Genomic DNA, 57671 nt, shown 5'->3' with positions numbered 1-57671 from the left:
GGGATTCCGGCGTGCTCGATCAACTGCACCAACCAGTACGACTCGCCGCCCTACAGCTTCCACCCTGGCGGGGCGCACGTGATGGTGTGCGACGGCAGTGCTCACTTCCTCAACGAGCAGATCGACGTGTTCGTGCTCGGTTGCCTGTTCTCGTACGACGACGGCGAAGCGACCCAGGCTTGGTGAGCTCGGCAGCCGCTCCCAACGGCGGCCGCACGCCGCGTAGACGCCGGGCCACGCGCGAGACTGCTAGATCCCTGGGATGTCATCGCCATCGTCGTACGAGTAGAGCCCCATCAGGACCGCCGGGTCGATCCCTTCGGAGAGGAAGTGGGCGCTGCCGTCGCCAAGAACGCTATAGGCGCCGCCGACGTGGAAAGAGTACGGGCCGTAGTCGTACATGTTGGAGCAGTTGACCGTGCAACGGTTCACACGACGGAAGAGCGCGTAGGCGGACGGCGAGACGCTGCTCAGAGCGCGGCCAACCCAAGACCCGTCTTCCGGGTACCAGATCCGGTCGGGGCTTCCCGGCAAACGATCGGGGCCGTAGAGCTCGACCCCGCCGACGGACTCGACGAGCAGGACGGTCTGCGACAATCCATCGGCGATCTCGGCGGGCCGGGTGGGGTGTCGGCTGACGACGCCGTCGACCCACTCCCTTCTGCCCCAGTGGGCGACAAGCGGGTCGAAGCCGTTGGCGCCCTGGCAGCTCTTGTAGTCGATGCTCGCCATCGCCGTTGGTTGGGGGCCCACCTTCTCGTAGGTGTATACGGGTTTACTGGGAGCGGTCGGGCACTTGTACGCGGGGACGATAGTGGCCGCCAGGTCGCCGTTAGGGCCCTCAAAGAACCCGAGGTCGCCATCCCACGCGTCGTACAGCGGCTGGTGGTCGAGGTAGGGCAGGAGTTCGCGGGCCCAAGTGATCGTCCCATCGCCCTCGGGCCAACTGACAGGGAAGACGCGGTAAGAGTCCGCGTAGAGGTTGGCCGCCAGGCCCATCTGCTTCATGTTGTTGACGCAGGTCGCCTTGCGAGCCGACTCGCGCGCCGCCTGCACGGCGGGGAGCAAAAGGGCGACGAGCACGCCGATGATCGCCACCACGACCAGCACCTCGACCAAGGTGAATCCGCGGGGCCATGCCTGCCTGCCTACCTCACGAGCGTCGTGCGACAGACAACGCTGGCCCCAGAGGGTTCCGGGGGTGGGACGCTTGGAAGACTCGGATGCCATTCCAGTTGAGATTCTCGGTGAATACGGTGGTTGATGCGCCGGCAGGACGCACTAGGCCGTCGACGATTGGCGTGCAGACCTACGGTGCATCCAATCGCAGCCCGCTTGCAGATTCATGATACCGCTCCAGGCAGGTTCACGAACTAGCGGACGACGGCGTCACGCGTCCCGCGGTGTCGCGGAAATCGACGCCCGTGTCGCACGGCGCGACGCTATCCCCGCAGGAGCGCTCCGCCCTCGCGCCTGACGCCACATGTCGGCGGTTCTGATATGCAACCACAGTGCAGGTTCTCGTTGACGACCGACTTTGATCCTGAAACGATGAGAACGGCACACGACGTGCCATGTTTGCTCCACGCTGGTTCGAAGGCAGTCAACCCCGGCCTGCTGTGTAATGCCCTGAGATCAGATGTAGGCCTGTCCGAGTTCGCGATCGCCTCCACTGTCTAGCCGACGAATGCCGCATCATCGATTGACTGCTACCGTTATGCTGTTCTTCGCGACGTCGTCGGTGTGGGGAGCAGCCATCAGGTGGCACGTGGTGGCCGACGCTGGCAGCCGTTTCGTCTCGCACAGTTTCGACGGGCTGTTCGAACTCGGTAGAACGCGGGCGAGCACACGGGTCGAAGAGCCAGACGGCGCCTTCCTCTATTCCGAGTTGCCAGACTACCTGCCCCTGGGCGGCGGCGGCACGGCCTTCCCTAACAAGAGCAACTTCCTAGATCTAGGAACCATCGGGTACGACGACGCCACTGGCCAGATCACGGACCTGCAGGCCGACTTTGCCAAGCATGTCGCCCCAGGAAGGTTCACGTTCTACCAGGGAGTCTCCGGCGCGCCGGCCTACACCACCTCGTTCGATTCGTTCTCCGGGTCGGTCAGTTTCGCTGAATCGGGGATGCCCGTGGTCAATCCCTCGAGCCAGGTGGTGTTCTCCATCGATGGGTCAGCCGTCGGCGACGGCACGCTCACCTATACCGGTTCCCTCGATGTGGTGGACAGTAAGTTTTCATTAGCCGTCCACGACACCGGATTCAGCCACGCGTTCGCAACTGGGTTCGGCGATGGCGACATCCAGCTGGAGTGGGACGTTAGCGGCGCCATTGGCATCGTTGGCGACTTCAACCAGGACGGCTCGGTCGATGCGGCCGACTACACCACATGGCGAGACCATCTGGGGAGCGGCCACAGCCTGGGCGGCGCCGGTGACGAGATCGGCGTTCGACAGCATCGACCGAGGTGACTGTTGGTATTGTCTAGAGCCATGTGGCAGGTCGAGTTCCTAATCCCAACGAACTGCAGCTTTTCAGCAGCGAGAAACTTCAAGCGAATGCACTTCAGACAACTTCCGTACTCCATCTTGATTGCTTGTCTAGCAGGCTCGTGCAGCGGTGCGACGCTCAACCTTGATGGCGTTGCCAACAATGGCAGTCGCTTCATCGAGCACCGCCAAGGCGCGTTCTGGGAGCTGGGTCAGACGCGACCTAGCACGCGGGTCGACAATCCGGACGGCGCCTTCACCTATTCGGAACTCCCCAACTACGTGCCGCAAGGCGGCGGCGGAATCGCGTTCCCTAACAAGCAGGACTTCTGGGATCTCGGCGTGATTGAGTACGACGACGCGACCGGCGAGATCACCGGCCTGGAGTTCGACTTTGAACCCCACGTTGCTCCCGGGCAGTTCACCTACTTCCAGGCGGTTACCCAAGCTTCGGCGTACGCCACGTCGTTCAATGCCTTCTCTGGGGCTGTCACCTACAGTGATGTTGGGCTGCCCACCATCAACCTCATTAGCGAGATTGTGTTCTCTATCGATGGCGACGCGTCCGGCGACGGGATCCTTGCCTACACGGGATCTTTTATGGTCACCGACAACGACTTCGTCCTCGACGTTGACGATACCGCCTTCAGTCAATCCTATCAGGCCTTTAGCGGCGACGGCGACCTGCGCGTCGAGTGGAACGTCTCCGGTGCCCTGACGGTCCCGCTCGTAGGCGACTTTAACCTGGATGGCGCAGTCGACGCCGCCGACTACACCGTGTGGCGCGACAATGCAGGCAGCGTCGGTGAGGACCTCGCCGGCGACGCCAATCAGGATCAGGTGGTCGACGAAGCCGACTATGTCGCGTGGCACGAGAACTATGGGCGTTCTGCGGGCGTCGGCGCCCTTGAACAGACAGCCGCACCTGAGCCGGCTGCGGCCGCGCTGCTGTTAGCGACGCTTTGTGGAGGCGCCTTGTACCGGTCCGCTGGGCGATCTCGTGCTGCGCGGCGCGACACGTAGGTCGGTTCGCTCGACACGGCTCACCTTGCCCTGCATTGACCTACCGGAACGACTTAGCCGTAAGCTCGGTCAAATGGCGATTCTGAGAATCTAATCGCTCCGGCCGGCGCAATCGGAACAGGAGTTGCCAATTAGCCTTGATTCTTAAGAAGTGCCGTACACCACTCACCCTTTGATCCTTCACCCAAGAGAGACTGCCTAATGAACAAGACCGCTTTCTGTACTGCGTTGCTGGCGATTGCCATTGCCGGAGACGCAGCGTTTGCAGCCCCGTTGTTTTTTACCGTTGATGCCAGTCAAAGCTCCCTGAGCATCGACCCTACCTCACTCTTCGGCGTTCCGGATAGCGAACAGGAGCAAGCCCCCGGAAGCTGGACAGCGAGCTACTACGGTGGAATCGTCGCCGATGTCACCAGCTCTACCATCCAGATCCTGCCGACGACTACGCTTGTAGCCGGCAATAGCGGCATCTGGGGACCGGCCCCGATCTACCCAACAACCGATCCGGCATCCGACAGGGCAGAGAACGACTTGGCCTACGCTAACTCAAGCGCTCCGGCCAACTACGGCACGGTTGTCGACTACAGCAACCGCCCGCCAATCAACGGCGTAGCCCCCCCCTCGGCCTCCAATTCGGCGATTCGCGACCTGAGGCTAAGCCTTTCCGACAGCTCGCCCAAGACACTCGCCGGCGATGGGTCGTTTTCCGAAGCGGGCATCCAGCCCGACTTCCAGTCCGGGATCGTCTGGCTTACGTACGGGAACGCCAGCTTCAGCGGGCCTTACTCGGACCTGTCGGGCGACGGGATCAATGTAACGCCAACCGTCGACACCGCTGGGCAGGGCACGCTCACCCGGGTTGGCGATCTGCTCACCCTGACGCTGCCCCTCGAGTTCACCGAGTCGCACTTCGGTTCGAGCACGGTCTACAGCGGCACAATTGTCGCCACCGCGTCGGTGCCCGAGCCGTTGACCGCAACCCTGCTGCTGCCGGCCGCGTCGCCGCTGGCATGCGTTCGTCGGCGGCGGTTGTAGTCTTACACCTCGGTGTGTGAGACATCCGCCAGCCGAACGGCTTGGCGTGCCAAGGCGCCCTGCTTCCGCCTCCCCCAACCGTTGCGGGGAGGCGGAAGCGTGTAGTTACAGCCTCGGGAGGTCCCGAACGGATAGCGGGCAACTTCCAGTCCAGGACCTCGACTGCCGGATACCCTTTCTCGGTAAAGGATGCTCATCAGAGTGCAAGCGATGCCGTTGTCCGCCGTTTGGCTCCTGCTCATCGGTAACGTGCGGTCGCACCTCGGCCGGTTCATCGCCGCGTGCCTGGCGATCTCTTTCACCACCGCGATCCTGCTGGCGGCGATGGTCGGCCAGCAGGTTGTCCGCACGCGTGCCCCGACGGCTGCCCAGGGCCTGCTGGGCGCGGGCGAGCTGCACCTCGCCGCCACGGACACCATCCACCCGGTCCTCGACGAACAACTCTTGGCTGCGGTGCGCGCCGATCCGCGCGTCTCGAGCGTCCGCACCGCCAGCATCGTGCGCGCCGTCGATATGCCAGGCAATGAGAAGGGGGAGCTGGATGTCGAGCGGTTCTACGCCCATGCGAGTGGCGGTTCGGGGGGCTGGATCCCGGGGCGTCGCGAGGGTTTTATCGCCTGGCACGACGGTGGCGCCCAAGGCGAGCTCGTGGACGGACAGTGGCCGTCCAACCAAGATCCGGACCCGGTAGAGATCGTTGTCCCAGCCGTGATTTGGGGGCAACCGGTAGGCGCCTGGCGACGGCTCGAGAGCGACTCCGGCGTCCACCGCAGCAGGGTGGTGGGCATCCTCCCGGCCGACATGGCCACGGTCGCCTCGCCCGCGGGGATCCGGCTCGCCTTGCGGCAGATCAGCCCCAAGGCGGCAGAAAAGCTGGCCGGCGGAACGCTCCAGACTTCCGACGCACGCATCACGCTCAACAACGCCGACGACCTCCAGCCGTTTCTCAGGGAGTGGCGAGGACGCCTGGTCGACTACCCAGGTATGATCGAGCTCTGGGACGCCGACACCCTTGAGCGGGCGGCGCTCGAAGGCACGATGGCCGAGGGCGCGCGCATCGCGGTTCAGTCGGCCGTGCTGCTGGCCACCGCTTGCGTGATGTGCATCGCCTACAGCGTGCAGGGCAACGCGGTGCGTGAGCGGGCGGCGCAGTTTAGTCTGCTCCGCTCGTTGGGCGCCGCGCGGGTGGTGCTGCCGTTGCTCGTCGTCGCCGAGGCGGTCCTGCTGGCGCTCGCCAGCTTGGTGGGCGCGGTGCTGTTCGTGTGGGCTGCAATGTACGGGTTGGCCGCATATCTGCCGGTGCTCAAGACACCGTCCAGCCCGGCGGCGGCGAGCATCGCATGGGCCGGCGGAGTGACGCTATTCGGAGTGCTCTGCGGCGCCGTCTGGCCGGCCTACCTCGCCTCCCGGCGACTCCCGGGAGAGTACACCGCGGAGAGCGAGGACTCAGCCCGCGCCGCACGCATGTCGCGCCAAGCCGCAGTCGCCGCTCTTGTGGTCGCCGCGTTGGCCGCTCTGGCACTCGCCGCCACGCCGAGCCAGTCACTGCCTCGTACGCACGCGATCACTTGGGTGGGAGTTCCGTGCCTAGCGATCACCGCCGTGCTGCTGACCCCACTGGTCCTGCGAGCCACGTGCCGAATCTTCGCGCGACCTGTAGCCTGGCTGACACGCACCGAACCACTCGTGCTTGCCGACCACGTGGCATCCGACGGCGCCCGGAGCGCGGGATCGATCATCGCCATCAGCGTCGGGCTGGGCGGGTTCATCTGGACGATCTGCTGGGGCGCCTCGATGCTTGACGCCTTTATCATCGACCAGGGCCTGCCGCGCTGGCTGGTGTCGGTGCACCCGTACGGCCTTAACCAGCAGGAATCGGAAAGGCTGCTAGCCTCACCCGAATTCGTCGGCTACCACGCGCTCACCCTCTACGACACGCACCTCGTCAGCACCGGCGAGCCGACACCGACGCTTGTCATGGGGATCGACCCCGGTCGCTCATTGGCGTCCAGTGATAACACGCTGCCCTTCAGGTTTGTTGAGGGCGACCGCGAACAGGCTATCGCGGACCTCGAACGCGGCGACGCGTGCCTCGTGAGCGCGTGGTACGCCGCCAGCCACCACGTGCACCCGGGTGACCAGCTTGCCGTGGCGGCGCCATCGACCGACGGCCGTGGCGAGCGGAGCTACCGTGTGGCGGGCATTGTTGAGCTCACGGGCTGGCGAATGGCGACCAAACTCAACAAGGTCCGCTACCACGGCATCAAGCACAAGGTGATGCTGGTGCTCGACACCGACGCCGCGCGGCGTGATTTTCCCGTGGGCCACGTCAACTTTCTGCTGGGCAACCCGCCTGCGGCGCCCGACGGCGCCATCCCCGGTTTCCGGAGCGATCTGCCGAAAGAAGTGGCCTACGAGGCCTCAAGAAAGCTTCGGCAGTCGGTCGAGGCGTCGCTTGCCGCAGAGGTCGACCTATCGCAGCCGGTGCGCAGTCGGCCCAATGGCGAAGACGATGTGGTCGTGGAGAGTCGAGTAGTCCAGGTGGATGATCTCGACCGCACACGCTCGTCGCTGCGGGGGGAGTGGGGCGGCGCCGCTGTCCAGCGCATGGCGCAGGCACCGTTGGCCATCCTGATGCTTAGCTTGTTCAGCATCTGCGGCGCGTTGATGGCGTCGCTCCAGTCCCGCTCCCGGGAGCTCGGCGTGCTGCGGAGCTGCGGCATGCCACGCTCTGGTCTCGCCCGCCTGGCGCTCGCCGAAGCGTTGCTGCTCGGGCTGGCCGCGATCCCGATCTCCGCACTCCTGGGCGGCGTGGGAGCGGCCTTGATGCTTCAAGTGGCCAGCGTGGTGGGGTTCCGGCTCGACTTCGCAGGCATCCAGCCCGATTTCACCGCGCCCTGGGCCTGGCTCTGGCCGGGCGTCGTGACCACGTTCGCCGTCTGCAGCGCGGCCGGGCTGTGGGCGGCTTGGCGGATTGGCCGTGTCGCGCCCGCCACCTTGATCTCCAATTCTAGCCGGGGCTAACCAGTGAAACCTAGCGGACCAACAACGCCCACAGCGGTGCTCAGCGCTTCGGGGCTGCAGAAGTCGTTCGGGCAGGGCGACTCCTTGGTGCACGCTGTCGCGGGGGTGGACATCGAGTTCATGGCCGACGAGGTGGTGGCGATCATGGGCGCCTCCGGATCCGGCAAGACGACGCTGCTCCACCTGTTGGCGGGCCTGCTCAGACCCGACGGTGGCTCCGTCATGCTGGGTGACCGCGACTTGGCTCGACTCTCGGACCGCGAACTCACTGCGATGCGCCGCTCGCACGTGAGCGTTGTGTTCCAGGCGTACAACCTGCTGCCAACCCTCACGGCGATCGACAACGTGGCGATGCCGCGCTTGCTCGCCGGCGACAACCGTGCGAGCGCCAGGCAGGCCGCCCAAGAGATGCTTGCGCTGGTCGGCATGGCCGCCGCGTCTAACCGCCGGCCCTCGCAGATGTCCGGCGGCGAGCAGCAGCGCGTCGCCATTGCCCGCGCGTTGGTTTGCCAACCACAGGTCCTGCTCGCGGATGAGCCCACGGGCAACCTCGACCGCAAGAACGCCGAAACAGTTTGCCGGCTGCTCCGTGAACTGGGCGCCACGGCCGGACGAGCCGTCGCGATGGTCACCCACGACCCCATAATTGCCGCCCACGCCGACCGGGTGGTCGTGCTGGTCGATGGACGCGTGGCGGACACCTTCCTGCGGAGTGATGTTGGTTCGGCTGAGGAGCTAGCAGTCCGCGCAATGACGCCGGGCGCCGGGGTTATGCCAGCCCAAGCGGCAAACATGGGGATCTAGGGCGAAGCCGTCCCCGGCGAGTCAACGCGCTCTTGCAGGCGCCTGCCCGAGCCATGCAGTGCTGCTGGTGGCCCCTTCTTGAGATTCACCTCCGCGTAGATGCAGAACTGAGGCGGGGCGGTTCCGCTGAGCACGCACTCTCGGCAAGATCTGACAACGCGCAGCATACTCGCGGCGGTGAGCGAATGGGCCTCCTGGTAAGGGACAGCGGCAACTGTCTACAGACGCTCAGCGAAGAGGACGTGTTGGCGTGCCAGCTCTCTTCTATGCTTTCGATTCTGGACGCGGACGGCCTCTCCAATCAGGAGATTGAGATATGCCTACTAGCCAGCCGAGTCGACTCCGCCACGAAGAAGCCATCGGTCGAGACGCTGTTCCACGCGGTTCTGCTGTCGCTCCCGGGGATCAAGTGCATCGGACACGCGCGCCGCGTGGCGGCCAACCAGTTCTTGTGCTCCCCAATGGCCGAGAAGGCAGGCCAAATCTTCGTCGGCAACACGGCATTGGGCGGACCGACCCACTTGACCGACAAGAACGTCAGCCGAATCGCCAACCGCACAGACGAGCACTACCGCCAGCGGGCGTTGCATCTGTAGGTTGGCTGGGAAGTCCAGGTCTCTCGCGTCCTCATTGTGCGAGAGCCACTAGTGGCGTGCTTTACCAGTCGCACTCCGCGGCTACAGGTCGACAGACGCCTGATCGCCGCCGCGCCGGATTGGGTTTACTTCCACACCGAATACAGCGCCGCCAGCAGCTGCCTCGGGGTGCTCGACCTCGATTCGGTAGATTCCGGGGGCCACCGCAGGGATGCCCGCCCAGTCTTTGGGGAGAGCTTCCGGGGGAATGGACATCTCTGCGCGCCCCGACGCGTCCGTTACACCGCTCGCGGCTTGCAACGCGCCTCCCATGAATGGCTCAGGAGACATGCGAACCGTCGCGTTGGAAAGGGCGCGTCCGCCTTTGGTCACGTAGCAGGCGAACGACGTCAGTCCGACGCCGCTGTTCTTGAGCTGCTCAATGCGACCTTGGATCTCCTCGGGCGAGACTTCGTCGTTACCATCTGCATCGTACTCGGCGAACAACTCGGCGATGGCGGGGCACTTCGCCGCTTCCTCCTCGTTGAGGCTGCCACTGCCGTCACTGTCGTACTCAGTGATAGCCTGCGCCGCGGCGTCGGCGGGGTTGAGCGCGGGGGGGGCGACTCCCCCTCCACACCCCACCGACAACAACAACACCCCAGCGGCTACCACCTGCCCGACCCCGGGCTGTGCCCGAGAATTCAGATTCACTCTCATATGGCCTTCGAGTCAAGGAAGATGCAGACAGCCGCCTGAGTCGACGGGGCTCCGGTGCGGGGCGCCCATGTAACCGACGCTACTCGATGTCGCTAATCAGCAATCCGTCGTTGCGCGAACCCATGACGCGGTACACGGCGTGATCGATGCTGTACTCGATTTGACCGACATGGCCGTCGCAGTACGACATGTTCATCACGCCTGGGTGCGTGCTTCCGAAGATCAATGCGTCGTTAAAGCCTAGCCGGTCCTGCTGCGGCAGGCGCCAGGTTGAGCGGAAGTTATCGTTGTTGTAGCCGGTACACCAAGTCTCGTTGTCGCCCGGGTCCGCGCCCGTTTCGTAGTTGTTGGGGTTCATGTATTTTTCACCAATCAAGAACGTGCTCGAGGTGCCGTCGCTGACATGGCGGATAGCAATCTCGCTCCGCTGGAAGCTGATGCCATTGGCGTTTGCAACCGAGTTCGCGGGGCAGTTGAAACCTCTGCCGGTCAGCCGCTCGCCGGTGACCGATAGACAGAAGTTGCGTTTGATCGGGGGAAAGTCCGCCTCGGCAGGGAAGCCGTTGCTCCCAACCTCATTGAGCTGCGTATCTCCACAGTTGATCGCGTAGTCGCTGCGTCCCGCGACGTTCTCATCCGCCGCGTTACTCCCGGCATTGTATGCAACGAAAGTTCCGTCAACGGGCTTCGGGAACACCTGTCCGAACCGCCGAGAGGGGCACGCAATCAGAGGCAGAGGCTCCCTCACGATCTGCCGGACCCGTACTTTCTGTTGCTCGGTTATCACCTCGGGTTGCCCGTCCGAGGCGAACTCATAACGCGCGCTCTCTTCGGTGAACGGCATCAGGTTGAATGCGTAGCCGCCGGGCTGATCTCGGCCGAAACCGCGGTCGGGGTCGCCGACCCACCACCAGCCCCACCCACCCGTGGGAAAGTGCCCCGCGATATCGTGGTGGTTGTGCGCAGCGAGTGCGAGGTTCTTGAGGTTGTTCACACACTGGGTGCGTCGGGCGGCTTCTCGCGCCGATTGTACGGCGGGAAGCAGCAACGCGATCAAGACGCCGATGATGGCAATTACCACCAGCAGCTCGACCAAGGTGAAACCACGCGGCGCCGCTGCGAGACGCCTGACAGCGTTTGCAGAACCAGCACCACACCGACGCGAGCGTGCGACGAAATCGCGCATAGAGAAGCTCCCCATCGAGCGCCGCAGACAACGCTCCCCTGCCGCATAAGAAAAGAGATTGGGCTCTGCGATACCCAGCGGCGAATAGGCCGAGTTTTTGCACGCTATTCTATCTGCCCTCCACAGTCAAGCGGAAAGCAATAAATCCGGGCGGCGGAACGCACTCTTGCGATCCGTTGTCAGGAAGCCTGATCCCAGTTTCGGCGAGTGGACAGTCGTGCCCAATCGCTACACCCAACAGGCTCTCACTGAGCGTCTCAACCGGCACCGATCGCATCTGACATCGTCGTGAATCTGGGTCAAAAGGGATCTCTACTCTATCGCTCAAGTGAATCCTTCAGGCTCCATAAGCGGGTTCCGCAGGCACTCGATGCATTACTCGTCGCCGAAAAATCATCTCGTGCATGCCGACCGTCGCCGTGATTACTGCTCTGGGTAATGAAGCGTTTGTATGGGGGATGGGCTCAACGCGTGCGACGAACGTGCGCCGTCTGGCCACCACACCTCGAGTTCCGCATCCTCTGAGGAATGAGGGGTACCGAAGACCAGGGCGCTGGAGTTCTGAGAGAGGTAGCCGCTGCCCGCGCACAGCTCTGCCGTCTGGGGTGGACCGCTGGCGGACCGCAGCGTCACCCGCGCCCCGTACCCGAGGGGGTTGCCGCCAGGCCCATCAAGCTTGACGCGGACGAAGTATGGCCGGCTCGTCTCGCCGGCCGGGCCTTTTTCCTCCGCCCAGTCGAACGCTTGCAGTTGCCCGTCGTTGACTCCCACCAATAGCAGCGGAGCTTGGGACTGCTTGCCGGAGAAACATTGGACGACCGCGGTTGCATCGCCGGGCGCCACTAGGCCACTCTCCGACGGGCTAACCGCCGCAAAGGTGGCGTCGCCGCGCCCAGTGAGCATCGTGCTCATGCCGCCATCCATTCGCCCCGACTCCGCTGCTGCCCCCGCAAAGTTCTGCACGAGGTAGACATCCGCCGTCCCGTCGCCGTTGAATTCAGAGACCACCACGCCGAAAGATGGGGCCACTTGGGCAATACGCGGAAATGGGCGGAACTCAAATGCACCGCTCCCATCGTTGATCAATACGCCCGATGCGAGCGTTGTGGCGGTGAGTTTCTGCGCATCGGCCAGGGCATCCGCCGTGTAGAGCTCCTCCAGAGAAGAAGTAGCGAACTGATCATGCGAGTCGTACATCATCCGGAGATGCGGCATAACCCGCGAGGCGCTGCTCATGTTGCGGACGGGAACCAGGGTGTCGCCCTCGTACTCGGCTTCGAGCAGCTGCTTATCTCCCAGGCCGTCGAAGTCGCCGTAATACAACACCGCCGGCCGCCGCTCGGTGGCCTTGTACCGGCTGTTCAGCCCCCAATTCGTTACGACGTAGTCGATGTCTTCGTCGCCATCAAGGTCTCGCGCGGCGATCCCGTTCCACCACCCGGTCAGACGCGCCAAACCGGCGGCGTCGGTCGACTCGACGAGCCTCCCTTGGGAGTTCTTGAGCAGGCGGATCGGGCCCCACTCTGTCGTTAACAGCAGGTCGACCCAGCCATCGCCGTCTGCGTCCGACCAGATGACGCTGGTGACGAGCCCGGCGGAAAGAAGTTCGGGCGCCACGTGTTGCGTCGCATCAACGAGCCTGCCGTTGCGGTTCTCGAGCAGTCTCGTGGCCGCGGCTCTTGGGTACTCGCCGGGAATCACCCTTGCCCCGACGACGAGGTCGACATCGCCGTCCCGGTCGAAATCGGCGGCCGCCACGCCGCTGCCGCTGTCGCGGAGCCCAGGGTGAGCGTTTGCCAGCGCCGGTGTCAGCCCGCCGCTGCCGTCGTTTAGGTAGAGGCGGTCCGCGTAGGCTTCGCCGCCCGCTTGAGACTCGATGCCGCCGCTAGAGACATACAGATCCAGGTCGCCATCCCCCTCAACGTCAAACCACACCGCCCCCATGTCTTCGCAGGCGGCGTCTGCTTCAAAAGCGGTGATACTGACCACCCGAAACCGCCGCCGCCCGTCGTTAACAGCGAGCTGCCCGGCTTGCCCGGCGGCGCCACCGAAGTAGAAGTCGTCGTCCCCGTCGTTGTCATAGTCGGCTACCGCGATCGACGGCCCCAACTGGGAGAGCCTTCGTGGCAACAGCGGCTGAGCGGCAAAGTCGTCGAACGGGGTTTCCTCATGCTCGATGCCGCCGGGGGCCCCAATCGCTCTGAACCATGTCGTTCTCCGGTTCCCGGCCTCGGATACCTCGTCGATTGCGTCACTTTCTTCCGCCGGAGGCTCCTGCATTGTTACCAACTGGTTGGCCTGGATACCCCGAACCTCTTGCCTATGGCCGCTGGGCCAGTCGACAACCAATCGTTCGACGCGTTTTTCTGTACCGAGCCCAAAGTGGGCCACAGCCTCGTTGCCCGAAAGAAACCCGGTCTGCGGCGAGATCATCCGTATCTGACGACCGGCAGCCGTCTCGATTGATACGGTCGCTCCAATGCCTTGCCGGTTGCTGCGCTCGCCGCGGAGCGCAACGAGCAGACGCGCGCCTTCTGACAGGTCGTTGCGGTACACGCTGACAGGCTCGTCCAGATTAGCAACCACGAGGTCGAGATCGCCGTCGCGATCCAGATCCGAATAGGCCGCCGCGTAGCTCATGGCGAGTTTGTCGAGCCCCCAGGCCTGGCTGACATTCTCAAACCGCAGGTCTCCGAGATTGCGAAACGCCAGATTCTTCTGCGGCTTCGGGGGGGAACCCTCGTAGTGGTCCCACTCCGTCCGGCCGATCATCTGCTGCGCGTCCATGGGATGGTCGGCGTGGGTGAACTCGCGGACCGTTCCGTTGCTGAAATAGGCGTCGTTGCGTCCGTCGTTGTCGAAGTCGGCCAGCTTAATCGCCCAGGTCCAGTCGGAGTCCGCCAGCCCGGCCAGTTCCGCCGCCTCGTAGAACCGTTCGGCGCCACTATTGATGTACAGCGCGTTCTTCATTACCTGTGGTGGACGAGCGGTGATGCGAGAAATCTTGTCCGCATTCATCACCAGCATGGTAGTCATGCGCCCGTAGTGGGAGGTTGCGGACATATCCGCGACGAGCAGATCGAAGCGGCAGTCGTCGTTCAGGTCGGCAAAGTCGGCGCCCATTGAGAACCAGCTCGAGTGCGGGATCGCCGAGACGGCGACATCCGTGAACGTCCCGTCGCCGTTGTTGCGGTAGAGGTGGTCGGGATCGTTGAAGTCGTTGCCGACGTAGGCATCTGGCCAGCCGTCGTGGTTGTAGTCCCACCAAGTGATGCTCAACCCGTGACCGGCTTCGGTAACGCCCGTCTTGACGGAAACGTCGGTGAACGTCCCGTCGCCGTTATTCCGCAGCAAGCGGTCCGGCCGGCCGGTATTGTCAATTGAGTACTTCGACCCGCCGTGGTGCTTCAGCACGTAGTACTTCTGGTACTCCGGCAGCACGTAGGGGTGGCCGTCGCGGACGGAGTATGGCGGGCGGCTGGGCCTCCCGCCCTGCCGGTAGAGCCGATTTGTGAGGACGTAAAGGTCGAGGTCGCCGTCGCGGTCGTAGTCGCAGAAGGCCGGCGTCATGGACGCGTCGACAATGCCCAGGCCGTACTCATCCGCGGCCTCGCGGAACCTGCCTCGACCGTTGTTGAGAAATAGCTGGTTGGGTGAATCGTAGTTGCATACATAGATGTCGAGGTCGCCGTCGTTGTCGATGTCGGCCATCGCTGCGCCGGCGCCCCACGAATCGCCGCCCGAAACCCTGGACTCCTCGGTGATGTCCTCGAACCTGAAAGGGCCCGATTGTCGGTACAAGCGGTTCTGACCGGGCCCGCTGGTTAGGAATAGGTCGGGGGTTCCATCGCCATCCACGTCGCCAATTGAAACACCACCGCAGACAAACCCGGAATGGTACAGCCGCTTGAGCGGATGCCCCGCGTCAACCTCGTTGATGAAGGACACGCCTGTATCCGCGGGCGACAACAGGGTGAATCCTTCGGACTCTCCCACCGATGGTGAGGCAAGGTTCACACCAGCGTACCCGCGGTCCGTGTTCGGACTGCTTCTGGAGGTGGATCGCTCGTAACTCGTGAGCGACTCCGCTGTAGTCGGCTCAGAGTCGTTTGAACTGCAGCCGGCAATGCTAAGAATCGCGAACAGCGTGGCCATCGAAATCAGTAAACCAACGTACTCATCACGCATCAGGCAACGTCTTTGCATTCCGGGAGCTTTCTCATGGCAACGTTGTTGGCCCACCGCCCAACCTTGCTACGCCAGCGCCGTGACCGGCCCAGCCCGTAGTCGGGGTAAAGATTCGCGTAAAGGCACAGCATCTGGCAAGCACTCTAGCGCCCGACCACGTGGAGGCATATTGATCTGAAGAGCGTGGCCGACTAGACCTTCAGATTACGTTCTGCAACCGCGATCTGGCAACTAACTGCCATGCCGGCGAATGCTTAGCGGAAGACCGCCAGTCCAAGTGAACCGCACCCACCGTTCGGTGCGTGCCAGAGGCGTTGCCGATGACGTTCTGTTCCTAAGTTACTGCGGCGGGAAGTTAGCGCATGGGCATACGTGCGTCGAAGCACTCTCAAGGTCTCAGCCAGATCAATCGCAAGCGTCGCAAGTGTGCGAGCATTGCGACTTACTGCGAGGTTCGCCGAATAATCAAAAAACGCAGAAAAAAGGGTGGAACTCGTATTAAGATTCTGTGATACTACCAGCCGCTTACTTGTCTTTAGCGTCGCGTTTTACTAGCGGCTCTGTGTTCTTTTCTTCGTTTCGCTTTTCAGCGTCGTGATTTCCTCGGCTCAATAGTCCCAGGTCAAGTCGCACTTACACATTGATAGCTCAACTCAACGGCTGAGCCGGATGGCAGGGACTTGGCATCGCCGGTCTCTGGCCATTGCGGGCTAGGCGTTTGTGTACCGGTGGCCTGCTTGGTTGCCAATCGGGTCGGTGCAGTGGTCAATTGGTGACTCTCGTCGACCTCTCCGTCGGAAAGGCCGCTGAGGGTTCTCGTGTTTGACATCCTCTTCAGCTGTAAGTCTCTTCTCGTCCCAGTTCATTTGGTTCTTCGGCGGTGCACGCAACGCCGTAATGATTCGCACGCTTGACGCTTTGGAGGCGTAGCCCTAATGGATCCGAAAACATCCTCGCGATTTTCCCCGCTGGCGTGGTCGCTCGCCGCTGTACTGCTGACCAGCTCAGCGCGGGCGCAGTCGATCGGCGTCACCTTTGGAGCCGATGACGCGGGCTCCACCGGTGGCAATTCCGCTCTGGCTCCTGCGGAAGTGGCCGGCGTCGTCCCGCAAGCCAACTGGAACAATGCCGAAGGCATCACGGCAACCATCACCGATGCGGTTGATAGTGCTGGCGCCGCCTCGACGCTGGACGTGACCTGGTCCGCGGAAGAGAGCTGGAGCGGCGTTGGTGGCACGCCCGCAACGCCCAACGGGAAGCTCCTGAACGGCTGGATTTCCGAGAACCTTACCGACGCGGCGCCCAGCACCGTGACGATCTCTCAGATCCCGTACTCGCAGTACGACATGATCTTCTACCTAGCCCACGACCGCGGTGGCGCCGGCGAGAACACCATCTTCAGCGAAGCCGGCGGGGCGTTCGCTGACTTCAACGCCCGCGAAAACGTCACCGGCACGACCGTGGCGGCTGACCCGTTCCAGTTCGACGCCGTGCCATTCTCTGGCGGGACCGGTAATTTCTTCGTGGCAACGGGTCTGACTCAGAGCTCGCTGTCCATCGAATTCGGCTCTGCCAATGACCGGGCGCCGTTCTCGGGATTTCAGCTGGTTAACACGGTCGGACAGCTTGCCGGCGACGTTGACGGCGACGGTTCGGTCGACTTCGACGACTACGACATTATCGAATCCAACATGTTCCAACGTGTTGGATCGCGATCGGAAGGCGATCTGAACTATGACCTGACGGTCGACTTCGAAGACTTCCGGATCTGGAAAGCGGATGTCGCGGCAGGCGTCGTCGGAGGTGATGTAACCGCGCCTGAGCCCGCCGCGGCCTGCCTCGCCTTGCTCGGTGGGCTGGGCCTCCTTGCGTCGCGTTCCAGGCGGTCCTTGATGTCAGGCCAAGTGCTGGCCGCGTCATTTCTCGCGGTTGGCTTGTCTGCTTCCGGAGCGAACGCCCAATCTGTCGGCGTAAACTTTGGCGCTGACGACGCCGGCACCACAGGCGCCGCTGCACTGTCGGCCGTCGAGACGGCGGGCGTCGTGCCGCAGGCCAATTGGAACAACGCTGAAGGCGGATCTGGGGCGATCACCGATGCAGTAGACAGCAGCGGCGCCGCGACCACACTCGATGTCGAGTGGGCATCCGAGGAGAGTTGGAGTGGCGCCGGCGCCGCCCCGGTTGTCCCGGACGGTGTTTTGATGAACGGTTGGATTTCCGAGAATGGCGCCGACAGCGAGCCCAGCACCATCTCGATTTCGGAGATCCCTTACGACAAGTACAACCTCATCCTTTACGTCGGTCACGACCGAGGCGACGAGGACACTAGCTTCACGGAGACCGGAGGCGCCTTCACCGACTTCTTGACTCTGGAGAGCATTGACGCAACTAGCATCGTGGGAGACCCATTCGTGTTCACCGAGATCACCGCGTCCGGCGGAATTGGCACTCACTTCGTTACTCGGGGATTGACTCAGAGCTCTCTTGGGATTGAGTTCGCGGTCGCCAATGGCGAACGGGCGCCTGTCACAGGCTTCCAGATTGTCGCGATTCCGGAGCCCGGCGCGCTCTGCCTGGCGATTCTAGGTGGTCTGGGAGTCTTCGCATCACGCTCGAAGCGTCGTTTATCAGCCTGCAGTGTAGTTCTGGCCGCGCTTGTGGTGACCGGGCTGTCTACTCAGCAGGTATCCGCAGACTCGGTTGGCGTCAGCTTCGGCGCCGACGACGCCGGTTCAACAGGCGGCCTCTCGACCCTAGCCCCGGCCGACACCGCTGGTGTGGTCCCGCAAACCAACTGGAATAACGCGTCAGGGATCAGCGGCACCATCACCAACGCGGTTGATGACAGCGGCGCCGCGAGCACGATCGACGTGACCTGGGCGTCGGAAGAAAGCTGGAGCGGCGCCGGGACGCCGGCCGGCACCGAAGGGAAGCTGTTCAACGGCTGGATCTCGGAAAACGCCGGAGAAGACGGCCTACCGAGCACCATCACCATCGATCAGATCCCCTACGAGAAGTACGACCTCATCATCTACGTCGGGCATGACCGGGCGAACGATGACACCGTGTTCACCGAGACCGGCGGAGCGTTCACCGATTTCATCACGCTGGAAGGCATCGACGGCACTACAATCGCCGCGGACCCGTTTGCGTACACCGAGATCACGGAGTCCGGCGCCACGGGCACGCATTTTGTCACCCGCGCCCTGTCGCAGAGTTCTCTCTCGATCGAGTTCTCCGCCGGCACGGCATCGGCCGACCGCGGGCCGGTCTCGGGATTCCAGATTATCGACAACCCGTTCCCCCTCGGTGACGTCAACATGGACCTGGTTGTCGATATCGATGACCTGGATATCATCCGCGCCAACTTCTTTATGACGGACGCCGTTCCGGGTGATGGAGACGTCAACCTTGACAAGAGAGTTGACTGGACCGACTTCAAGCTGTGGAAAGCAAACGCGACGCCTGCGGCTCTCGCCGCCATAGTTCCGGAGCCGCACTCGCTCACGCTCTGTGCAGTTTCCCTGCTTGGGTTGCACAAGCTCGGCCGACGCCGGCCGCGTCAGCCTAGCGAGGCTTGATTTCATATCCAGGCACGTGGGTGCTCCGGAGCGATCAAGGATCGCACCCAAAGGCTCACGTGAGACCCGCATCGGCGAAACAGCAACTTGGCTAAATCATAAAGGCTCGACATATGATGCGTCTCCTCTTTAAGTCGGTTCCATCCCTGGTGGCGGTCGCCGCAGCCGCCGCGTTGGTTGCGCCCGCTCACGCCCAGGTTAACTACACCTTCGTGCCAACCACGGCGGCAGACTGGAACGTCGACGCCAACTGGTCTGACGGCGCCGACCCTCCCAACATGTTTGTGCCGAGTATCGACTTTGACGAGTCGGCGACGATTGGTGACCCTGGCAGCATCGCGCAGGTCACCGACACCCCACCAACACCGATCGGATTGACGATCAACTCAGGTGCTGTCGAGGTGGCCAGCACCGGCTCGCTTTCGGTTGTCACGTCGCCCAACGTCGGCGGAAGCGGCGGTGCAACTATCAACGCCAATGGCCGCATTTCGGTGGCGTCGGGCGGATCCTTCAGCTCGGTGAACCTCACGGTGAATGGCGCCCTGGAGATGGGGTCCACGGCCAACGTCTCTGCTTCCCAGGGGATCACGTTCAACGGCGGCAGCACCTTCAGCCCGCAGCTTACCAGCTCGTCATTCAACGCGATCTCTACGCCCGGTCCGATCACCCTTCTCGGCGGTACGGTTAGTCTCGACTTCGGTTACACGCCATCTCCTTCCGACACTTGGGACGTCTTCGACGGCGGATCGGTAGTCGGCAACATGCCCGAAGTCGAGGTCAACAGCGGCCTGACCCTCGATCCGTGGCAGAAGTTCGCGATCCGCACCAGCGCGGGCGGCGCTAATGGCGCAGTTGGAACACTGCAACTTGAAGACCGTGTAGTGCTGTCCATCAATCGCTCGACGGGCGTTGGCACAATCACCAACATGTCCGGCGGCGCCATCGACCTGGACGGGTATGTCATCGAGTCCGGGCTTGGATCAATCAACCCAGCAGCCTTCAACAGCTTTAGCAGTCAGAGCCTTGACGGCGGGTCCTGGGGAGAGTTCGGTGAGCTTGTCAACGAGTCCATCGGCGAACTTCGCAGAGAGGGCATCACGTCCCTTGCCCCGGGAGCGTCGCGATCAATCGGGGCTGTGTTCGACCCGACCGTGACAGAACTTGGAACGGACTACGAGGACCTGAGCTTTAGCTACACGAATGAGCAGTACGACTCCATCGGTGGCGTTGTCGTTTACGAAGGCAACAAGAAGTTCAATAACCTTGTGCTCAACGTCAACCCCGTTACCGGCGATGCCGTGCTGGTGAACGAGTCGCCGCTTTCTATCACGATCGACGGCTACGCCGTCAAGTCCGCCAGCGGCGCCCTTCTCACAGGCGGGTGGTCCAGCCTTGAAGATCAAGGCGCTGCCGGAGGGGATTGGCTTGAGATTGGCGCCAACTCGGGACAGCTCGGTGAACTGAAGGCGGCGGGGGCAACGGTTCTCACCCAGGGCACGAGCTACAATCTCGGCGCCATATTCAATACCGCAGGCGAAGAAGACCTCACGCTTGAGTTCTTCTTTGCCGATGAGGACGCCGCGCCTTCCTTCGGGGTCGTAAGCTACGAAGAGCCCGCTGGCGCAATTTCCGGCGACTACAACGGAAACGGAATCGTCGACGCGGCAGACTACACCATCTTCCGTGACAGCCTCGGCGGTTCCGCAGCCGCCTTCGCCGACGGCACCCGCAACCCCGGGCTGAGCGGGCCGGTCGGGACCGCCGACTACGAGTGGTGGCGGGACAACTTCGGCGCCAGCGGAGCGGTCGTTAGCAGCGCGGGCGCTGTTCCGGAACCACTGAGCATGCTGCTGGGCTGTTTTGCATTGACCGGACTAGCAAGCCGCCGCCGGGGGGTTGTCGCTTAGCCGCATCCGCAGCATTGGCCGGGGGGTCGACCTGCTCCACCTGACCCGAGTAGCGCTAGAGCAATGCTGCCGAAGCCACCGGGGCATTGCTCTACCGCGGTTGGCGGTTTGGGAGAGTGGGCACGGGCATTGGCGTCAAGCCGACCGAGCGTCGCACAACCAACGAATGCCGATGCCAGTGCACTCGCACGAATCCGCGCACGCAGCACAGCTCGACCTTGATATGGTGGGGGACTCGTTCCACGGAAGGTATAAGCTTCGCAAGCCGCCGTTCCCTCCTACACAATAGTGCTGCTATCCTGGCCCTCACACAAGGAACGGTCTGATGCCAGCGTGTCGTGCTTGGAGGATGGGCTATCGAACCTCAACTCCACTCACCAGACAGTGACACCGCAAGTCATCTCGCGTGACAAGCCGGCCGCAGCCAGCTAGTATGAAGTGTTGGTAGGCAGGCATCGTCCTACACCTTCTCCTGCAGTCTTTCTCATCTGCACGATCACGCGAAGAGGGAAGTGGCATGCGGCAATGGCGGCGTAAGTCGACCCGGTCCCGAACACAAGACGCAGCGAGCCGTGTCAGGCGGGCACGTCGGTTCGAGGTCCTCGAGTCTCGGGTGCTGCTAGCCGGGGACGTTGTGATGTACAACGACCACGTGACAGGCGCCGAAACGCACCCATTTGTCACCGGGTACGCTGCATTCGGGAACAATTCCGGACAACTCGTCGACAGCCAATCCGGGGCAGCGACCTCGATCACGCTCTCGACAACCTCTCTTGGCGCCTCCTATGAGAGCGTCACCGGCCTGCCCGCGAACGGCACCGATGCGGCGAACACCTTCAACGGTTGGATTGACTTCAGCAGTGCGGCCGGCGCCAGCATCGCACTGACGGGCGGGGACCGTTACGTCCACGCATTTTCCGGGCTGTCGTCAGATCGCTCCTATGAGTTCACGGGCACGAGTGTAAGGGGAAACGCGGGGTACACTAATCGCTGGACGCTGATCACTCTCGTCGGCGCCGAGTCGTTCAGCCTGGACCACAGCACCGGCATCGGAGTCGTCACCGACGGCCTCCCGGCGAACCAGGTGGCGCTCTGGACTGGGGAGAATCATCTCGAGGATCAGGGATTCGTCGTCGGGTGGAGCGACATCGATCCGGGCGCCGACGGCGAGTTTGAAGTGGTGTCGGAGCAGTACCTCGGGGCGACACCCGGCGTAGGTTCAGGAACCGCGACGGGAGGGTCAAAGGGCTATGCGCTCACCGCGATTCAGTTAGTAGAGAGCGACCCGACGTTCCACGTGGTCGGAACTAACCCAGTCGATGGAGCGGCGTTGACCTCTGCGCCAACGAGCTACATTGTGCACCTTAGCGAGCCGCTGGCGGCCGCAAGTCTGGACGCGTCGGATCTGGAGGTCGATGGCGTTCCCGCCGTGTCGGCGACAATAATCGATGCAGATTCGATTGAATTCGCTCTCCCGGTGGTGGCCGGGGACGGCCTCCATACAGTCACGATAGCCGAAGGGGCATTGCTGGGCAGCGACTCGGGTTTGCCCAATTCACCGTTCAGCGGAACCTTCGCGACCTTGTCCGGCGGCGGGATCGTCATCAACGAGATCGGTTACGACGTAGGAGACGACTCGAAGCCGTGGGAGTTCATCGAGCTTCTGAACGTCAGCGACGAAGCCATCGACATCTCGGGCTGGAGCCTGGACGAGGCCGTCCGCTACACGCTGCCCGCAGGCGTAGTGCTGCAGTCGGGTGAGCACCTTGTAATTGCTCAGAACCCCTCGGAGTTTACATCGCAGTTCGGCGTGCCGGTGCTGGGGCCGTTCGACGGACGCCTCAGCAACAGCGGGGAAACGATTGAGCTCCGGGACGACAATGGCGACAAGCAGGATGAGGTCGACTACCAGCTCGGCTACCCTTGGCCCACAGTGGGCGACATTGAAGGCTACTCGATCCAGCTGATCAGCCCGCTGCTCGAGAACGACTTGGGCGGCAGTTGGCGCTCGGCGCCAGCGACGCCGAGAGCTTCAAACTCCGTGTTCGCGATCAACGCTCCGCCGCAGACGAGGAAGGTAGACCACTTCCCGGTCTCCCCCCGCTCGGGAGAAGACGTCACCATCACGGTCAAAGCCACCGACCCAGAGGGCGTCGCGACTGTTGCGCTGCAGTACCAGCTCGTGGAGCCCGGCGACTACATCCCGATCGACGACCCCCGCTACGCGACGAGCTGGACCACGCTGCCGATGACTGACGACGGCGCCGGTGGCGACGTGTCTCCGGGGGATGACATTTACACCGCCGTGCTTCCCGGCGACCTCCAACTCCACCGCCGCCTGGTCCGGTACCGGGTGGTCGCCGCCGACAGCCTCGGCGAGAGCGTAACGGTCCCCTACGCAGACGACGGCCAGCGGAACTTTGCCTACTTCGTCTATGATGACACGCCCGACTGGACCGGCGCAGTCCGACCGGGCCAAACCCAAGAGGTGACGTACGACGGCGAGCTGCTCGACTCGGTCGCCACGTACCACCTCATTACAACTCGCGAAGCGCACGAGGATTCGCAGTTTATCCCCGATTCGTCCCGTTTCAGCGGCTACGGGGGCAGCGAGTACTTGTGGAACGGGGCGCTGGTGTACGACGGCGTCGTGTACGACCACATCCGGTACCGCGCGCGGGGCGGGGTGTGGCGCTACGCGATGGGCAAGAACATGTGGAAGTTCGACTTCAACCGCGGCCACGACTTCCAGGCACGCGACGACTACGGTGAAACGTACGACTCGTCGTGGACCAAGCTAAACCTAAGCGCAATCATCTCGCAGGGGTTCTCTCAGCACCGTGGCGAGCAAGGGCTGTTCGAGTCGGTGGGGTTCAAGCTCTTCAACATGGCGGGGGTGGCGTCGCCGAACACCAACTACGTCAGCTTCCGCATCATCGAGAGCGCTGACGAGACCGGGGCCGACCAGTACAGCGGTGACTTTCAGGGCCTGTACCTCGCTGTGGAGCAGCTGAACGACAATTTCCTTGAACAACACGGCTTGCCGGATGGCAACCTCTACAAGATGGAGAACGGGACAGGCGTCGGCGGCATTGGCGGCGAGCTTAGCAACCAGGGTGACTACCCCGAGGTTAACGACTCGTCGGACCTGATAGCATTCAAGACTACCTACGAGAGCGGTCCACAGACCGCCGAGTGGTGGGAGCAAAACCTGAACCTGGAAAGCTATTACAGCTACAGGTCGATCCTCGAAGCGATCCACCACTACGACACCGGTTACGGCAAGAACTACTACTACTACCACAACCCAGAAACGGGAAAGTGGGAAACGCTGCCATGGGACCTCGACCTGACCTGGGCGGACAATCAGTACGGCAACGGCGCCGAGCCTTTCCGCGATCGGGTGCTCGCCTTCGGATCCTACGCGCAGGCCTACCGCAACCGCATGCGGGAAATCCGTGACCTTCTCTACAACGAAGAGCAGGTGTCCCTGCTCGTGGACGAATCGTCGTCCTTCGTCTTTACCGACGGGCAGGCTTCGCTCGTCGACGCGGATCGAGCGATGTGGGACTACAACCCCATCCTTGTTTCGAGCTACGTGAACCCTGGACAGGCCGGGCACGGCCGCTTCTACGCTGGCGGGGGGAGCGTTCCGCCGGCCGGAAGCTACGCCGGCATGAAGCAGGTGCTCGTTGACTACTCAATCACACGCGGCGCGTGGATCGACCAGAACATCCTGACCGACGAATCAACCATCCCCGAGACACCGACCCTAACCTACACCGGTCAGGCGGGGTTCGCCTTGGGCGGGTGGGAGTTCACCACGACCGACTTCCCAGGGTCTCCGACAGCGTTCGGCGCGATGGAATGGCGGATCGCGGAGGTTTCGAACCCTAACACGCCGGGGTTCGATCCCAGCTCGCCGTGGAAGTACGAAATTGACGCCGTCTGGGAGAGTGGGGAACTCGACTCGTTTCAAGATTCAATCACGGTTGGCGCGGGGCAGTTTGAAGAAGGACGCACGTACCGGGCGCGCGTGAGGATGATGGACTCCCGCGACCGGTGGAGCCACTGGTCCGACCCGATCGAATTTATCGCCGGCCCTCCTGTCAGCGTGCCCACCCTCGCCATCACCGAACTGCATTACCACCCGAACAACCCAAGCCTCCTTGACGAGTCCGACCAGGAGTTCATCGAGATTCTCAATATGGGCCCACAGACGGTGGACCTGTCGGGCGTCCAGATTACCGACTTCTCGAACACGCCGTACGTGCTGGCCGACGGTCTGTCGCTGGAGCCGAACGAGTACATCATCGTCGCGCGCAACCCTGCCGTGTTCCAATCGATCTACGGGACCGAGATCGACCTCGCCCCCGGCGGATACGCGGACGCCAACCTCAGCAATGGCGGCGAGACTCTATCCTTGTTCGCCGCTAACGGCGTCCAGATCCTCTCGTTCACGTACGACGACGCCGCGCCCTGGCCCGAGGCCCCGGACGGCAATGGCCCGTCGCTTGAGATCATTGATCCCTACGGAGACCCCAATGATCCGACAAACTGGCGGGCCAGCACGAATGACGGCGGATCGCCTGGCGACGACGGAAACTCAACGCCTACGCTAGCGGGCGACTATGACCGGAGCGGCATGGTCGATCAGCTCGACTATCAGCTGTGGAGGAGCCAGTACGGCCAGTCTCCTGCGGCAGCCGGCGACGGCGCCGATGGAAACTTCGATGGGGTAGTCGACTCCGCGGACTACACCGTTTGGAGGGACAACCTTGGCGCCTCCCATGCTGACTTGCCTGAGGCAGCACAAACGGCGTTCGTGTCCCCTTCAGTGCGCATCGAGGATAGCGAAGGAGAACTTGAATCTCCGTTGCCTGCGGACCGCGATCCGACACCTGCGGACATCGTGTTCGGTTCGATCGCGGACCTGGAGATTCCGTCCGCACCGCCCGAGATTGATGCTGCGCTCCCCTTGCCTGCCGTGTCAGATTCGCTGCTGCAGATCCTTGCACGGCAACAGCGAGACTCCGTGGTACTCGACAGTTACCGGACAGAAGTAGACGCCTTATCGATTGGGGGGGAGCGCAGCGAAGCCGACGAGCAGGAAGAAGACGAGGCTCGAAGTAGCGTCGCAAACCCGCTCGGCTCCGCGTTCTGATAGCAGAAGCCGGCGTTGAGGCAGCGGGCAGGCGAGGATTGAGCTAGACTTGATCCGTTACCTTGCCGCGATAATGCGTCGCATATCTCGACAGTCTGATCCGGTTCAGTTTGGTTGAATTCATACCCGGCTACCGCGGCTACTATTCACCTTCCTCCAGCGGGCCTTCCGCAAAGCGACTGCGTGATACCCAGCGGGTGTTGTAGAGCAACTGCCAGTCGTCCTCCGGATCTTCCGCAGCGTCTTCACTTCCCGGGAAGGGCGCCACGTTGCGGTCGGGGAGCGAGTTTGGGTTCTCTTCCTTGATCCAGCCGTGGTGGTAGAGCAGCAGCGTCCGCTGCGTGCCTGGCTCCACCTCAGGAAGCCGAGAGGCGTTAAACTCAAGTATGACCCCGTCGCCGGAGTTGAGGATGGCGATCCGCTCATCCGCCGTCGCGAGCAGCGGGGCGACCTCACCGTAGCGAGTGCACCACCCCTCAAGGCATGTCAGCCACTGCGGCCGATCGCGTATGCGGGAAAGATCAGGGACCTGCGGCTGATCCAGCGACCGCTGCGGCAACGCGGCAAAGCCGTGCCACTGCAAGTCTGCTGAAGTAGCCGGCAGCCTACTCACTCGTGCGGCGTCCGACGGCGCCGATTCAGCCATCGCTATCTGGTCCCACCTCACCTCAAATGAGCTTGTAAGTCTGAACCGGACAGCGTTGGGCGAGAGCTTGCCGCTAAGGTCGCACACGATGCTTTTTGTGTTGCCGGCGGGGAACCCAATGGCGTCGTCCACCACGTAGAACTTGCCGTCGTCGCCGGCCGCCTCCAACACCGGCCAGACCTGCGCTAAGTCGGTCCTCTGCGACGCGGCGATGTTGGTCGACGAGTCTCCAAAGCGGAACCAGCCCGTAAGCACCAGCAGCAGCTCCTGGCCGGCAGGAAGCTCGCCGAACTCGAACTCGATTGAGTGCGGGCGTGTGTAGCCCACAGCCGGGTACGGCAGCAGCTCGCCGGGGGAAGTGTAGACGCCGTCAACCTCTGAGAGCTGCGCGGTGCAGTCGGCGCCCGTGGAATCCAACGCGCTCCGCACCGGCATTAGGCCGCGTGCTAGGGCGAATCGTTCGCCCGAGATCGGAACCGTGGTGGCGCGGTCGCGCGAAACAACCTCACAGCCCACCGGGTGATCGACCGCCAACAGGCAGGCGGAGTCGAGGTAGACGGCCTCGCGCAACTCGGAAGTCACCCGCAGTCGCACTCTGCCATTCTGATCCGTGAACCGAGCCGCGGGGCCTAGCACGTAGAGTTCGTCTGGGTCGGGCGGCATCGGCACGCCGCGGGCAACCGAGACGTTCAGCGGCGCTGTGCCCAACAGGTCGGTGACGAACGTCCACGCCCCATCCACCATCGCGTAGAGGAACGGGCAACTGCTCGTGCGCACAAACTCGATGATGGTGATCCGGATAGGATCGCCCGTGAATTGTTTACCGATCTCGTTGCGGGCGACGCCGTTCGGCCACAGCGTCTGGATAGCGTCGACCTCTGACAGCGAGTTGACGCCGAGCTCGATCGGTAGTTCTTCCTGCAGCCAGCGCGACGCGACGAAGCGTTCTCGACGCACCTGCACGCGGACACCGATTGAACTGGGGTGCCCCGCGTACGAGCGGATCGCCAGCTTGAGCTGCTGGTTCTTTGTAATTGTCGCGTTGGCGAGGATCGAAACGCCGTCGTCCCGCCCGACGGCTACGATGTCGGATTTGCCGTCGGCGGTGATGTCCATCGCAATCAGCCCCGACGGTCGGCATGGCGCCGGCAGGGTTGCGTGGCTCGCCTGCCCGGCAAATCCCTTTTCCGTGTTCCGCCACACGACGATCGCCGGCGCGCCTTGAATTGCCCCGGCAGCCGCGATGTCCAGGCGGCCGTCATTGTCCGCATCGATGACAGTAGCCGCTTCGATGTCGGTGAGTTTAGTTGCAATCTCTTCGAGGATCTCGCCCGCCGCGTCGACTACCGTCAACACGTTGGCCGCGAAGCACACTATTTCGGGAACGCCGTCGTTGTTGAGATCGTCGAGTAGCACCCGCTCGGCAGGTGGCCAAGCCGCTTCGGGATCAGACTTGAACGCTCCTCCAAACGCATTCCGTAGTACGCGCGGCCGCACACCGCCGGTTTGCACGAGGTCGACGCCAAGGTTCACACCGTCCAGGTCGACCGCCGCGAAGTCGACCCACGGTCCCGTGTCTGCCAACCCAAACTCACTAGTGGCGTCGACAAACGAGCCGTCACCGTTATTCCGCCACGCCGCGACGCCCCCGGGGCCGCCGATGCACAGGTCGATGTCGCCGTCGTGGTCAAGATCCGCCCACTTTGCGATAGCGCCGGTCGCTTGGCCCAACCTTGCAGCCTGGGTGAGGTCCTCGAATCCGACGTCCGGCGTGTGCCGGATCAACCGCGTGCCCATTGGGGTCACCACGGCGATCTCGCTGAAGTCGCCCACCTCGGCGCCCATTCCAGAGCGTACCGGTGAATCCGCGATAGCGTTTCCAACTGCGACGACTGCGGATGGCAGAGCCTGCTCGAATAGCGCAGCGCCCCGCGCCCGCTCTTGATAGCCGTTCTCGGCATCCCATTCGAACACCACCGGCACGGACGCCGTCGTGATTCCGACGAGCTGGTAGCGGCCGTCGTCATTCATGGACAGCACCGCGGTCGCCAGCAGTGCAGGAACGCCGTCCGCCGAGATGGCTTCCCACTGGAACTCTACCGGCACAGCCGTATCCGGGGCGCCGACCTCTATCAACATCACCTCGGGCATGGTGTACCGGCACACCTCCAATGCGAGCGTGTCGGTTGCGTCTTTCAACTTCCGGATCCGCTGGTAGTCGCGCATGTAACGGCGGAACGCGTCGCGATCGCCGGACTTGCGGGCGAAAGCGGCCAGCTGGTACTGGGCGCCGCCGTGCAGCGGGTCGAGCTCGGCCGTCTTAAGGAGTTCCGCTTGCGCAGCGTCGGTGTCGCCGAGCGCGGCTAGCGCCAGAGCGAACTGGAAGTGGAGCGTGGGCTCGCGTGGGTCGAGCCGAACGGCCTCGCGGAATTGTTCAACCGCTCGCTCAGGTTCAGAAAGGCGGTTTGCGGCCAGACCGCGCAGGTAACTGATCCCGGCCGGCGGGCGGGCCTCGCTTTTGGGCAGTCCGGTGAGCTGCCGTTCCGCGGCGGCCGGCTGCCCGCCAAGCAGGTACGCGCGAGCGAGGTTCCGGAGTGTCGGGCCCGATTCAGGGTTGAGCTGCACCGCCCGCTCGAGGGTGTCGATGGCGGCTTCGAACTCGGAGTTCTCCAGCTGGGCCACCGCGGTGTTAGCGAGTTCCTCGAAAGTCGCAGACTCGCGAGCCACCGTGACCACCTGATTGACTCCGCTGACCTGGACAAACTGTTCGCGGCCATCGGCCCAGGTGATGCGGAGGCTATCCACCTCGTCGTGCTCGCCGAGCCCGAACACTGCCATGGGCGCCGACTGCGCGAGGTAGCTGCGCGTCGGCATCAGGGTGCGTTGCTGCGCGTCGCCGCCGGAGAGTAGCTCGATCCGGGCGCCAATCCCGTGCGGATTGCCCTCCGGACCGCGGAGGCGGATGTGCAGCCAGTTTCCGCCAAGTTGCTGGTCGTTGCGGAGCAGGAGCGGCGGGCCACCGGCCTGCGTGATCACCAGGTCCACGTCACCGTCGTTGTCGAAGTCGGCCGACGCGGTTGCTCGCCCGACGATCGGCTTCGCAAGGTCTTTGAGCTTCTCGACGGGCACAGGCGTCAGGACGGGCCCCTCGGTAGCGCCCGTGTTCCAGAGGAGCTGGGCCGACTGTCGGTACGACTGTTCCGGTTGGACCGACTGGATCGTTTCCTCGAGGTGCCCATTGGCGTGGACCATGTCGACCCTGCCGTCGAGGTCGAAGTCGTCGAACTGAAGTCCGAACGTGAGGCTGTCGAGCGTCGGGCCCCCGACGCCGGCGTTGACGGTCTCGTCGACGAAGAAGTGATCCGAGCGCTCCGCCGGAGTGGTGAAGAGCTCGGTCATCTCCCCGGCAAAGTTCGATACCGCCACCGCTAGCCGGTCGTCGTTGTAGAGCCAAGCCGCGTCGATGCCCATCCCACTGGTTGTCGCGCCTGCGGCGTTCAGCGCGAAACCACGGGCCTCGCCAACCTCCTCGAACACGCCCTGGTTGTTTTGAAACAAGAAGTGTCGGACGGTGTCGTTGGCGACAAACACGTCTATCCAACCGTCGGCGTTGTAATCGACAAAAGTGACTGCCAATGCCTTGCCAAGCGGCGCGCCCTCGGCGTTGAACACATGGACGCCCGCCTCAGCCGACACGTCCGTAAACCTGCCGGCGTCATTGCGGAACAGGAAGTTGTTAGTTCCGTCGAAGTTCGAGGGGTGCGCGTATGATGACCCAGTTCCCGGCACACGCAGCACGGCGGCCTTGTCACGGGCACGATCCCAGGCGACGTAGTTGCAGACGAACAGGTCGAGGTCGCCGTCGTTGTCGTAGTCGAAGAATCCAGCGCTCGTCGTCCACGCATCCGACCCGCCTAGGCCGCTCGCGGCGCCGCCAACCTCGGTGAACACTCCACCGTCGTTGCGGTACAAGTGGTCCGGACCAACGGCGGTGATGTAGAGGTCGTCGTCGCCATCGGCGTCAAAGTCGCCAATCGCGACCCCCTGCCCGTAGTAGTCGGCTGCCAAGTTTGCGGCCTGGGTGACGTCGGCGAACTTGCCCCCGTCGTTCTGGTACAAACGGAGCGCGCCACCGCTAGTAGCGTCCTCGTCTGCCGCGTCCCACGGCCACGACCTGCCGCTAATCAGCAGCAGGTCGGTGTCGCCGTCGTTGTCGTAGTCGATCCACCCGCAGCCCGATCCACCGGACTCAGGCAGCATCTTCTCGCCGGTCGCGCCGCCGTGGTGGACGAAGTCAACGCCGCTAGCCTTTGCAACGTCCGTGAATGGGATCTCGGGGGTTGCAACGGCGGGTGCGCCGCTCCCTTGTTCGGCGGCCGGAGCCGCCTCACGCAAACCGGCGTCGCGTGACCGCGTTACCAGCACCGCCGCGACGATGCTGCCGACCAGCAACAAGCCGACCAAGGCTACCAAGACTGGACTGCGGGTGTTCGTGCTTGGGCTGCTCATGACCCGGCCCCTGTTGCACTGGCGGCCTGCGCTGGCCCCTTCAGAAGATGACTCCGCATTCTGACAAGGTCTCCTGACCACGGGTGCGACTGCTCGATGCGGCGGCAGATGCTAACGACCTGCTCGTCGGCAAAACGTTTCCCCACTACCTGGATGCCTACCGGCAGGCCCCCAGTTGTCAGGCCAGCGGGCACGGACGCCGCCGGATGTCCGGTAAAGTTGAAGGGGTGGGTCAAGCACCAGCCAATCGACCGCTCTACCGGTTTGCCATCGACAGCAGCCGGACCGAGCGTGTTGCCGTTGGCGGCATTCTCGACCGGCAACGAGCCCACCGTTGGGGTAAGCAGGATATCACAGTCGGCAAAGATACCTTGAACGGACTGCCAAACCTGAGTGCGCCGTTGTTCGTCGCGGCGAGCGTCGAGCGCCGAAGCCAAGCGCGCGGCGTCCACCATGCGTTGGATTTGGTCGGGGATGTCGTCAGGGTGTGCCTTAATGACATCCGCTCCAGCCGCGGCCATTGCATCGAACATCTCCAGGTAGGCGATGCCGACCTGCCGGACCCACAGCTCCGCCAGTTCGTCCTGGTCGAGCGGCAGGCGAATCTCGGGGGCATCGACCTGCAGCCCTGAATCCGCCACCGCGCGAACGCACTCCTCCACGACCTGCCGGACCTCGGGGTCGACTGCGAACACGCCCAGGTCGGGGCTGTAGGCGATTCTCAGTGCGCCGGGGTCGGAATCGACTGCGGCCGGCAGGTTCATTCCATCGTCCGGAAGGCTGAACGGGTCCTCCGGGTGCGGGCCGGACATGACCTGAGCCATGAGTGCGGCGTCTCGCACCGTGGCGGCCAGCGGGCCGGCGTGGAGGAACGGAGCGGCGCAGCCAAACGCGTTCGGCCCGCCGGTGTTGGGAACGCGGCCGTACGTCGCTTTGAAGCCTACCACACCGCACCAAGCAGCGGGGATGCGGATCGAGCCCCCTGCGTCAGAGCCCTGCGCGAGCGTGACCATTCCGGCCGAAACGGCGGCAGCGCTGCCGCCGGATGAGCCGCCCGCATTCCGGAGCAAGTCGAACGGCGTAGAGGTTGGTCCGTATAGGAGGTTATCGGTTACGCCCTTGTGGCCAAATTCGGGGGTGTTCGTCTTGCCGACGATAACCGCACCCGCGTCGACTAACCGTTGAACATGGGCGCAAGTTTCAGTAGGGACGAACCCCGTCATCGCCCGGCAGCCGAACGTGTTGCGAACCCCCGCCTGAAAATCGAAGAGGTCCTTCACTAGCAACGGCACGCCGTGTAGCGGCCCCTGCCACTCACCGCCCTGGGCCCTTCGCTCCAACTCCAACGCGTGATCGAGCGCCTTCTCATAGGCTGGACTCACCACCGCGTTGATGGCTGGGTTGGCTTGCTCGATTCGGTCGATCGCGTCGCGCGTGGCCTCGACCGCAGAAATGCTGCGTGAGCGGATTTGGCGCGCTAGCTCCGATGCATCCATTACCCGTCCTTCCGCGTCACCTTGCGTGCTGTCGGCTCCTGCCGTGCCCTCCCGGACTAAGCGATGATGATATCGGCCCATCCCAGAATCAAGGGCCGCGTGCCGCTTGTATTCAGGCGAATGCCATCGTCGGAGTGCTAACTGACAAGGGCAAATTAATTTGACCTTGTACACAACATTAGTTATTCTGAGCTGCGGAAGAGTGCGATTAGTTTAAGCCTTTGGCGTGCCGGTTAGCCGCCGAGAGCCGATCGGGGACAGAGAATCCGACGCCGTAACCCTACCCGCCAGAGCCATTCGCCCGCCGTGGGCTGGCGCCAGAGCCGCAGGGGCCGCCGCCGGTGTGTGAGCAGCAGGAGAATGCATGGCCGGGGGTAATAAACGGGCGGGGACGGCGTCGCGTCGTAGCTGGTTCGAGCGTCTTGAAGACCGCGTGCTGTTGGCGGGGGACCCGGTCGCCGAGTGGAAATTTGATTCCTCCACCGGCGCCGTTCTGGTCGATTCCGTCAGCTCGGCCGACGGCGTTGTCACGGGGTCGTCGGTTTACAACTCAACCGGAACGGGGCTGGTCGATGTGATGCCCGTGTGGACCGCCTCGAACCCGACCCAGTGGGGCGACGGGACTCAGAACGGCGCCCTACGCCTGTTCAGCGACACCGACGGAGCGATCGTCGACGCGTCTGACGCCCCCCAGTTCACCGCGGTCAGCCTATGGTTCAAGGCCGACACGACCAGTCCTACCCGCTACAACCCCAACGGGTCGGGTGGCGGGAACACCTCGGGCACGCCGGTGGCGATGCCGCTGTTCGAGTCCGGGTCCGGCTCGAGTGGCGTCAGCATCTACCTCTACAACGACCGGCTGTACGTCGGCGCTTGGAACTCGAGCATCCCGGGCTGGACCAATGGCACTTGGCTGTACACGTCGCAACACGCGGTTGTCGCCGGGAGGTGGCACCACGTGGTGCTGACTATCACGCCTTCCAGTTCCCCCCAGGCCGGCGGCATGGTGGGATACCTCGACGGCGTTCAGTTCGGCGAGGGCAACGGTGCGACCGTAGCTGGGGGGGAGTCAATGGCATTAGGCCGGACTGACGGCACGACGCGATTCTTGCTGGGGACGGGGGGCGGATCCGTACTGAACAACAACTCCGCGAGTAGCAGCAACAACCGGGGGTTTGCCGGGTACCTCGACGAGGCGAGGTTGTACAACGAGCCGCTTTCGGCGGCCGATGTGGTGGAGATCTACGAGGCTACCGCGCCTGACACGCCTGAGGAGGAGTGGCTAATCCGCGACTCGGGCCGCGCGGCGGTGATCGGAAGATTTCGCTTCGCCGGGCAGCTTGCAAGCGAGCACTTTGTCTTCAAGTGGGGCCCAGACCTGACCAACGCGATGCAGCCGGTCTCGACCTACATCCAGCAGAACCTGAACCGGCTGGAGATGGCTTGGGACATCATCGTCGAGCAGTCGGGCATGGCGCCGCCTTCGGCCCGCAACGGCGTCAACTACAAGATCAACGCGTACATCCTCGACACCGGGTTGTGGTGGGTGGACGCAAACGGCGGGACGTTCTCCGGCGCGTTCGCTGGGCCCGACCCGACCGGCTTCTCCGCGATGTACGTATCGCCATGGGCGCTAGGCCAGTTTCAGAGCCCCAGGAGCATCTACGTCGAGCCGTGGGGGCAGGTTGCAAACACCACCACCACGCCGCACGAGTTCACCCACGTGCTGCAGAGCGAGTCCGGCGGCTTCGGTGCGAGCGACTTCTCGGGACCGTTCTACGAGGCGCACGCCAACTTCGGCGCCTCGCTGGTCGACCCCTACGACAGCGGCAACTTCCGGGCCGAGATCACCGCACGCAGCTCGATCAACGGACGCTACGGCGAACGGCGGCATCGCTACTCAATGGCGACCGACTTCCGCTACCAGGCGCACCCCTTCCTGAACTACCTGACCGAGCTCCCGGAGTACGGCGCAGCGTTCGTCACGTCCGGCCTCTGGTCGGACACCGACGCCCAGGGGCCGGGCAAGGACCCGTGGCTCGTCCTGCGGAACAACTTCTCGTCAGACGAGCAATTTGCGCAAGTCTACGCGGAATACGTCGCTAGCACAGTGACCTACAAATCGCTGTATGGGGGCGACCTGCTGTCAGGGCTGCCTTCGATCCCCGCGCACGACACGACCCAACGTTACTTCCGCACCTACCTGGAGCCGGTGGGGTCCAGCCCTGGGTGGTACCAGGTTCCCGAGCAGGACACGCCCGAGCAGTACGGCGCGAACCTCATCAAGCTGACGCCGATCGACCGTGTCGCCGGGCAGGCGCACGTGGTGGAGGTTGACCTGGACGGCTACGTGCTTCCCGGTCAATCGAGCGGCGTGTATGCAACTCTGGTGGCGATTAGCGGCTCGGGCGCCGCGGTCCAGGAACGGTTCAGCGAGTCGTGGCAGGATGGCACGCTCACTTTCACGCTGCAGCCGGACGAGACCGACCTCTACCTCGCCGTGACCGCGATCCCGTCGGCCCACAAGAGCTATATTTGGTCACACCCGTTCCATCCGGCTGGCAACATCGGCTACGGTTTGGACCGGTTTCCATACCGGGTTTCGATCGATGGCGCGGTTCCAGCACGTTCGGAGGAGGCTGGCGCCCGGCCGGCGCCGAACGCCAGCGCGGTCAGGCACATCAACCCGGACGGTTCGATCGGCGGCTGGAAGACGGTAGCGGTGCCCGCGTCCGTCTACCTAGGGCCCAACGTCTGGGTGACCGGCGGGCTGCTCCGGGAGAACGCCCGGATCGAAGGCTACGCGACGATCACCGGCGGCCTGGTGGCAGGCAACGCGGTGGTGTACGGCCACGCCATAATCGCGGGGGGCAGCGTCCGCGACGACGCGAGCGTAGGCGACTACGCGACCATCGCCGGGGGAGCGGTTTCGGGCGAGGCCCGCGTGACCGGCGACGCGTTGGTGTCCGGCGGCCAGATCAGGGACCAGGCCCTAGTCACGGACTACGCCACGATCGTCGGCGGTAGTACGGTCGTCGGCGGCCAGACGGTGGTGAAGGGGTATGGCGTGGTCGACAACGCCGACATGCAGGGCAACGCAATCGTGATGTCGTCCGGGCTGGCCGCCGGGACGGGCCTGGTGACGGACCGCGGGGTGCAGTTCAACGGCGAACCCTCGCCGCAGGAGTCGCCCCTAATGACGAGGCAGTACAACAACCTGTTCGCCCGCTACACGTTCGACACCCGCGACGACAACGCCGTCTGGGACGACTTCAACACTACCTACGGCTGGATGAGCGACACGCCCGCCGACTGGGCGTTCTCGTCGGGGGTTTCTGGACTATCGGGCGTGCTTGGGTTCGGCACGGACGAGCAGTACGTTGAGCTTTCGACCGAGCTAGCCGCATTCAGCGACCAAACCCTTCAGCTCTGGGCCCGCTGGGATGGAACCGGCGACACTGACCAGAGGCTTTTCGAGTTCTCGCGCGACGCGGACAACTACCTCTACCTGCAGCCGACCTCTAGACAGGGTGGGGTGAAGTTCGAGATCTCAGTCGATGGCGTGGCCCGCACCCTCTACGCTGTCGAACCGCTCATTGCGGGAGCATGGCAGCACGTGGCCGTAACGTTTGAGGACTATACAGCCACTCTTTGGGTGGACGGTGCGGCGGTCGCCGCCAAGACTTCCGTCACGATGAACCCGCACCAGATACGGGCGACGTCGGCCCTGCTCGGCAAGGGAGTGGGGGACGAGAGTGGCTTCCGTGGCGACATCGACAACTTCCTGATCTTCTCCGACACGCGCACCTCTGCGGAGATCCTCTCGGACGTCCGCCAGGTGCTCGGAGGCGGCTACACGCCCGGCCCCGCAGCGGAGATCGACCACGACCCGGGCGACTACAATCGGGACGGCCAAGTCGACGCGGCCGACTACACCGTCTGGCGGGACACGGTAGGCGTTGCAGTGGCGACCCCGGGAGCGGGCGCCGACGGCGACTACAACGGCGTGGTCGACGACGCGGACTACGCCGTGTGGAGGTCGCACTTCGGCATCGTCACGCCCGAGGGGCAGGATGTAATGCCGGACCCTGACGAGCAGCTCTTGATCGCACACTACGCCTTCAACGGCGACGCCTCGGACAGCAGCCAGGAGTACGATACGCAAACCACCGGCGAGCCGGTCTACATAACTGGCGTAGACGGCTTGGCGATCCACCTGGACGGCGCCAACGACTTCGTGACGCTCCCGCCGGGCGTCGCGAGCCACGACGACATAACCGTGTCCGCCTGGGTGTACTGGGATGGGGGCGACGCGTGGCAACGCTTGTTCGACTTCGGCAACAACACGACCGAGTACATGTTCCTGACACCCTCGGCAGGCGGCGGGGCAGTAATGCGGTTCGCCATCACGGTCGGCGGCAACGGCGCCGAACAGGTCCTCGAAACGGCCGCGATGACGCCGGGCGTGTGGACGCACGTTGCCGTGACGCTCGACGGCGACATCGGCACGCTGTACGTGAACGGAAGTGTAGCGGACTCCGAGCCGATCACCCTCAACCCTAGCGACTTCGCGCCGGCGCTCAACTACATCGGCGAGAGCCAGTGGCCCGACCCGCTTCTAGAAGGCCGCGTCGACGAAGTTCGTATCTACAACTATGCATTGTCCGCCACCGAGATTGGCGGCTTAGCAGCCTCGGCCCCCGCAACGTCGGCAGGCGAGAGCGAAGTAGAACCGAATGAGCCGTGGGTGTTGGCGTTCGCATCGGTGGGCTTGTCGCAAACGGGCCCGTCCGCCGCGGCGACTGACGCGGCGATGGCTACGCCAATCGCACCGCTCGAGAATTCGGTCGCCGATGAACTGGTCGCACTGCAACTCGAGAGCCAGCGGACGCGGCGGGGTCACGAGCCGTTTAGCGGCGCCTCAATGCAGCTGGCCGACTCCACCGAAGATTACCTAGAAGCCAAGCCGCCGGTCGGCTCGCCCCTTGAAACTTCCGTTTCGGATAACGCTTTCCAACGCTAACCCGGTTCATTCAGCCCGCGAAGGGATACGAAAGATGAAGACTGCACGACTTTTATCGCTCATCGGCGTGACGATCACCGCGTTGGTTGTGCTGGCCGTGAGCGTCGCCGACGCGCAGGAAGGGTCAATCTCGGGCGCCGCTAACCTGGCGCTGGTCGCCGAGCCGAGCGCATCGTACACATCGGGCGACACCAAGGTCTCGGCCCTGAACGACGGCATTCGCCCGCGGCGGTCGGCTGACCGGCGGCGCGGCAGCTACGGCAACTGGAACCGCACCGGCACCCAGTGGGTGCAGTACGAGTGGCCCAAGGCGATCTCCACCGACAAGATGGAGGTCTACTGGTGGGCGGACGGCCAGGGAGTGCACCCGCCAAAGGCGAGCCGCCTGCTCTACTGGGATGGCGACAAGTTCGCCCCGGTTCCGGGCGCCGAGCGCGTCGGGGTCGAGCGCGACCGTTTCAACATGGTCGGCTTCGACCCGATCGAGACCACCAAGCTCCGGCTGGAGATCGACTCGGACGACGCCGGCAACTCGACCGGCATCCTCGAGTGGCGGGTGCTGGACAGCGGCTCCTCGCCCAAGTTTCCGCCGATGGTCGAGGGCGACATCGATCGTATCGTGATGCTCGGCGGCAAGACCTACCTGAACGCCAAGGTGAAGACCCTCGCCCAGGGCGACTCCCCGCAGGTGGCCTGGAGCAAGGTCTCTGGACCAGGCGAGGTCGAGTTCGCCGACGCCAACGCGTCGGAAACAACCGCCACGTTCTCCGAAGTCGGCGACTACGTGCTCCGGATGACCGCCGGCAAGGGCGACCTGACCGACTCGGCGGATGTGAACGTGACCGTGGAGAGCCTTCCGCCGACCGATCCGCTGGGGGTGGTGTACACCAAACGCTACAAGATCGACAGCCCGCTGTGGAATCATCGCGCCAAGGCGATTATCTGCGACTGGATCCCTCACTGCGTCGAGCGGATCGACCGCGACGACCTGCCCGAGGGCGGCATCAACAACTTCGACGAGGCCGCCAAGAAGCTGGCTGGCCTGCCTGCCGAGCGGCACCGCGGCTACGTGTTCGCCAACGCCTGGGTGCACCAGACCATCGAGTCGATCTGCATCGCGCTGATGGTCGACCCGCAGGGCGATGCGGAGATCGCGGCCACGCAGGCCGACCTCAAGGAGACCCTGGAGGACTGGATCCCGCGGATCCTGGCTGCCCAGGAGCCCGACGGCTACCTGCAGACCGCGTTCACGCTCAACGACCGGATGAACCGCTGGACCCCGCAGAACCGCACCGGCCACGAGGGGTACACCGCCGGCTACTTCCTTGAGTCCGCCATCAACCACTACACGCTCACCAACGGCGCCGACCGCCGGCTGTACGACGCCGCCAAGAAACTGGCCGACTGCTGGGTGGCCAACATCGGCCCCGAGGAGGGCAAGCAGCCCTGGTACGACGAGCACCAGCAGATGGAGCAGGGCCTGGTCCGCTTCGGCCGCTTTGTGAACGACATGGAGGGCAACGGCGCCGGCGACGACTACATCACGCTCGCCAAGTTCCTGCTCGACTGCCGCGGCGGCGGCGCCGAGTACGACCAGAGCCACGTCCCCGTGCAGCAGCAGTACGAGGCCGTCGGCCACGCGGTGCGGGCGGTCTACTCGTACTCCGGCATGGCGGACGTCGCCACCGAGACCGGCGACCTCGACTACCGTTCGGCGGTGATGTCGCTGTGGGACAACATCGTCAACAAGAAGTACTATGTGACCGGCGGCATTGGCAGTGGCGAGACTTCCGAGGGCTTCGGCCCCAACTACTCGCTGCGCAACAATTCGTACTGTGAGTCCTGCTCCAGCTGCGGGCAGATCTTCTTCCAGTACAAGATGAACCTGTCCTACCATGACGCCAAGTACGTGGACCTGTACGAGGAGACCTTCTACAACGCGCTGCTCGGCTCGCTCGACCTGCCGGGCGAGAACTTCTACTACCAAAATCCCCTGGCGTCCGGCGCCCCGCGGTACCCCTGGCACGGCTGCCCCTGCTGCGTGGGCAACATCCCCCGCACGCTGCTGATGCTACCCACCTGGACCTACGTGAAGGACGACAACGGCATCTACGTCAACTTCTTCATCGGCAGCACGATCCAGGTGGAGGACGTCGACGGGACCGATGTTGAGATGGTTCAAGAGACCGACTACCCCTGGAGCGGCGGGGTGAAGATCACCGTGAACCCTGAACAGGAAAAATCGTTCGCCGTGCGCATCCGGTCGCCGCAGCGGAGCGTCAGCACGCTCTACACCAGCGCCCCCGAGGCGGACGGCATCGAGTCCGTGTCCGTCAACGGAACGCCGGTCGAGACCAAGATCGAGAACGGCTACCTCGTGATGGACCGCGCCTGGAAGCGGGGCGACACGATCGAGTTTGCCCTGCCGATGACGCCCCAGCGGGTCAAGTGCGTCGACCTGGTCGAGGCCAACCGCGGACGCGTCGCGCTGCGGTACGGGCCGCTGGTCTATAACATCGAGGCCGTCGACGGCAACAACTTGAATGGGGTGCTTCCTCCCGACGCCGAGCTGACTACCGAGTGGCGCCCCGACCTGCTGGATGGCGTGGTCGTGATCAAAGGGGAGTTCGCCGACGGCTCGCCGCTGCTCGCGATCCCCAACTACGCCCGCAACAACCGCATCCCCGAGCCCGAAGACGGCGAACGCCGCCGGCGCCGCCGAGGAGGTGGCGGGGGATCGATCGTCTGGATCCGCGACCGGTAGGCGCAACTCCCCTGCCCCACTGCGAGTCTTGACTCGATTCCGGCCACTTAGCGCGGTCCAGCACGGAGTCCCCGCAGTAGCGGACAGCGTGCTGACGGTCGCGCTGCGCGCCCGCGTCGGCCGCCGCGACTTCCATGCGCTGCTGGGGGTTCGCCAACCAATAAGTACACCAGTCACCTAATTTCTCTACCAGGATGTTCTTGTGTGACGGAACCAGGCGGGCGTGGATCGCGTTTGAGCCGCTCCCACTCTGGCGCCCAAGAGTAAGGCGAGGACCGGCTGTGACGAACGCGTCTGAGTCGAGTCGCCCAAGGGCGATGCGCCGGGGGCGGACTTAACACTCCCGGCCGAGATCGCCCTTCCGCGTCATGGGGAGGCCCGACGTGCCGCCGGATTTTCTTGACATTGTGTGCAAAGTGCCTTATACCCGGGGCTCGCCGCCGCGACCTGTCCTTGAGTATTCGCCGTTGCGGAGCGGGTCACCTCCCTGCGAATCAAGGTCCGGCGAAGCGTGCCGCGGTAGGTCACCGCACGCCTAGATGCACGCCGACGCCCCCTGCACCGCCAAGCGCTCCCAGGAATATATCAATGCCAAGCCGCCCGCCGCTGCTCGTCGTCGCCACGCTGCTTGCTTGCTTCGTGGCGACGGTCATGGTCGATCGCACCGCCGCTGAGCCGACAGGCGGCGCAGGCGCTCTGCAGGATGCCGACCGCCCCAAGTCGCCACAGCAGCGACGATGGCGCCGCCGCGGCGAGGACGGGGTCTACAAGGCGTCGATCGAGCCGCACTGGTTGGCCGACTCCAGCATGTTCTGGTACCGGAACGAACTCCCTGAGGGCGTCCGCGAATACGTGCTGATAGATGCTGAAAAGAACAGTCGGCAGCCCGCGTTCGACCACCAACGCCTCGCTTCGGCGATCAGCGAAGCAACCCAAACGGAGGTCACCCCCGACAAACTCGACTTGGCGGGGGTAGAGCTTACCCCGGAACTCGACGCGATGCGGTTTTCGTTCGGCGGCGACCGATACAGGTGCGACCTGCAGTCCTACGAGCTGACAAGCTCGGACGTGGCGGAGCCCGACGAGGGAGACAACCGCCAGCGCGGATGGCGCGGTCGACGTGGTGGCCCCAACGAGCGGGCCGTTTCCCCGGACGGAAAGTGGGAGGCCTTTGTGAGGGATCACAATGTCGTGTTCTGTGAGGCGGACGGCGGGGAAGAGGTCACGCTCACGGACGACGGCGTCGCCGACTGCCACTACGGCATGCTCGATTGGTCGCCGGACTCAAAGCGCCTGGTCGCGTTCCGCATTACGCCCGGCGACGACAAGCAGGTACACCTATTGGAGTCCGCTCCGCAGGGCGGCGGCCGGGCCGTGCTGCACAGCCGCGTGTACCCGCTGCCCGGTGATCGCATGGCGTCGTATGAGCTGAACCTCTTCGACCCCGAGACCAACGACCACACGAAGCCGGACGTGGACCGCATCGAGTTCGGCTGGCCCCGAGTCGCCTGGCGGCCCGACGGCCGCAGCCTCGCCTACACGCAGGTAGACCGCGGGCACAAGCGGCTGCGCGTGATCAAGATCGACTCGCGCACCGGCGAGGCCGCGACCATTGTCGACGAGTCGTCGGACACGTTCATCTGGACGGAGCACACCGAGAACCTAAGCCTGGACCTGGTGAACTGGCTGGAAGACGCCGAGGAGTTGATCTACGTCTCGGAAGCAGACGGGTGGCGCCACCTCTACCTGTACGATGCGGCCAAGGGCGCGCTAAAGAATCAGATCACCCAAGGCGAATATGTCGTGCGGGGGATCGAGCGGATCGACGAGGAGAACCGCCAGGTGTGGTTCTCTGCAAGCGGCAAGAACTCGGACCAGGACCCGTATTTCTTGCACCACTACCGGGTCGACTTTGACGGCAAAAACCTCGTGGCGCTGACGTCCGGCAACGGCGACCACCGGGTCCAGTACTCACCGGACCGACGTTACTTGGTGGACACCTCCAGCCGGGTCGACGCGCCCCCCGTGCACGAGCTCCGCAGCTGCCGCGACGGCGCTCTGATCAGGAAGCTGGAGGAGGCGGACATCTCGGAGCTGAAGAACAAGGGGTGGCGCCCGCTGGAAGTATTCCACGCGAAGGGACGCGACGGCAAGACCGATATCTGGGGGGTGATCAGCCTGCCTTCCGACTTCGACCCCGCCAAGACCTACCCGGTCATCGAGTCGATTTACGCCGGGCCCCAGGGCTCGTTCGTGCCGAAGTCGTTCCGGGCCAGCAACCGCTACTCTTCGATCGCTGATCTCGGGTTCGTCGTCGTGCAGATCGACGGCATGGGGACCGCCAACCGCAGCAAGGCGTTCCACGACGTGTGCTGGCACAACCTCAAGGACGCGGGATTCCCGGACCGCATCCTCTGGATGAAGGCCGCGGCAAAAGAACGCCCGTACATGGACCTGACTCGCGTCGGGGTCTACGGGGGCTCCGCGGGCGGGCAGAACGCCACCGGCGCTCTTCTTTTCCACCCAGACTTCTACAAGGTTGGCGTTTCCGGGTGCGGCTGCCACGACAACCGCATGGACAAGTCGTCGTGGAACGAGCAGTGGATGGGGTACCCGGTCGGCCCCCAGTATGCGGAGTCCTCGAACATTGATAACGCCCACCGCCTGCAGGGAGATCTGATGCTGATTCTGGGCGGCATGGACAACAACGTCCCGCCGGAGTCGACCTTCCGGCTAGTCGACGCGCTGGTGAAGGCTGACAAGGACTTCGAGTTCGTGTTCGTTCCCGGCGCCGGTCACGGCATGGGCGGTCAGTACGGGTTCCGGCGGATGCAGGAATTCTTTGTGGAGCAGCTAGTCAGTAAGCCGGCGTCTGGCCCTTCGAAAGCCGGCATAGCCGATCAGGGGGCTGCGGGCGCTAACAGCCCTGAGCCCGCCGGCGCCGCATCCGGCAAGGACGAGGCGACTTAGGCAAGCAGCGGCGCCCCGACGACAGGCCGTTGGCCCCGCGGGACGCCTAGGGGCCGGCGCGGACGTGGTTGTCGGCGCCGCTGGCCTCATGCTATGATCCTCGGGCCGCAGCCGGATGGCGCCCGGACTCTCGCTCCGCCGGCGTATCTAGTGCGGCGACGGACTCGCCGGCGGCGGATTGCGCGCCTCCCAAGCCGGTGGCGTTGGCGCGATCTGTTCTGGCAAGGCGGCGATCGAGAACAAGCTTCAAACCGCGGAATGAAGAGCAAACCCAGCCTCGCCGACTACATCTACTCGGACATCGCGACCAATCTGGCGGAGAACGGCGAGCCGCCGTGCCGCTTGACCCTCTCGTCGATCGCATCGCACTACGGGGTGAGCCTCAGCCCGGTCCGCACAGCGGTAGAACGTCTCGTTGCGGACAGGCTGCTGAAGACGCTCGACAACGGGCGGCTTGCTATCGGCAGCCGAAAGAAACTGCCCAAGGCGGCCAGGCTCACCAACGTCAGGCCACCGGTGAATCACGAGGAAGTGATTCGCTCGGACGTCATCCGGCAGAGTCTTCTGGGTGAGGACGGCTTCCTCCGCGAGAACTGGGCAGCCGACCGCTACGGCATCGGACGCACCGCCCTGCGGCCGATCCTAAGCCGGCTGGCCGGCCAGGGGCTGATCGAGCAGGTGCCCCGCCGTGGCTGGAAGGTCCGTCCGTTCGACAAAGACGACCTGTGCGCCTTCATCGAAGTCCGCGAACTCCTGGAACTCAAAGCGCTGCGTCTTGCCCAGCCGGAACTGCAGGAGGAGCGTCTACAGGAACTGCTGGAAGCGAACCAGGCCTCGGACCTGATGAGCCCAAAGTCGTTGGACAACAACCTGCACCAGTACTGGATCTCCAACTGCGGGAACCCTTACATACAACGATTCTTCCAGCGCGAGGCGGTGTACTACCGAACGCTCTTCGACTACGCGGCGCCCGAGGCGTCGGTGGTCGAGCAGATGGCCGACCAGCACAGCCGCGTGCTGGAGGCGCTCATCGACGGCAATTTCCGCGAGGCGAGCGCCGCACTGAAAGAGCACATCCAGGCCCAGAAGCCGATCGTTCAGGCGCTGATCGCCCAGCTGCAGGAATCGCATAGCGCCGGTCAGGCGGCCAGCTGACGGCGGCACTCTGTGCCGACGCCCCTTAGACTGCGGATTCGCACCGGTTTCATGCTTGGCCCGCCAACCACCGAGCTTTCATCAAGATGCCAGCGCCGTGTCCGACTGCACCGGAGGGCCGGTTGGGCGGGTGGCGATCGCATCCCGGATGGTCTTAAGCACCGCTGCGCGTTCTACCCCGCTGATAGGGAGCCGCGGGGCCCGGACCACCTCGGACCCGTAGCCACACTCAACGTTTGCTAGCTTGATGTACTGCACCAGCTTGGGGTGGGTGTCGAGGTGCAGCAGCGGGGTGTACCAACGGTAGACCTTTAGTGCCTCGTCCCACTGACCGGCCTGGGCGAGGTCCCAGAGCAAACGGTTCTCGGCAGGGAAGGCGTTGACGAGGCCGGAAACCCAGCCCTGGGCGCCGAGTATCAAGCTCTCTAGAACCAGGTCGTCCACGCCACACAGGAGCGTGTAGCGCTGCCCGCATCGGTTGAAGATGTCCGTTATTCGACGCGGATTCTCGGACGACTCCTTGATCGCCACGAACTTGGGCTCGTCCGACATCTCATCGAACATCTCGGGCGTGATGTCGATGCTGTAGCTCACGGGGTTGTTGTAGCACATGATCGGCAAGTCGACCGCCGACGCCACGGTACGGAAGTGGGAGATCGTTTCCCTGGCGTCGGACTTGTAGACCATCGCCGGCAACAGCATCAGCCCGTCGACGCCGGCGTCCTGAGCCGCTTGAGAGAACTTGCACGCCAGTGACGTGGTGTACTCTGCGACGCCGGTCAGCACCGGCATCCGCCCGTCGACCAGGTCGACCGTGGCCTTGAGGACATCGACCTTCTCTCCGGCGTCGAGCGAGCAATTCTCGCCGACCGTGCCCAGCATGATGAGGCCATGAACGCCGGCGTCTATGAGCGCGTTGACGTGCGACAACGTCGCTTCTACGTCCACCCACTCGTCTTCGCGGAACTGCGTGGTGACGGCCGGGTAGACTCCGCTCCAATGGCTAGACATCAACATCCGCTCCTAGTTGGGCTTGCAGATCGTTCGCCTGATCCAGATACGGGTCGCGCGAGCCGGGTTAGACCCAGCGCCAAACGGTTCTATAGCGGCTGTGCGATCACGCGTTTCAACTACGGCGAGGGGGCAGCCTGACTCTCCGCCCGTGGTTTACGGCAGCTCAAAGACCTCGCCGTCGGCCCGATTGCACAGGGCTAGCCATGTGAACTCGGGGTCGATGTCGTAGTTGACCATTGTCACGGAACCGTCGCACAACGCGATGTTGAAGCCGCCCGCGTGGGCGGATCCGAACTGGTCGCAGTCGCCGCAGACATAGCCCCCGCGTCCGTCCGGAACGATCTCGATCGGGTCGTCGTTTTTTGGCGGATCGTTGGCGAATCGCACGGCTTCCCACTGGGCGCCCTGAATCCACGCAAAGTTATCGCCGTGAGACTTACCCTCGTAGAGGTTCTGCGGGACGTACTTCTCACCGAGCAGCATCGTTTTAGACGTGCCGTCGGTGATGTGCCGAGGCGCAATCAGTGGGTTTTTCAGCGCGTTGGACGCCGCCGCCTTAGCGGTGGGGTCCTGGGAGACAATCACGCCGGTGTGAATCGTCTTCCTATCGTACGGGTTCGCACCCCTGTATGGCGTGAGGCCAGGGGCTTGGAATGTGTTGCCGGCAGTGTTGGTGTCGCCACCGTTGCCTGCGTAGTCATTGAGCAGTCCACCGGTGGGGTACCAAACGGTCGTAAAGGTGGGGGTCCGCCTGCTGGGGCAGAAGATTGAGGTAGGGCCGTTGCGGAGCACAACGAGGTCGTTGGTCTCGCTCCACAGCGGACTCTCCTCCAGGTAGGGCATGGTTTGATACATCCAACCCCAAGACTGCTTGTCGAGTGTCGCGGGTCGTCCATTATCCATTACGCGGTCGACGTGATAGATCTGGTTGTGGCCGCCTGTCGGGAACCGCTTCAGCGTGTCAACATGCAGCAGACAGGCCAGGGCCCACTGCTTCATCTGGTTCTTACACTGCGTGCGGCGGGCGGACTCACGGGCCGCCTGCACCGCTGGCAGGAGCAGCGCGATGAGGACGCCTATGATCGCGATCACGACGAGCAGCTCGACCAGCGTGAAGCCTGAGCTGCGACCATTTAGCGGGCTCGCGCCCCAAACACGCCTCGAAGTGACATCCCTACCCATTGCACTCCCCATAAGATTCGCGGTTCTACGATAGTTTTCGCGCCCGTCTACCATGCAAGACGGCGCTTAACGTCCCGCCTTAGCTTCTAGCTGACTGATCTCTGTGTCGGTGACCTCGCGGGTGAAGCCGTCGATCGTGACCAGCATCCGCTTGCCGTCGACTCCCGTCTTCTCGTACGCGACGACGGTGTCGGGCGGTGAGGAGGCCAGGTTGAGGCCCCAGACCACCACAAACTTCTCGCCGTCTCGCTTAGAAGTTAGATACTCGGCCGGGTTGTTTGATACCGGCGCGAAGATTGCTTCGAGTTCACTGTAGTCCTTCGGTGGGCGCCCGAGCTCGCGCGTTGCGTTGCGGTACGACGTCACAACGCCGCGCAGCATGTCGCCATCGCTCGCCTCGGGAACCTTTCCGCCGCCACCGCTCTCACCGCACCCCACACAAACGGCGAGGATAGCGAGATAGAGAATTGAAAAGTCACAACACTGTGCGGCAGTGTTCTTACTGCGGATCACGGATTGCCTCCTGGCTTGTCCAGTTAGCCGGCACGCATCGGCGCTGCCGGAGCAACGGGCGCCTGCCCCGCAAGGCCCGAGTTTACCCGTTGCCAGCCCCGGATGCAAGAGATTGTGTACAAAAACATTTCATCGGCGCGGCGGTCGGGACGTTTTGTGCAACCGATACGCCAGCCTAATGCGAATCGCGTCGCAGCCGTTGCTGCTGGCTGGCGATTGCGGGAGGAGTTTTTGCCGAGTGGCTAACGTTTCAGCTCGAAGAGCAGTTCATCGGCGTGCGGGCGGTACTTCACCAGCTCGCCATCAGGCCAACGAACCTCGATCGCCTCGACGCGCCCCTTCGCCCCAAGTCCGAAGTGGAGCGCCGCCGGCTGCTGGGAAAGGTAGCCGCCGCCCGCCGAGACTTCCGCGGTCTGCGTCCATCCGTCTGAACGTCGCAGGGTCACCATCGCCCCAATGGCGGTTGGATTCCCGCGGGGGCCACTCAGCTTCACAGTCGCCAACCGCCCTCCCTCGGGGGGGCGGTTTTCAAACGCAAGCCCCTCGCCACTGTTCACAGACACTACCAGGTCAGGCCATCCGTCGCCGCTGAAATCGGTCGCGACCGCTGCTCTCGCGTCACCCGGGACCACGAGGCCGCTGGCTGCGGGCGAGACCGAAGAGAAATTCCCCTTCCGATCCCCGGATAGCAGCAGGGAAAGGCCGCCGTCCCATCGCCCGATCTCACGGCGGGGTGAGAAGCAGTTCTGAGCAATAAAGCAGTCGGTGTACCCATCTCCGTTAAAGTCATTTAGAACAACCCCCATGCCGGGCGCGATCTGAGCGAGCACCGGTAGCGGCTCGATGCTGAAGCGTCCCAGCCCGTCGTTCCGGAGCACCACGCTGTGCATCGCGTTCGCTTCTACCTTGATCGCGCCGGCAAGCTCCTCGTCGCCAAGCATCTCTGAAAGAGGAGCCGCGGCGTACTCGGCGAAGGTGGGGTAGGCTGCTTCGATAAACGGTATGGCTCGTTCCAGCACCGGTTTGCTGCGGGTCGGGACTAGCTGGCCGTCACGGGTGTGCACGCCCTCAACCGCCAGCTTGCTCCCATCGGCGTTGAAATCGCCGTAGAAGAGGAAAGCAGGACGCTCGGGAGATGGTTGATACTCGGTGTTGGCTCCCACGTTCGACACCACGTAGTCGATGTCGCCGTCGCCGTCTATGTCGCGGCCGGCGATGCCGTTCCACCACCCTTTTGATTCGGCGATACCGGACTCAGCGGTGCGGTCCCGTAGTGCGCCTTTCTGGTTGACATACACCTTGACCGGCCCCCACTCATGAGTCACCAGCAGGTCAATCCAGCCGTCACTGTTGACGTCGGTCCACAATGCGCTAGTCACCAACCCAGACCTCAGCAGTTGTGGCGCCGACTCGGACGTGGCGTCGACGAAGCGTCCCCCATCGTTGCGGAGCAGGCGGCTGTTCGGCGTTGTCGGGTGTTGGCCGGGAACGCACCGGCCACCGACGAACAGGTCGAGGTCGCCGTCGCGGTCGAAGTCGACCGTCGCAATCGCTGCACTGCTGTCGCGGAGGTCGGGCAGCGCGCCGTCTGGGGCCGGCGAGAACTCTCCTGAACCATCGTTGAGGTATAACGCATCAGCAAGCGATGCGTCTCCCGGCTCCGCCTCGATGCTGCCGCTTACGATGTAGAGGTCGACGTCGCCGTCGCCGTCAGCGTCGAAAAACAACGCGTTCAGACCCTCTCTGGCGCCCTCGGGGTCCGACCAAACCGGGAACAAGCCGCTTCCGTGCATTCCCCACTTTCCATTCTTCTCGTTAAGCAGGATCGAGCCTGCAAGGTTGCGGCACCCGCCGAGAAACAGGTCGTCTGCGCCGTTGCCGCTCACATCGCCGCACGCCAGCCCGGGGCCAAGCCGCGAGAGCCCGACTGGCAGCAGCGGCTGTGTCGAGAAGTCGTCGAACTCACTCTCCAGGTGCAAAAGCCCACCTATCGCGGCTGATCGGCTGAACATCGCCTTCTCTTGCGGCGCCTCGCGTTCTGCTGCTGGCGGACTCGCAGGCTCGGTGACTGACACCAACTGGTTGGCGCCAATCTGATGAAACTGCTGCCGGTGACCGCTCGGCCATTCAACGCTGAGCTCATCGATGAGCGTTGCCTGCCCAACCCCAAAATGAATCGTCGGGTCGCTCGAAGACATGAAGCCCCGCGCAAGTGATAGTCGCCTTGACATCTCGACATCTCCGCACTTGATCCGCACGACCGCTCCGACCCCGGATCGATTGCTTGTGCGACCAATAAGCTTGACCCGGAGGGCGCCGCCCTGCCGGCCGTCATTCCGGCACACCGTCACCATCTCGTTGAAGTTGTTAATCACTAAATCGAGGTCGCCATCATTGTCCAAGTCACCGAAGGCGGCGCCGAAGCTGACGCCCTCCTGGTCGAGTCCCCAATCCGCTTCTACCCGACGAAACCGTAGCCCGCCGAGGTTCTGAAACGCCAGGTTCTTCTCTCTGAGTGTGTCCTGGCGGTCCCAGTAATCGTTGTAGGCGTCAGAGTTCATCGGCCCCATCTTCATGGCCGACATCTTGAGGTCGCTGTTGCCCCAGTCACGACTCATGCCATTGGTGAAGTGGACATCAACGTTCCCGTCCTGGTCGAGGTCGTCCATACGCACGGACCAGGTCCAATTGGTGCTCGCCATGCCGGTCAGGTAGGCCACCTCCTGCATACGCTCGCACCCGGCGTTCAAGTAGACAGCATTCCGCATGTACTGACGCGGCGTCGGGGACTCCAGGAACCAGCCGTCGTCTTGGATGTCGCCCATTGTCTGCTTGGCGCGGAGGTGCGTGTCGGAGGCCATGTCGGTGCCGATGAGATCGAAGAGGCCATCGTTGTTGAGGTCTCCCGAGTCGCACCCCATCGAGAACCACGGGGTGTGCGGCAAGACCTCCGCAGCCGTGTCGGTGAAGGTCCCGTCACGGTTGTTGCGATAAAGGCGATCCGGCCCATAGAAGTCATTGGCGACGTAGATGTCGGGCCAGCCGTCGCTGTCGTAGTCCCACCACACGACGCCGAGCCCTTTGTGGTTGCCCTCAATGCCGGCTTCCTCAGAAACGTCCGTGAAGCCCTTCTCGCCGTCATTCCGGTAGAGCCGGTCGTACTGGCCGGACTCGATAATCCCATAGCCCCCGTCTGGAAAACGGATGGTGTCGTGGTACTCACGGAACCTGTCCGGGACGTGGGGGACGCCCCTGCGGTCGTAGGTCACCCGGTACTCAATCTCGTTGTCAGGGGGTATGTGGTTGGTTAGCAGGTAGAGATCGAGGTCGCCGTCTCGATCAAAATCCTCGAATGCGGCCATAGCACTGGAACCACTAAACGCGAGGCCGAATTCCTTGGCCTTCTCGGTGAAGGCGCCCTCGCCGTTGTTGATGTACAACGTATTCGGGCAGTCAAAACCGCACACGTAGAGGTCGAGGTCGCCATCGTTGTCGATGTCAACGAAGGTGGCACCGGTGGTCCACAGATCCCCCACCGCCAGAATCCCCGCCTTGGAGGTTGCGTCTTCAAACCGGAACCCACCGAGGTTTCGGTAGAGTCGGCCACCATCGGTTGAGCGTGGAAGAAAAACGTCCGCTAGGCCGTCGCCATCGTAGTCGCCGATGGCGACCCCGCAGCCCGTTGTGTTGTTACGGAGTTGTCCCGAGCGACGGCTCCACTTGTGAAAAAAGTCGATCCCAATCGCGGCGGGATCGACGGTCTCGTACAGTTTCTCGCCGCCCCCACTGCTCCGCGGGGCGAGCGGCGTCGCCCTGAGCAGGTCGGACTCGGCCTCCGCAGCCGATACTTCTTGACTGGCGGCAGTAAGGCCAGCCAACAGAACTACGACCGCCACGAGCCTGCAGCAGGCTTGAAACGAAGCAACTGAGTTCATTGGACGCTGTCTCACGCAGAGAAGAGGTAACCCAAGTCATCTGACTTCGAGAGGAAGGCAGCCCAGCTTTGGACCGGTTTCCTCTAACACTATGTTGTACACGACGCCCGCCGGGTTTAGAGCTGGGTGGCGTTGCAGAACAAGTTCGTCCACGAACAGGCGCACCCACACAAGCGAGTTGCGGTTTTTGCGTAGCGTCACCTGCCGATCGACCGAGCATGGGAGCCGCCAGCCCATGGTGTAACTGCCAGCTCGTTAGGTTAGCGATGCGAGACTTACCGCATGGGCCTGGCTCTCAATCGGCCAACGCAAGACGCTGGAAGCCAAAAGCGGCATTTCCATGGAAATCTGCTTGACTACTGATGGAGAGGTTTTTATTCTGCACGCAATGTCACGTTTTGGCGGACGTGGACGATCTTCGTTTTCTTGGTTGATCGGCATCCTGATTCCGCATCGAACGACGGCATGCCTCATCGAAATACAATCCTGGAGACTGCATAACATGTGGCGCCGATTTGCCGTGTTGGGTCTTTTTCTTGGTGGGTTGCCTGCATCTGGCGTGAATGCACAGGTGCTTGAGCTGGGACTCGACGGCGTCGCCTGGGAAACTCCCAACGACACCGGTCCACTGGTCTATAAGGAGGTCGCCGAGTCCGAACTGGTCTCGGTGAAGGCCAAGATCTCCAACCAGACCGCGGGCTTCTGGTCCCAGGCCGGCGTCATCGCTCGGTTGCCAAATCCGGTCGACCAATTGCCTGATCAAGAGGACTGGCAGGCCGCGTGGAGCTTCCGCCCCGGTGACGAAGGGACTTGGGACCTGCAGCACAACATGGCTACTGCGGGCGTCGAGACCGAACTTGGACAAACCGGTCTTGATAGCGCTGACCTTACGTATGTCAGGCTCGACAACCTGGGCTTGGGTGAGTTCCAGGCGTATTTCGGCAGCGGCACCGACGATTCGATCTCCTGGACCGCTCTCGGAAGCACCCAAACCAACGCTAACCTGGTGGGCCAAACGCTGCAGGTTGGCGTCGCCGGCGGCGCCATCGGCGCCTTGCCGGGAGCCGTTGCGCTCTTCGACTGGGTGGAGATTGAGACTTCGGTTGATACGTTCCGCGACGACTTCGACTACACACGCGACTTCGTTGCCGACGGCCTACCCAGCCCCGGAATCTGGGATGGCGTCCTGAACGGGACCGCGGGCGGGGTCAACGTCCAGACGGGCGACATTGGGCAGTGCGTCGTCTGCAATTGGAACGTGAACGGCTCTGGCGATTTCGCCAACCCAACGAACTGGCTCGACGAACTGGGCGGCGCAATCCGCTTTGCTCCCAACCGGAATATCTCGCAGGTGGTCTTCGGTGCAGTCTCAGCCGCCGGACCAGCGGTGGTGTTTACCAACCAAGACATGACCGTCGAGCAGATGACGTTCGACAACGCCACCAACAGCTACGTGCTGGGCGGTGGCGGGTCGATCACATTCGACTCAGCCGGCGCCGGAGGGTCGATCGATGTCGTCTCTGGAACTCATCAGATCCAGGCAGACCTCTCACTGATGACCGATGTTACGGCGTCCGCCGCAGCAGGCGCCGTCCTCGACATCAACGCATTGGTTTCTTTAAACGGCAACACGCTTACCATTGATGGAGCCGGCACAATCAACCTCAACAACGGCGTTGTGCTCGTCGATGGCGGCGGGATCGTCAACAGCGGCGCTCTCGCGGGGCTTGCGGCGGCCGACGGCGACTACTCGCAAACCGGCGGAGGGAGCTTGCTCTACACACTCGGCGAGAGCCCTGAAATCGGCATCGCCGGCATCGCTGAGCTGAGCGGCGCCCTGGAACTGTCAGTCGCTGAAGGTTTTGTCGCCGCTCCTGGCGCGAGCTACACGCTCCTAACGGCCAGCAGCGTCGTTGACAACGGGCTGCTGTTGTCCGGCGCCAACGCGGGTCAGTTTGATCTACTAGTTAGTGATACAGCGGTTTCCGTAATCGCCAAGGCGGTGCCCGAGCCCGCCACGCTGCTTATGACCCTCGCCGGGATTGCAGGTTTCTGCGGCATCAGTCGCAGGCGACGCTGCTCTCCAAGGCTGTGGACGTCCATGTCGTTGCTACTTCTGCTAGCCGGATCGCCCGCCATGGCGGACACGTTGACGTTCGGGCCTATGGACGAGGACGTTACGTACCGCGACGAGTTCGACGTCTTCTACGATTATTACGCCGCCGACGGCGGCGTGCCCTCGGGCACGTTTACGTCGTCCTTGGGGGGCACGGCCTCTTGGACGGCGACCCACAATGCGCAGAACGGGACCGACGGGAGCTTCCCGTCGACGTTTGTCGCCAGCGGAACCGACGGCATGGGGGTCTCGCGCCCAGGCAAGTTGGTGATTGAGGACCTCGCCTTCCACGTTAATACCGATGGCGCGTTTGGCGTCGGCTTCGAGGGCAACAAGAACAATGCCCCGTTCTTGTTCGCCAACGTCGACGCCGGTGACAACTTTGAGGCAACTATCAAGATCGACGACCAAACCTCCGGCTTCTGGTCCTACTCGCCCATCGTGGCGCGATTGTCTGGACCTCCTGTAGGCCTGGGGACGGGTGACACGCTTGACCCATCCGAGGCGTTCATCACCGCCGGTAATTTCCGCACAACCGCGGACGACCCCGAAACGCCCGACGTTGACGAATCCTTGAATATGGCCGCCCTCGTCCAGAACGTTGGCGACTTGAACGGCGATGGCGGGCTCCAAGAGCAAGAAGGTCAGGGCGCCTACACGCTGGATGCCTTCCCCCTGTACGTGAAGCTCACCAAGCAGGCTTCGCAGTTCACAACCAGCACTTCGACCGACGGTGTGACCTACACGGAACGGGTCTCGGTGGTGAACCCGCTGCTTAACAGCCCCGGCAGCCTGCTCGAGGTTGGGCCGTCGTTCATGATGTTCCAGGGTGGTGAGTTCGGGCAGACGGAGCTGGACTTCTTTGAGATCACGGTCCAGAAACAACTGCGGTTTACGGACGCCACCTGGGCGCCCGGGGGAACGGTCGCCAATGGCAACTGGAACACCGGAGGGAACTGGACGTCTCTAACCGCTCCCGGCGAGGTTCCGAACGCCAACTCGGTGAATGTGGTGCTGGGGGCGGCGAACGCCGGTAGCGGCGGAGTGACGGTTTACAACAACCAGGACATAACAATCCGCTCGCTCTCCTTCACCAGCGCCGACAAGTACGCGGTCTCTGGGCTTGGCAGCATCACTCTAGAACCTGACGCGCTATCGGAGACCGACGCGGACGCTACCTTTATTAGTGTCGAGTCTGGCGCCCACGAGATCCAGGTGTCCGTGGGGATCAGCTCTGCCGCCGCCGATGACAACCGCGTCTTCGCCGCTCCGGGCACACAGCTAGACTTCAACAACCAGCTGAACCTCAACGGCAAGTCGCTGCGGGTCGAGGGCGGCGGTGTTGTGAACGTCAACAACAACATCGATACCGGAACGTCCGGCGAGCTGATTGTGGACGGCGGCGTGCTCGGAGGAACCGGTCGTGTCAACGGCAACGCGACGAGCACTGGGGGCGCCGTTTCGCCCGGCCAGAGCGTTGGGTTGCTGACTATTGACGGCAACTACTCGCAGGACAGCGCCTCGTCGCTGGTCATCGAGCTTGCCGGCGAATCGACCGGGCAGTTCGACGTCCTCTACGTGCTTGGCTCGGCCGTGCTCGACGGCGTCCTCGACATTCAGTACGCGAACGGCTACGTGCCCTCGGCTGCTGACATCGGGGCGACCTGGGAGGTGCTCACCGCCTCCTCCGTCAATAACGCGGGCGTCATCGAGCTGGACAGCAGCGATGCATCGTTCTACTCGCTCACCGCGACCGCGAACTCGCTGCTCCTTACGCTCACCGCAGAGCCCGTCCTCGGGTTGGTGGGCGACTACAACGACGACGGCGTGGTTGACGCCGCCGACTACACGGTTTGGCGTGATGCGTTGGGGACGTCCACAACGTTGCCCAACCGTGACCCGGGGCTTGGTGGCGTAGTCGGGGCAGACGACTACAACGCCTGGAGGGACAACTACGGTCTATCCTCCGCCCCGGAAGGGACCACCGGAACGGTCCCAGAGCCGCTTGGCGTCGCGCTGCTGGCGGTGGTGAGTGTTGCCGCGATGGCTTCGAGATCGACCCGGCGTCGATTCACTTGCTGACGCGCGGCACACGATAGGGTGTCGAGAGTTTTCCAATGGCACGTCCGCTGGCGGCGCGTCACCAGACGCGCCGTCGGCCGCGTGCTTTTTTCGCGCCAACGATCCCACCACGCATGGAGCTGCTTCAGTATGTCTGTGCACCGTCGCTTTGCGATCACACCAGCGGCGGTTGCGGTCGCGGCGACGCTGCTCGTTGTGTCACCGCCAGGCGCCGGCGCACAAGGAGTTGGAGCCCAATATGTTACAGGGCTAAGTTTCTTCAACTACGCCAGCGAGGGCGTCACGGGAATCTTCCACGCTCCAGGAAGGTCGAACGATCTATTCGTTAGCGTGCTTGACGGTCGCATTCTTCGCGTCGACTTGACCAACGACTCTGTCAGCACCTTCGCGACCATCCCCGACGTGCATACAAGCTTCGGGTTTTCAGGGCTGCTGGGCGTCGCATTCGCCCCAGACTACGCGACGAGCGGCCGGCTGTACGCGCATATGTCTGATGACCCAGATCCCTCCGCCGGGGTCAACCACCGAACCTACGTTCGAGAGTTCGTCTTTTCGGATCCCCTGTCGGGCCAACCTACCCTCAGCAGCAGCTCGGATATTCTGCGAATTGATCAGCCACTCCACGATCACAATGGCGGGTTCCTTGGCTTCCAGCCCGGCGACGATAGCACGCTTTGGATCGCCGTCGGCGACGGCGGAAACGACGGATCCAATCCGGATCCCGTGCGGACAGGGCAGAACAACACGGACCTGCTCGGTTCGATCCTGCGGGTCGACGTTACTCGCGACGACTTCCCGCTGGACCCTACCAGGAATTATGCGATCCCAACCAACAACCCGTACGCTGATGGAAGCGGCGGAGCGCCCGAGGTCTGGAGCTACGGGCTGCGATCCCCTTGGGGCGCCAGTTTCGATCGTGCCAACGGCGACTTCTACTTCGGCGACGTTGGGCAGGTAACCCGCGAAGAAGTCAACTTCCAGCGGGCGGACGCGGTGGGCGGCGCCAACTACGGCTGGCGGGTCAACGAGGGTGACACCCCCTCCCCGTTCCCGCAGGACCCTGGCGATCCATCGCCGGACGACCCTTCGCTTGTCTCGCCGATCTACGACTACGTCCACACCGGTGGCTACGGAGGAGGAAACTCGCAGCCACTAACGGGCCGCTCGATTACAGGCGGCGTGGTGTACCGCGGACCGATTCAGGAGCTCCAGGGCGTCTACCTCTTCGGCGACTGGTCGAGCCGGCAGGTTTGGGGGGTGCAGGTCGACCGCAACGCCAACGGCGGGCTGGGAGCGGTGGTCCCCGGGACAACGCTCAACTTCTCCGAGACCTTTGGCCGCTCCGATGTCTACGGCGGCGCAGGTTCGTTCGGCGACGGGGTAACCGCCTTTGGAGAAGACTCTGAGGGGAACGTCTACTTCGCGGAGCTCGACGGCGACATCTACAAGATATGTGCTCAGTGTGGCCCGGGCTTGCCGGACCCAGAGCCGCTACCCCAAGGGCCGCGTGGCCCGCTGGAGCCTCTCTCCCCCATGGTCGACACCTTCGACATCGCCCGCGACTACCAAGACGGCACAGTCGGCGCGTCGGGAATCTGGAGCGGCGTGCACAATGGCGGGTTTGGCGGGCCGTTCGACGCGGACATCACCAACGATGGCCAGCTCTCTGTGGGGATGGAGCCCCTGGGCTGGGGCGGCGGCGGCGGCGACGAAGCCCCCTTCCTATTTCGTGAGGTCGATGCCGAGAGCCTGATGGAGGTTCGGGTCAAGATCTCCAACCAGACGCGGGGGAACTGGTCGTCAGCAGGGATCCTGGTCAGGCTCGCGGGCCCGTTGGACGACGACGACTCCAATGACCAATTCCTATCCGCCCACTCGTTCCGCGTCGGCACCGATGAGCAGCCCGGAGACAACCTTCAAACCGCCAACATCGTGAACGGCTCCGAAGGTGAAACGAACCAGTCACTCGACCACGACCTAGAGTACATCCGCCTCGTACACAACGGCAATGGCGAGTTCGATGTATACACCTCGCAGGACGGGGACGACTGGGTCATGCGAGAGCAGGTTTCCAATCCCAACCTAGCGTCCGGAATGCTCGAGGTTGGACTCTGGTCTGGTTCTTACCCTGGCGGCCTGGAGGGGGGCGAGGCGCGATTCGACTGGGCAGAGATCGTGCTCGGCACACCGGCCGGAGACTACAACGAGGACGATGTGATCGACGCCGCCGACTTCACGGTTTGGAGAGACTCATTAAGTGATACCGTTGCCGCCTGGGCGGGCGCCGACGGCGACGGCGATGGAGTTGTCACAGTATCCGACTACGATATCTGGCGCCAGAACTACGGCGCAGTCAGCAGCACCGCTGCCGACTCGAGCTCGGGGGGGATTCCAGAGCACCGGTCCGCGACGCTGGTGATGGTTGCACTTGCAATCGGCATCTCTCTGTCGCGGCAGCCCGAGTGTCGCACCAAGTGGAGACGCAACCTCATAGAACCAGCCCGGTCAATGTAGCTCGCCTTGAGATGCATAGCGCACCAGAGTTCCCGCCTAAGTCCTCCCCACGCA

26 protein-coding genes (1 of these 26 only partly in view) are annotated in these 57671 nt (G+C 63.4%); 16 read left to right on the top strand and 10 right to left on the bottom strand.

All coding sequences use genetic code 11. From position 1 onward, the window contains the following. Positions 1-186, top strand: the end of a protein-coding gene (locus KOR34_RS07480) for a DUF1559 domain-containing protein (protein WP_146563633.1). 705 nt of this gene lie to the left of the window's left edge; 186 of the gene's 891 nt are visible here — the last part of the coding sequence; its start codon lies off the left edge, out of view; it ends in the stop codon at positions 184-186. A gap of 63 nt (positions 187-249) precedes the next feature. Here the strand turns inward: KOR34_RS07480 and KOR34_RS07475 are convergent, their stop codons facing one another. Continuing rightward, positions 250-1230 carry a DUF1559 family PulG-like putative transporter gene (locus tag KOR34_RS07475; protein WP_146563631.1) on the bottom strand — a complete coding sequence of 327 codons (981 nt, stop codon included), beginning with the start codon at positions 1228-1230 and terminating at the stop codon, positions 250-252. 487 nt (positions 1231-1717) lie between these two features. On the opposite strand from KOR34_RS07475, the gene KOR34_RS07470 reads away from it, so the two are divergent. The 6 genes from KOR34_RS07470 to KOR34_RS07445 all read left to right on the top strand — a co-directional run bounded on the left by KOR34_RS07470 (position 1718) and on the right by KOR34_RS07445 (position 8973). Further along, positions 1718-2473: a hypothetical protein gene (locus KOR34_RS07470; RefSeq protein ID WP_197531232.1), complete on the top strand. Its 756-nt coding sequence runs from the start codon at positions 1718-1720 to the stop codon at positions 2471-2473. Positions 2474-2494: 21 nt separating this feature from the next. After that, positions 2495-3514, top strand: a complete 1020-nt coding sequence (locus KOR34_RS07465) for a hypothetical protein (RefSeq protein WP_146563627.1) — start codon at positions 2495-2497, stop codon at positions 3512-3514. 531 nt (positions 3515-4045) lie between these two features. After that, complete coding sequence (locus tag KOR34_RS07460) at positions 4046-4549, top strand: hypothetical protein (RefSeq protein ID WP_146563625.1); 504 nt, start codon at positions 4046-4048, stop codon at positions 4547-4549. Positions 4550-4759: 210 nt separating this feature from the next. Next, on the top strand, positions 4760-7573 hold the full coding sequence (locus tag KOR34_RS07455; RefSeq protein ID WP_146563623.1) for an ABC transporter permease: 2814 nt from the start codon (positions 4760-4762) through the stop codon (positions 7571-7573). Between the two features lie 36 nt (positions 7574-7609). Further along, on the top strand, positions 7610-8377 hold the full coding sequence (locus KOR34_RS07450; RefSeq protein ID WP_197531231.1) for an ABC transporter ATP-binding protein: 768 nt from the start codon (positions 7610-7612) through the stop codon (positions 8375-8377). Positions 8378-8562: 185 nt separating this feature from the next. Next, entirely contained in the window at positions 8563-8973 is a 411-nt protein-coding gene (locus KOR34_RS07445; RefSeq protein WP_146563620.1) for a hypothetical protein, read from the top strand. An 81-nt stretch (positions 8974-9054) separates the two neighbouring features. Here KOR34_RS07445 and KOR34_RS07440 read toward each other — a convergent pair whose 3' ends face one another. From KOR34_RS07440 to KOR34_RS07430, 3 genes are all read right to left on the bottom strand, one after another. Then, positions 9055-9666 (bottom strand): hypothetical protein, encoded by a 612-nt coding sequence (locus tag KOR34_RS07440; protein WP_146563618.1) that lies wholly within the window; start codon positions 9664-9666, stop codon positions 9055-9057. Between the two features lie 85 nt (positions 9667-9751). Beyond that, complete coding sequence (locus KOR34_RS07435; protein WP_146563616.1) at positions 9752-10858, bottom strand: DUF1559 family PulG-like putative transporter; 1107 nt, start codon at positions 10856-10858, stop codon at positions 9752-9754. A 423-nt stretch (positions 10859-11281) separates the two neighbouring features. After that, positions 11282-15013 carry an FG-GAP-like repeat-containing protein gene (locus tag KOR34_RS07430; RefSeq protein WP_228714650.1) on the bottom strand — a complete coding sequence of 1244 codons (3732 nt, stop codon included), beginning with the start codon at positions 15011-15013 and terminating at the stop codon, positions 11282-11284. A gap of 968 nt (positions 15014-15981) precedes the next feature. On the opposite strand from KOR34_RS07430, the gene KOR34_RS07425 reads away from it, so the two are divergent. The 3 genes from KOR34_RS07425 to KOR34_RS07415 all read left to right on the top strand — a co-directional run bounded on the left by KOR34_RS07425 (position 15982) and on the right by KOR34_RS07415 (position 25698). Then, the gene (locus KOR34_RS07425) at positions 15982-18627 is read left to right on the top strand and encodes a hypothetical protein (protein WP_146563611.1); all 2646 of its coding nucleotides are present in this window, start codon (positions 15982-15984) and stop codon (positions 18625-18627) included. Positions 18628-18911: 284 nt separating this feature from the next. Continuing rightward, positions 18912-20534, top strand: coding sequence for a PEP-CTERM sorting domain-containing protein (locus KOR34_RS07420; RefSeq protein WP_146563609.1), 1623 nt, complete (start codon positions 18912-18914; stop codon positions 20532-20534). Positions 20535-21171: 637 nt separating this feature from the next. After that, positions 21172-25698 carry a lamin tail domain-containing protein gene (locus tag KOR34_RS07415; protein ID WP_197531229.1) on the top strand — a complete coding sequence of 1509 codons (4527 nt, stop codon included), beginning with the start codon at positions 21172-21174 and terminating at the stop codon, positions 25696-25698. A gap of 142 nt (positions 25699-25840) precedes the next feature. Here KOR34_RS07415 and KOR34_RS07410 read toward each other — a convergent pair whose 3' ends face one another. Next, positions 25841-30853 carry a VCBS repeat-containing protein gene (locus KOR34_RS07410; RefSeq protein WP_146563606.1) on the bottom strand — a complete coding sequence of 1671 codons (5013 nt, stop codon included), beginning with the start codon at positions 30851-30853 and terminating at the stop codon, positions 25841-25843. After that, a complete protein-coding gene (locus tag KOR34_RS07405; protein WP_197531228.1) occupies positions 30850-32349 on the bottom strand; it encodes an amidase in 1500 nt (499 codons plus the stop codon). Before KOR34_RS07405 ends, KOR34_RS07410 begins: the two co-directional genes overlap by 4 nt. A 364-nt stretch (positions 32350-32713) precedes the next feature. On the opposite strand from KOR34_RS07405, the gene KOR34_RS07400 reads away from it, so the two are divergent. From KOR34_RS07400 to KOR34_RS07385, 4 genes are all read left to right on the top strand, one after another. Then, entirely contained in the window at positions 32714-37372 is a 4659-nt protein-coding gene (locus tag KOR34_RS07400) for a LamG-like jellyroll fold domain-containing protein (protein WP_146563601.1), read from the top strand. A gap of 34 nt (positions 37373-37406) precedes the next feature. Next, positions 37407-40136, top strand: a complete 2730-nt coding sequence (locus KOR34_RS07395; RefSeq protein WP_146563599.1) for a glycoside hydrolase family 127 protein — start codon at positions 37407-37409, stop codon at positions 40134-40136. A gap of 588 nt (positions 40137-40724) precedes the next feature. Continuing rightward, positions 40725-43106 carry a S9 family peptidase gene (locus KOR34_RS07390; RefSeq protein ID WP_146563597.1) on the top strand — a complete coding sequence of 794 codons (2382 nt, stop codon included), beginning with the start codon at positions 40725-40727 and terminating at the stop codon, positions 43104-43106. Between the two features lie 258 nt (positions 43107-43364). Next, a complete protein-coding gene (locus tag KOR34_RS07385; RefSeq protein WP_197531227.1) occupies positions 43365-44261 on the top strand; it encodes a GntR family transcriptional regulator in 897 nt (298 codons plus the stop codon). An 81-nt stretch (positions 44262-44342) separates the two neighbouring features. Here the strand turns inward: KOR34_RS07385 and KOR34_RS07380 are convergent, their stop codons facing one another. The 4 genes from KOR34_RS07380 to KOR34_RS07365 form a co-directional block, all read right to left on the bottom strand. Further along, positions 44343-45272: a dihydrodipicolinate synthase family protein gene (locus KOR34_RS07380; protein ID WP_146563594.1), complete on the bottom strand. Its 930-nt coding sequence runs from the start codon at positions 45270-45272 to the stop codon at positions 44343-44345. A gap of 156 nt (positions 45273-45428) precedes the next feature. After that, positions 45429-46457: a DUF1559 family PulG-like putative transporter gene (locus KOR34_RS07375; protein ID WP_197531226.1), complete on the bottom strand. Its 1029-nt coding sequence runs from the start codon at positions 46455-46457 to the stop codon at positions 45429-45431. Between the two features lie 66 nt (positions 46458-46523). Continuing rightward, positions 46524-46970 (bottom strand): hypothetical protein, encoded by a 447-nt coding sequence (locus KOR34_RS07370; RefSeq protein ID WP_146563592.1) that lies wholly within the window; start codon positions 46968-46970, stop codon positions 46524-46526. A gap of 242 nt (positions 46971-47212) precedes the next feature. Further along, positions 47213-50866, bottom strand: a complete 3654-nt coding sequence (locus tag KOR34_RS07365) for an FG-GAP-like repeat-containing protein (protein WP_228714539.1) — start codon at positions 50864-50866, stop codon at positions 47213-47215. 610 nt (positions 50867-51476) lie between these two features. Here KOR34_RS07365 and KOR34_RS07360 point away from each other — a divergent pair. Together KOR34_RS07360 and KOR34_RS07355 are read left to right on the top strand one after the other, a co-directional pair. Continuing rightward, positions 51477-55103 (top strand): PEP-CTERM sorting domain-containing protein, encoded by a 3627-nt coding sequence (locus KOR34_RS07360; RefSeq protein ID WP_197531224.1) that lies wholly within the window; start codon positions 51477-51479, stop codon positions 55101-55103. Between the two features lie 129 nt (positions 55104-55232). Then, positions 55233-57617, top strand: coding sequence for a PQQ-dependent sugar dehydrogenase (locus tag KOR34_RS07355; RefSeq protein ID WP_146563589.1), 2385 nt, complete (start codon positions 55233-55235; stop codon positions 57615-57617). Positions 57618-57671: the final 54 nt, after the last annotated feature.

Origin of the sequence: Posidoniimonas corsicana, from assembly GCF_007859765.1 — a bacterium.
Taxonomy (GTDB): domain Bacteria; phylum Planctomycetota; class Planctomycetia; order Pirellulales; family Lacipirellulaceae; genus Posidoniimonas; species Posidoniimonas corsicana.
This window is presented reverse-complemented; position numbering and strand designations above follow the sequence as displayed.

Coding starts and splice junctions, on each gene's coding strand:
- KOR34_RS07455 (WP_146563623.1), top strand. CDS start 4,760: ATGCCGTTGTCCGCCGTTTGGCTCCTGCTCATCGGTAACGTGCGGTCG.
- KOR34_RS07475 (WP_146563631.1), bottom strand. CDS start 1,230: ATGGCATCCGAGTCTTCCAAGCGTCCCACCCCCGGAACCCTCTGGGGC.
- KOR34_RS07470 (WP_197531232.1), top strand. CDS start 1,718: ATGCTGTTCTTCGCGACGTCGTCGGTGTGGGGAGCAGCCATCAGGTGG.
- KOR34_RS07410 (WP_146563606.1), bottom strand. CDS start 30,853: ATGAGCAGCCCAAGCACGAACACCCGCAGTCCAGTCTTGGTAGCCTTG.
- KOR34_RS07425 (WP_146563611.1), top strand. CDS start 15,982: ATGGATCCGAAAACATCCTCGCGATTTTCCCCGCTGGCGTGGTCGCTC.
- KOR34_RS07385 (WP_197531227.1), top strand. CDS start 43,365: ATGAAGAGCAAACCCAGCCTCGCCGACTACATCTACTCGGACATCGCG.
- KOR34_RS07405 (WP_197531228.1), bottom strand. CDS start 32,349: ATGGATGCATCGGAGCTAGCGCGCCAAATCCGCTCACGCAGCATTTCT.
- KOR34_RS07390 (WP_146563597.1), top strand. CDS start 40,725: ATGCCAAGCCGCCCGCCGCTGCTCGTCGTCGCCACGCTGCTTGCTTGC.
- KOR34_RS07415 (WP_197531229.1), top strand. CDS start 21,172: ATGTACAACGACCACGTGACAGGCGCCGAAACGCACCCATTTGTCACC.
- KOR34_RS07400 (WP_146563601.1), top strand. CDS start 32,714: ATGGCCGGGGGTAATAAACGGGCGGGGACGGCGTCGCGTCGTAGCTGG.
- KOR34_RS07355 (WP_146563589.1), top strand. CDS start 55,233: ATGTCTGTGCACCGTCGCTTTGCGATCACACCAGCGGCGGTTGCGGTC.
- KOR34_RS07395 (WP_146563599.1), top strand. CDS start 37,407: ATGAAGACTGCACGACTTTTATCGCTCATCGGCGTGACGATCACCGCG.
- KOR34_RS07375 (WP_197531226.1), bottom strand. CDS start 46,457: ATGGGTAGGGATGTCACTTCGAGGCGTGTTTGGGGCGCGAGCCCGCTA.
- KOR34_RS07430 (WP_228714650.1), bottom strand. CDS start 15,013: ATGGCCACGCTGTTCGCGATTCTTAGCATTGCCGGCTGCAGTTCAAAC.
- KOR34_RS07435 (WP_146563616.1), bottom strand. CDS start 10,858: ATGCGCGATTTCGTCGCACGCTCGCGTCGGTGTGGTGCTGGTTCTGCA.
- KOR34_RS07465 (WP_146563627.1), top strand. CDS start 2,495: ATGTGGCAGGTCGAGTTCCTAATCCCAACGAACTGCAGCTTTTCAGCA.
- KOR34_RS07445 (WP_146563620.1), top strand. CDS start 8,563: ATGGGCCTCCTGGTAAGGGACAGCGGCAACTGTCTACAGACGCTCAGC.
- KOR34_RS07380 (WP_146563594.1), bottom strand. CDS start 45,272: ATGTCTAGCCATTGGAGCGGAGTCTACCCGGCCGTCACCACGCAGTTC.